The 50,647-nt window shown below is 62.8% G+C and carries 50 protein-coding genes; 22 read left to right on the top strand and 28 right to left on the bottom strand.

Features of this window, described 5'->3' with window-relative positions; translation table 11 throughout:
• Window positions 1–190: 190 nt before the first annotated feature.
• On the top strand, window positions 191–2,035 hold the full coding sequence (locus WYS_RS13985) for a heavy metal translocating P-type ATPase (protein WP_019176458.1): 1,845 nt from the start codon (window positions 191–193) through the stop codon (window positions 2,033–2,035).
• Window positions 2,036–2,038: 3 nt separating this feature from the next.
• On the opposite strand, the gene WYS_RS13990 is transcribed toward WYS_RS13985, so the two are convergent.
• Window positions 2,039–3,583: an ATP-binding protein gene (locus tag WYS_RS13990; RefSeq protein ID WP_019176459.1), complete on the bottom strand. Its 1,545-nt coding sequence runs from the start codon at window positions 3,581–3,583 to the stop codon at window positions 2,039–2,041.
• A gap of 297 nt (window positions 3,584–3,880) precedes the next feature.
• Between WYS_RS13990 and WYS_RS01880 the strand changes: the two genes are divergently transcribed.
• Window positions 3,881–4,798, top strand: a complete 918-nt coding sequence (locus WYS_RS01880) for a hypothetical protein (protein ID WP_019176461.1) — start codon at window positions 3,881–3,883, stop codon at window positions 4,796–4,798.
• On the opposite strand, the gene dph5 is transcribed toward WYS_RS01880, so the two are convergent.
• On the bottom strand, window positions 4,795–5,589 hold the full coding sequence (gene dph5 / locus WYS_RS01885) for a diphthine synthase (protein ID WP_026068704.1): 795 nt from the start codon (window positions 5,587–5,589) through the stop codon (window positions 4,795–4,797). The genes WYS_RS01880 and dph5 overlap by 4 nt on opposite strands.
• A gap of 1 nt (window position 5,590) precedes the next feature.
• Between dph5 and WYS_RS13995 the strand changes: the two genes are divergently transcribed.
• On the top strand, window positions 5,591–6,619 hold the full coding sequence (locus tag WYS_RS13995; RefSeq protein WP_019176463.1) for a class I SAM-dependent methyltransferase: 1,029 nt from the start codon (window positions 5,591–5,593) through the stop codon (window positions 6,617–6,619).
• Here WYS_RS13995 and dcd read toward each other — a convergent pair.
• Window positions 6,566–7,087, bottom strand: a complete 522-nt coding sequence (gene dcd, locus WYS_RS01895; protein WP_019176464.1) for a dCTP deaminase — start codon at window positions 7,085–7,087, stop codon at window positions 6,566–6,568. The two genes, WYS_RS13995 and dcd, sit on opposite strands and share 54 nt — an antisense overlap.
• Before the next feature lie 105 nt (window positions 7,088–7,192).
• Here dcd and WYS_RS01900 point away from each other — a divergent pair, with 105 nt between their 5' ends.
• The 10 genes from WYS_RS01900 to WYS_RS01955 all read left to right on the top strand — a co-directional run bounded on the left by WYS_RS01900 (window position 7,193) and on the right by WYS_RS01955 (window position 15,759).
• Entirely contained in the window at window positions 7,193–7,585 is a 393-nt protein-coding gene (locus WYS_RS01900) for a hypothetical protein (protein ID WP_019176465.1), read from the top strand.
• Window positions 7,586–7,748: 163 nt separating this feature from the next.
• Entirely contained in the window at window positions 7,749–8,810 is a 1,062-nt protein-coding gene (locus WYS_RS01905; RefSeq protein ID WP_019176466.1) for a branched-chain amino acid aminotransferase, read from the top strand.
• A gap of 422 nt (window positions 8,811–9,232) precedes the next feature.
• A complete protein-coding gene (locus WYS_RS01910) occupies window positions 9,233–9,508 on the top strand; it encodes a hypothetical protein (protein ID WP_155897725.1) in 276 nt (91 codons plus the stop codon).
• A 310-nt stretch (window positions 9,509–9,818) separates the two neighbouring features.
• Window positions 9,819–11,021, top strand: coding sequence for a pyridoxal phosphate-dependent aminotransferase (locus tag WYS_RS01915; RefSeq protein WP_019176468.1), 1,203 nt, complete (start codon window positions 9,819–9,821; stop codon window positions 11,019–11,021).
• Between the two features lie 37 nt (window positions 11,022–11,058).
• Complete coding sequence (locus WYS_RS01920) at window positions 11,059–12,021, top strand: cobalamin biosynthesis protein (RefSeq protein WP_272898449.1); 963 nt, start codon at window positions 11,059–11,061, stop codon at window positions 12,019–12,021.
• A 4-nt stretch (window positions 12,022–12,025) separates the two neighbouring features.
• A complete protein-coding gene (locus tag WYS_RS14000) occupies window positions 12,026–13,180 on the top strand; it encodes a phosphatidylglycerophosphatase A (RefSeq protein WP_162137680.1) in 1,155 nt (384 codons plus the stop codon).
• Complete coding sequence (cobS, locus tag WYS_RS01935; RefSeq protein WP_272898450.1) at window positions 13,177–13,956, top strand: adenosylcobinamide-GDP ribazoletransferase; 780 nt, start codon at window positions 13,177–13,179, stop codon at window positions 13,954–13,956. Before WYS_RS14000 ends, cobS begins: the two co-directional genes overlap by 4 nt.
• Window positions 13,947–14,567 (top strand): NTP transferase domain-containing protein, encoded by a 621-nt coding sequence (locus WYS_RS01940; RefSeq protein ID WP_019176472.1) that lies wholly within the window; start codon window positions 13,947–13,949, stop codon window positions 14,565–14,567. Before cobS ends, WYS_RS01940 begins: the two co-directional genes overlap by 10 nt.
• A 78-nt stretch (window positions 14,568–14,645) precedes the next feature.
• The gene (locus WYS_RS01945) at window positions 14,646–15,161 is read left to right on the top strand and encodes a PQQ-binding-like beta-propeller repeat protein (protein ID WP_272898451.1); all 516 of its coding nucleotides are present in this window, start codon (window positions 14,646–14,648) and stop codon (window positions 15,159–15,161) included.
• Between the two features lie 394 nt (window positions 15,162–15,555).
• Window positions 15,556–15,759, top strand: a complete 204-nt coding sequence (locus tag WYS_RS01955) for a hypothetical protein (RefSeq protein WP_019176474.1) — start codon at window positions 15,556–15,558, stop codon at window positions 15,757–15,759.
• 81 nt (window positions 15,760–15,840) lie between these two features.
• Here the strand turns inward: WYS_RS01955 and cobT are convergent, their stop codons facing one another.
• Both cobT and WYS_RS01965 read right to left on the bottom strand, forming a co-directional pair.
• A complete protein-coding gene (gene cobT, locus WYS_RS01960; protein WP_019176475.1) occupies window positions 15,841–16,947 on the bottom strand; it encodes a nicotinate mononucleotide-dependent phosphoribosyltransferase CobT in 1,107 nt (368 codons plus the stop codon).
• Between the two features lie 146 nt (window positions 16,948–17,093).
• Entirely contained in the window at window positions 17,094–18,128 is a 1,035-nt protein-coding gene (locus WYS_RS01965; protein ID WP_026068708.1) for a hypothetical protein, read from the bottom strand.
• A 481-nt stretch (window positions 18,129–18,609) separates the two neighbouring features.
• Here WYS_RS01965 and WYS_RS01970 point away from each other — a divergent pair, with 481 nt between their 5' ends.
• Window positions 18,610–19,050: a hypothetical protein gene (locus tag WYS_RS01970; RefSeq protein ID WP_019176477.1), complete on the top strand. Its 441-nt coding sequence runs from the start codon at window positions 18,610–18,612 to the stop codon at window positions 19,048–19,050.
• 424 nt (window positions 19,051–19,474) lie between these two features.
• Here the strand turns inward: WYS_RS01970 and hypF are convergent, their stop codons facing one another.
• Window positions 19,475–21,655, bottom strand: a complete 2,181-nt coding sequence (gene hypF / locus WYS_RS01980; protein WP_019176478.1) for a carbamoyltransferase HypF — start codon at window positions 21,653–21,655, stop codon at window positions 19,475–19,477.
• 187 nt (window positions 21,656–21,842) lie between these two features.
• On the opposite strand from hypF, the gene gcvH reads away from it, so the two are divergent.
• Window positions 21,843–22,238, top strand: coding sequence for a glycine cleavage system protein GcvH (gcvH, locus tag WYS_RS01985; RefSeq protein ID WP_049796223.1), 396 nt, complete (start codon window positions 21,843–21,845; stop codon window positions 22,236–22,238).
• Window positions 22,239–22,524: 286 nt separating this feature from the next.
• Window positions 22,525–22,752, top strand: a complete 228-nt coding sequence (locus WYS_RS01990) for a hypothetical protein (RefSeq protein WP_019176480.1) — start codon at window positions 22,525–22,527, stop codon at window positions 22,750–22,752.
• Window positions 22,753–23,523: 771 nt separating this feature from the next.
• Here the strand turns inward: WYS_RS01990 and WYS_RS02000 are convergent.
• A complete protein-coding gene (locus WYS_RS02000) occupies window positions 23,524–24,309 on the bottom strand; it encodes an S-methyl-5'-thioadenosine phosphorylase (RefSeq protein ID WP_019176482.1) in 786 nt (261 codons plus the stop codon).
• Between the two features lie 233 nt (window positions 24,310–24,542).
• Here WYS_RS02000 and WYS_RS14005 point away from each other — a divergent pair, with 233 nt between their 5' ends.
• The 3 genes from WYS_RS14005 to WYS_RS02020 all read left to right on the top strand — a co-directional run bounded on the left by WYS_RS14005 (window position 24,543) and on the right by WYS_RS02020 (window position 28,221).
• On the top strand, window positions 24,543–25,064 hold the full coding sequence (locus tag WYS_RS14005; RefSeq protein ID WP_019176483.1) for a flavin reductase family protein: 522 nt from the start codon (window positions 24,543–24,545) through the stop codon (window positions 25,062–25,064).
• 283 nt (window positions 25,065–25,347) lie between these two features.
• A complete protein-coding gene (locus WYS_RS02015; protein WP_019176484.1) occupies window positions 25,348–26,688 on the top strand; it encodes a hypothetical protein in 1,341 nt (446 codons plus the stop codon).
• Between the two features lie 207 nt (window positions 26,689–26,895).
• On the top strand, window positions 26,896–28,221 hold the full coding sequence (locus WYS_RS02020) for a fibronectin type III domain-containing protein (protein WP_147654505.1): 1,326 nt from the start codon (window positions 26,896–26,898) through the stop codon (window positions 28,219–28,221).
• A 54-nt stretch (window positions 28,222–28,275) separates the two neighbouring features.
• On the opposite strand, the gene pheA is transcribed toward WYS_RS02020, so the two are convergent.
• Genes pheA through hisG form a run of 10 tightly spaced genes read right to left on the bottom strand, consistent with a single transcriptional unit; the run spans window position 28,276 to window position 36,327 of the window.
• Entirely contained in the window at window positions 28,276–29,103 is an 828-nt protein-coding gene (gene pheA / locus WYS_RS02025; RefSeq protein WP_201798868.1) for a prephenate dehydratase, read from the bottom strand.
• A gap of 2 nt (window positions 29,104–29,105) precedes the next feature.
• A complete protein-coding gene (locus WYS_RS02030) occupies window positions 29,106–30,473 on the bottom strand; it encodes an aspartate kinase (protein ID WP_019176487.1) in 1,368 nt (455 codons plus the stop codon).
• Entirely contained in the window at window positions 30,470–31,132 is a 663-nt protein-coding gene (locus WYS_RS02035; protein WP_019176488.1) for a histidinol phosphate phosphatase domain-containing protein, read from the bottom strand. The genes WYS_RS02030 and WYS_RS02035 overlap by 4 nt, the downstream gene beginning before the upstream one ends.
• On the bottom strand, window positions 31,129–31,746 hold the full coding sequence (hisIE, locus tag WYS_RS02040) for a bifunctional phosphoribosyl-AMP cyclohydrolase/phosphoribosyl-ATP diphosphatase HisIE (RefSeq protein ID WP_019176489.1): 618 nt from the start codon (window positions 31,744–31,746) through the stop codon (window positions 31,129–31,131). Before hisIE ends, WYS_RS02035 begins: the two co-directional genes overlap by 4 nt.
• Window positions 31,743–32,495 (bottom strand): imidazole glycerol phosphate synthase subunit HisF, encoded by a 753-nt coding sequence (hisF, locus tag WYS_RS02045; RefSeq protein ID WP_026068713.1) that lies wholly within the window; start codon window positions 32,493–32,495, stop codon window positions 31,743–31,745. The genes hisIE and hisF overlap by 4 nt, the downstream gene beginning before the upstream one ends.
• Before the next feature lie 2 nt (window positions 32,496–32,497).
• Window positions 32,498–33,046, bottom strand: a complete 549-nt coding sequence (locus WYS_RS02050; RefSeq protein ID WP_019176491.1) for an imidazoleglycerol-phosphate dehydratase — start codon at window positions 33,044–33,046, stop codon at window positions 32,498–32,500.
• Window positions 33,046–33,753 carry a 1-(5-phosphoribosyl)-5-[(5-phosphoribosylamino)methylideneamino]imidazole-4-carboxamide isomerase gene (locus tag WYS_RS02055; RefSeq protein WP_026068714.1) on the bottom strand — a complete coding sequence of 236 codons (708 nt, stop codon included), beginning with the start codon at window positions 33,751–33,753 and terminating at the stop codon, window positions 33,046–33,048. Before WYS_RS02055 ends, WYS_RS02050 begins: the two co-directional genes overlap by 1 nt.
• Window positions 33,750–34,415, bottom strand: coding sequence for an imidazole glycerol phosphate synthase subunit HisH (gene hisH / locus WYS_RS02060; RefSeq protein WP_019176493.1), 666 nt, complete (start codon window positions 34,413–34,415; stop codon window positions 33,750–33,752). The genes WYS_RS02055 and hisH overlap by 4 nt, the downstream gene beginning before the upstream one ends.
• The gene (gene hisC, locus WYS_RS02065) at window positions 34,409–35,455 is read right to left on the bottom strand and encodes a histidinol-phosphate transaminase (protein ID WP_147654506.1); all 1,047 of its coding nucleotides are present in this window, start codon (window positions 35,453–35,455) and stop codon (window positions 34,409–34,411) included. Before hisC ends, hisH begins: the two co-directional genes overlap by 7 nt.
• A gap of 8 nt (window positions 35,456–35,463) precedes the next feature.
• On the bottom strand, window positions 35,464–36,327 hold the full coding sequence (gene hisG / locus WYS_RS02070; protein ID WP_019176495.1) for an ATP phosphoribosyltransferase: 864 nt from the start codon (window positions 36,325–36,327) through the stop codon (window positions 35,464–35,466).
• A 290-nt stretch (window positions 36,328–36,617) separates the two neighbouring features.
• Between hisG and WYS_RS02075 the strand changes: the two genes are divergently transcribed.
• From WYS_RS02075 to WYS_RS15865, 3 genes are all read left to right on the top strand, one after another.
• The gene (locus WYS_RS02075; protein ID WP_019176496.1) at window positions 36,618–37,772 is read left to right on the top strand and encodes an epoxide hydrolase family protein; all 1,155 of its coding nucleotides are present in this window, start codon (window positions 36,618–36,620) and stop codon (window positions 37,770–37,772) included.
• Between the two features lie 235 nt (window positions 37,773–38,007).
• Complete coding sequence (locus WYS_RS02080; protein WP_019176497.1) at window positions 38,008–39,381, top strand: B12-binding domain-containing radical SAM protein; 1,374 nt, start codon at window positions 38,008–38,010, stop codon at window positions 39,379–39,381.
• Between the two features lie 127 nt (window positions 39,382–39,508).
• Entirely contained in the window at window positions 39,509–39,661 is a 153-nt protein-coding gene (locus WYS_RS15865) for a hypothetical protein (RefSeq protein ID WP_162137681.1), read from the top strand.
• Here WYS_RS15865 and WYS_RS14010 read toward each other — a convergent pair.
• The 11 genes from WYS_RS14010 to WYS_RS02140 all read right to left on the bottom strand — a co-directional run.
• Window positions 39,656–40,882, bottom strand: a complete 1,227-nt coding sequence (locus tag WYS_RS14010; protein ID WP_019176499.1) for a ComEC/Rec2 family competence protein — start codon at window positions 40,880–40,882, stop codon at window positions 39,656–39,658. The genes WYS_RS15865 and WYS_RS14010 overlap by 6 nt on opposite strands.
• A gap of 104 nt (window positions 40,883–40,986) precedes the next feature.
• Window positions 40,987–41,715 carry a UPF0280 family protein gene (locus WYS_RS02095; RefSeq protein WP_019176500.1) on the bottom strand — a complete coding sequence of 243 codons (729 nt, stop codon included), beginning with the start codon at window positions 41,713–41,715 and terminating at the stop codon, window positions 40,987–40,989.
• Window positions 41,715–42,119, bottom strand: a complete 405-nt coding sequence (locus WYS_RS02100) for an NIL domain-containing protein (RefSeq protein ID WP_019176501.1) — start codon at window positions 42,117–42,119, stop codon at window positions 41,715–41,717. Before WYS_RS02100 ends, WYS_RS02095 begins: the two co-directional genes overlap by 1 nt.
• The gene (locus WYS_RS02105) at window positions 42,119–43,285 is read right to left on the bottom strand and encodes a homocysteine biosynthesis protein (protein WP_019176502.1); all 1,167 of its coding nucleotides are present in this window, start codon (window positions 43,283–43,285) and stop codon (window positions 42,119–42,121) included. The genes WYS_RS02100 and WYS_RS02105 overlap by 1 nt, the downstream gene beginning before the upstream one ends.
• 11 nt (window positions 43,286–43,296) lie before the next feature.
• The gene (gene asd, locus WYS_RS02110; protein WP_019176503.1) at window positions 43,297–44,358 is read right to left on the bottom strand and encodes an aspartate-semialdehyde dehydrogenase; all 1,062 of its coding nucleotides are present in this window, start codon (window positions 44,356–44,358) and stop codon (window positions 43,297–43,299) included.
• A 5-nt stretch (window positions 44,359–44,363) separates the two neighbouring features.
• Window positions 44,364–45,431 carry a bifunctional chorismate mutase/prephenate dehydrogenase gene (locus tag WYS_RS02115; protein WP_019176504.1) on the bottom strand — a complete coding sequence of 356 codons (1,068 nt, stop codon included), beginning with the start codon at window positions 45,429–45,431 and terminating at the stop codon, window positions 44,364–44,366.
• Window positions 45,424–46,500, bottom strand: a complete 1,077-nt coding sequence (aroC, locus tag WYS_RS02120; RefSeq protein WP_019176505.1) for a chorismate synthase — start codon at window positions 46,498–46,500, stop codon at window positions 45,424–45,426. Before aroC ends, WYS_RS02115 begins: the two co-directional genes overlap by 8 nt.
• On the bottom strand, window positions 46,497–47,765 hold the full coding sequence (gene aroA / locus WYS_RS02125; protein ID WP_019176506.1) for a 3-phosphoshikimate 1-carboxyvinyltransferase: 1,269 nt from the start codon (window positions 47,763–47,765) through the stop codon (window positions 46,497–46,499). Before aroA ends, aroC begins: the two co-directional genes overlap by 4 nt.
• Window positions 47,762–48,613, bottom strand: a complete 852-nt coding sequence (locus tag WYS_RS02130; RefSeq protein ID WP_019176507.1) for a shikimate kinase — start codon at window positions 48,611–48,613, stop codon at window positions 47,762–47,764. The genes aroA and WYS_RS02130 overlap by 4 nt, the downstream gene beginning before the upstream one ends.
• A gap of 9 nt (window positions 48,614–48,622) precedes the next feature.
• Complete coding sequence (gene aroE / locus WYS_RS14015; RefSeq protein WP_187120206.1) at window positions 48,623–50,074, bottom strand: shikimate dehydrogenase; 1,452 nt, start codon at window positions 50,072–50,074, stop codon at window positions 48,623–48,625.
• Window positions 50,074–50,647: 3-dehydroquinate synthase II (locus tag WYS_RS02140; RefSeq protein WP_019176509.1), on the bottom strand; the 574-nt coding region annotated here is incomplete at its 5' end. The genes aroE and WYS_RS02140, both read right to left, overlap by 1 nt.

Here is a 50,647-nt window from a genome sequence, read left to right on the forward strand (position 1 = left end):
TAAGGAGATCCATACCGCCGGCCGTAGAGGCCGACCGCACAGTATCTCCAGCGTAAGCTGTCGATGTGCTCCGGACCAGAGAGATCGCCCCGTCTGACGAACGGAGCGTGTTCACATCACTAAGGCAAGGTCCTGGCTGTTCGACGAGGAGAAGCGCGGCATACTACTGACCACAATTTCTACGGCGACATTGATCATAGGCTTCCTATTCCCCGAAAGCGCGTCCATACTTCATTTCGACCTCATGTGGGTATCCATAATCCTCTCTGGCCTGCCCATAATCTACGGTGCGGTGGTCGGGGTGGTGACCAGGTTCGATATACGCGCCGACGTCCTGGTCTCCATTGCCCTGGTGGGCGCGGTACTGATCGGCGAACCCTTCGCGGCCGCGGAGATCGCGGTCATAATGTCCATCGGCACCATCCTGGAGGAGCGCACCACCAGGAAGGCGGAGGAAGGTATCAGGAGGCTGATGGACCTGAGGCCGGCCACGGCGCGAGCGGTGAGGGATGACGGCACCGAGGAGATGATAGCGGCCGACAAGGTCCAGGTCGGCGACGTCCTGCGCGTGCTCCCCGGCGAGACGGCCGCCGCGGACGGCGTGATAACCCGGGGGAAGACCTCCATGGACCAGTCCGTGCTGACCGGGGAGAGCCTGCCGGTGGACAAGGGCGAAGGGGACGAGGTGTTCAGCGGTACGGTGAACCAGTTCGGGGCCTTCGACATGATGACGACCAAGGCGGGCCAGGACAGCTCGCTGCAGAGGATCATCGAGCTGGTGAGGTCGGCCGATGTCGGCAAGGCCCCCATCGTGCGGGCGGCCGACCGGTGGGCCACCTGGATAGTGGTGGCCGCCCTGGCGTCTGCGGCCCTGACCTGGGCGGCCACGGGGGAGGCCATCCGGGCGGTCACGGTCCTGGTGGTGTTCTGCCCCTGCGCCCTGGTCCTGGCCACCCCCACGGCGATAATGGCAGGGATCGGCAGCGCCGCCCGCTTCGGGATATTGATCCGCTCCGGGGATGCCCTGGAACGCCTGGCCAAGGTCCGCCAGGTCGCCTTCGACAAGACCGGCACGCTGACCAGCGGCAAGCTGGAGGTGGTCTCGGTGGAGGCCGCTCCCGCCCTTGCCGCGGAAGATATCGCGGTGCTTTCCGCGGCGGCCGAAAGGCGCTCCGAGCATCCCCTGGGCAAGGCCATACTGCGCCATGCCCGGTCCCGCGGCTTTCCCGTCGCGGAGCCGGAAGAGTTCGAAATGGTCCCGGGACGGGGGGTGCGGGCCCGCGTGGGCGGCAGGGCCGTGGCGGCAGGAAACCTACAGTTCATGGCCGAGATGCCGGCGGCGGTTCCGGAGGACCTGATGAAGTCCGCCTCAAAGCACCTGGACAAGGGGCGGGCCGTCGTCATGGTGGCCGTGGACGGCAAGGTAGAGGGGCTCATCGCGTTATCCGACACCCTCCGGGGCGATGCCCGGCGGACGGTCCGGCGCCTCCACGACCTCGGGATCATGACGGTCCTGCTCACCGGCGACAACGCCAGAGCGGCGTCCCACATGGCCGAGCGGGTCGGCATTTCTGAGGTGCGGGCCGGGCTGCTCCCCCGGGACAAGATGGAGCACATCAAGAGCGCGCGGGGCGAGGGAAGCATCTGCATGGTCGGAGACGGGGTCAACGATGCCGCCGCCCTCAAGGCCGCCAACGTGGGGGTGGCCATGGGCGGCATAGGGAGCGACATCTCGGTGGACGCCGCGGACGTGGTGCTGATGAACGACGACATCAAGCGCCTGCCGTACCTGATGGACCTTTCCCGCAGGACCCTGAGGAAGATCAACATCAACATCGCGGCGGCGATGGGGCTGAACTTCGTCGCCATAGTGCTGGCGGCCACCGGCATCCTGGACCCGGTCTCGGGGGCCCTGGTGCACAATATCGGCTCGGTGCTGGTGGTGATGAACTCCGCCCTGCTGCTGAGGATCAAGGACCGCGATGAGGTTGCCAGGATGTTCGGGGAGCCGCCCTCCCCCGCCCCGGCGGCGTGAGGTTCAGAAGAAGTTGCTGTCCCGGGGCGCCTTCCTGAACTTCGGCTCCTCCTTGGCGGCCCGCTGCACGCTCTGGACATAGTCCTCGTACAGGTGTATCTTCACGGGGACGGCGAAGGGGGTGAAGGGCGAGGCGATGAGCGCCTCCCCGGGCATCAGCATCTGTATCTCATTGTCCAGCTGAGAGATGTCCTGCTTGGCCGAGTTCCTCAGGATCTCGCGGTCCTTGCGGTCCGCCAGTCCCAGGATGAACAGGGTGTTGAACTGGGAGATGATCTCGTTGTCGATCAGCTTGGGCTGCTGCGACACCGCGCACAGTCCGGTCTTGAACTTGCGCCCCTCCCTGGCTATCTGCGCGAATATGCTGCCCTTCGCTTCGGTCAGGACCCTTTGGGCCTCCTCCATGGCGATGAGCATGGGCGGCAGCTTGTCGAACTCTTCCTTGTCGCCGTACAGCGCCTTGTTCTTCTCGAAGATGGCGCGGGACAGCACCGTGGAGATGAGCAGCTCCTCGGTCTCGTACATGTTGGAGGTGTCGACCAGCACAACCTTCCCGTCCTTCAGGCAGTCGATGATGTGGTCCGTGACCGACAGCTTGGTGTCGCGGGAGATGAGGTCGAAGCGGAAGAGGTTCTCCAGCCTCCGCTTGATGACGTTGATCGTCCCTTCATGATACTTGTTCTCGCCGAGGTCCTTGGAGATCTGCGGAACGGTCCGGTCGTTCAGTTCGATCAGCCAGCTGTCGCCGTATTTGTACTGCGCCGACTGCATGCACTCCTTCTGCGGCTCCGTGAACTCGTAGAGGTTCTGCAGGTCCGGTATCTGGATCTCCGATGCCGCCACGTGCAGGGTGTTGTACGGTCCGTCGAGCTTGCGCGAGGAGAACACCACCAGGGCATCGGGGAAGCCGGCGTGCCTCAGCCCCTTCTTCCCGACCTCGCCGCCGTCGTAGTACTCGCCGTGGGGGTCGAGGATGAGGAAGCCGTACTTGCGAAGCCTCATGCACGAGAGGGCGAGGTTCTTCATCAGGTTGCTCTTCCCCATTCCCGTGGTGGCGAAGATCCCGATGTGGTGCGGGATGGCCCGCCCGGTGATGCCGACGGGGAAGTCCAGCACCTGGTCGCCGGAGCGGAGGTTGCCGACCTGCACGTCCCCCAGGCTGTTCTTGAGGAACTGATAATCGTCGATGGTGGTCCTGCGCACCTTGGAGAAGTGGTTCGGTATGGTCTTTGTCTTCTTGAACGAGGTCTCGCCCACGCAGCCGAGGGGCGAGCACACCCCGGTGCAGAACAGCTGGGGTTTAATGTTGTCGAGGCTGTACTCGTCATTGGCGGCATCGCTCCTGAGTATGGTCCCGGCCTCGGTCACCATCCAGTTCATCTCGTCGGCGTCCGCGCCGTGCTCGATGTCCATGACCCTGATGAGGTAGCGGTCCGGGGAGGTCCCGTTCTCCACCACCAGCATCTCGCCTACCTGCAGCGGCTCCCCGAAGTTCATCCTGAACCTGGTCTCCATGACGCTGTTGCCGACCACCCTTCCGATGTGCAAGTCCTCTGCCTCCCCGAGACCCTCTGAACGTGTCCCGCTCCTCCATCCGGGTTCTTTATAAAAAACGCTTTGTGAATGATAGTCCCCCGTGAGAGCGTAAGGCCGAAGCGTGATGAGATCGTTCTCTTTCATGCGCTGCACGAGGGGGCCACGCAGCCTATACTGTTCAGCTACAAGCAGTGTTCATAACTATTCCTGGCACGCACTGGCCGGTAGTTTCCACCCCCATCGAATTATTGTTCTCGCCAGATTTTTTGCCAAAAACAATTATAACTCATATGGGGATTGTCCATGCGGATGGCAGCAGAACTTCTCCCCCTGGGATTAGGTGAGGGCAAGTCACGGCCGAAGCTCAGGGCCGTGGGCATAGGAGGAGCGGGCTGCAACGCCATATCCAGCTGTTCTTTCGACGCGGTGGCCCTGTGCAACGCCCGGGACACCTTCAGCTCCCCGCCGGGCCACCGGCGCATCGTGCTCTCCGCCGACGACATCAACATGATCCTCGCCACCTCGCCGCGCCTGAAGCTCACCATCGAGCACGAGGGCACCAGGAAGCTCAAGGAGGCCGTGGGGGAGAGCGACATGCTGTTCCTCTTCACCGGGCTGGGTGGGGAAACAGGCAGCGGCCTGACGCCCAGCGTGGCGCGCTACGGGCGCAGGAGCAGCGAGCTGGTGGTGGCGTCCGCGGCCCTGCCGTTCTCGGTGGAGGGCGCCGGCCGGAAGAGCGTGGCCGCCAAGGCGCTTCCGGAGATCATGGACGCGGCGCACATGACCATCACCTACCCCAACGACGCGCTCTTGGAGCTGACCCCCAACCTGCCGCTGCGGCGCGCGTTCAAGGTCATGGACGGCATCATGAACATCCCGGCCGCCGAGCTGTCGCAGGTCATGACCAAGGACGACATCGTCGCCCTCCGCTCCGACCTGTCAGGGGTGAAGCAGATGCGCCTGGGCATGGGGCAGGGCCAGGGAATGAGGAAGGAGGAGCTGGCTCTCAACGACACCTTCACCTCGCCGTGGTTCGACTTCCCCCTTGAGGACGTGAAGCTCGCCATCGTCATCCTCACCGGCGGGGGCATGGACCGCTACGCTGTAAAGGAGGTCATGGACCGCCTGCTGCCGAGGATGCCCGAGGCCCGCGTGCGCTATGCGGTGAAAGAGGACCCCGCCATGGTGGATAAGCTCCGCATAACCCTGCTTCTGGGTCGTCCCTAATATTCTTTCAGTATCTCCCCGGGGGCGCCGGCCAGGGCCACGAGGGCTTCTGCCTCCATGAAGTGAAGTTTCCCCGGCATCACCATGCAATGGAGCGGTGGCCCCATGTCCGCGCCGGCGATGTCCCCGGGCCTGCCGGCCAGGAGCGCCTGGCTTTTCGATCCTATGCGCGCTCCCGCGCAGAACAGCGAGGTCTCCCTGACCAGCCCCTTGCCGATCCTCTCCTCCGCGTCGAGGAGCCACTGCATGGCCTGGCCCGCGGTCATGTACTTCCCCTGGTCCTCCTTGATGTCCAGAAGTATCAGCGTATGCAGCCCCCGGGAGAAGTTCTCCAGGATGTTGTCGTATGGCGAGGACGGGAGGAACCCCGGCTCGGGGAAGGGGATGGTGACCGCTCTCCCGAACTTGTAGGGCTGCAGCCCGAAGGCGCCGGCGCAGGCGGTGAATATGGACACCCCATGAATAAGCTCGGTGGGAACGCCCGCCCCGATGGCCCTCAGGCGAAGGTCCACATGCGTGGTCGCCGACATGGGATCACCGGCAGTGATGAACGCTACCCTCCCCTCCCTGGCGGCATTGACGATGGCGTCGCCCTCTTCCACCCCGCTGCGCTTCAGCACGGTGATCTTCTTCCCGATGAACGACTCCAGCTCGCCGGGGGTGGAATCGATCAGGCGGGAGGTATAGAACTCCGCGAATATCTCGTCACAGGAGCGCAGCGCCTCCAGGGCCCTTACGCTCATGTCCTCGGGCTTGGACATCCCTAAACCGACAAATATCAGCTCTCCCATCGTGAACACCGTGCGCTCCGTATGCCTGAAGGTACCGAGGGGGGAAGCTGAGTCCACCCGTAAAAAGCTTTTAGAGCTGGGCCTGCTCGACATCTCCCGCCGCATCAGGAACCAGGACGGCGTCGTATATGTCCCGGTGACGTCGGAGAGCGCCGCCGAGCTGGGGTACGAGCTTGTGGAGATGGATCTGCAGGAGAGGGAGGTCATGGAGACCGACTACCGCAACGTGGCCGAGGTGCCTCCCGATCTCAAGGGCCTGCTGCCGGTATCGTTCGACATCATCGGCGAGGTTGCCATCATCAGGCTCGACGATCCCCTGCTGCCGTACGCCAAGGAGGTGGGCGCAGCGCTGAGGAAGGTGTTCCCCCGCCTTAGGACCGTCGCTCTCGATCGCGGCGTGAAGGGGGAGCTCAGAGTGCGGGACCTCGAGGTCATCGCCGGCGAGGACCGCACGGAGACGGTGCACACGGAATACGGCATCAGGCTCCTCATCGACCCGGCCAAGGTATACTTCAATCCCCGCCTGTCTACGGAAAGGAAGCGCATTGCCTCGCTGGTGAAGGACGGCGAGACGGTGGTGGACATGTTCGCGGGGGTCGGCCCGTTCTCCGTCATGATCGCAAAGTACGCGAGACCGGAGGTCGTCATCGCCATGGACCTCAATCATGATGCGGTCGAGTACATGAAGATGAACATCGAGCTGAACAAGGTGAAGAACGTCGTTCCCATGGAAGGCGACTCCCGCCAGCTGGTGTTCGAGGTCCCCTGCGCCGACCGCATCATCATGAACCTGCCCCACTCCGCCATGGACTTCTTCCACGACGCCCTGACCAGGCTGAAGATCGGCGGGACCATCCACTTCTACACCATCTGCGAGCGGGATGACATCGAGCCCATCCTCATCCGCCTGGTTCAGGAGGCGAGGGGCATGGGAGTGCGCATCTCCATCGACCGGGTGGAGGAGCTGAAGACCTACTCACCCTCGATGAGCGTGTTCTCCGCGGACATCCGGCTTAGCGAGTGGAGCTAGAGTAATGCCTTTCTGCCCCTGGTAGTTCCCGCTCCTCCTCTCGTAGGTCCGCTGGCAGGGGGAGTGCATGGTCTCGAACACGATCTGCACGAACCTGTCGCCCACCGGTACCTCCAGCGGAACACCGGACATGTTCACCGCCATGAACGTCAGCGTCCCGTGGAAGCCGGCGTCCACCTTGCCCAGGCCGAACAGGCAGCCCTTCCTGACCCAGGAGGTCCGGGGCCACAGCTGCGCCGCCACGTCGTCCGGCAGCTCCACCCTCTCCACCGTGGAGGCGAAGAACATGGTCTTGGGCGGGACGACGGCCGTCCCCTCGCTTATCTTGACCCCTGTCTCCGGTACGGATATCTCCGCGATGCGCAGGTCGTAGCCGTTGGGGGTCAGGGAGGCTTCCGAGTATTCGGTGATCTTGAGGTTCCCGCTCTGCATCCATTCAACGATCTCGTGGTCGGGGAGGAGGCACATGCCCCGGCATCCCCGTGTCCGCTAAAATAACGAGCGCCACCATTAGAGGGGATGAAAAACGTGGGGCAGGATTTATTTATGGCCGGCGGCTGACAGGCCGGCATCATGGACCACATGGTTTATCTGGACGAGAAGGAAGGGGACCTCAGGGCTTTGCGCAGCGGGAAGAAGACCATGCTTGCCATAGGCATGAGCGACAGGGCCTCCTGCGGAGCCATCAGCGAGAACGACATGCTGCTGTTCGTCAATGAGGCCGCCAATGGAGAGGTCGCGGCCAAAGCGACAGCCTCAAAGGTCATCATCCCCCCGCCCCTGTCCCAGGAGTCATGCGCCGAGCTCCTGGCCGCTCACGCCATGGCCCTCGCCCTCACCGCCAACCAGGCCCGCGAGCTCGTCAACCGAAAATACCTCGTGCTCGTGGAGATCCGCGGCTTCGAGATGGTGGCGGCGGACCCAGGCGACCGTCCGCCCGAGGCTGCTCAGGCCAGCGTCTCCTGAACCGCTCCTTTGTCTCCCGGGCGCCGCCATCCATGAACGTTCTTCTTGACCGCGCGGCAATTCTAGCATTTTTTTGTCGGTCAATCCAGATGGGCTGGGTTAGGATAAAGCTGTAAATATAGGGTCACCCTTACCGAAGGGGACAGTACGCGTGGCGATATAGGTGAACATCGAGACTCGCAAGGTGGAAAAGAGCAGAGTGAAGGAGGTCGACTTCGACCATCTGAGCTTCGGGGAGACCTTCTCCGACCATATGTTCCAGATGGACTATGCCGATGGTGCCTGGAGCACTCCCAGGATCGTACCCTTCGGGAAGATCGAGATACTCCCCTCTTTGACCACCCTTCATTATGGGCAGAGCGTCTTCGAGGGCCTCAAGGCTTTCCGCGCCAAGGACGGCGGGATCAACATCTTCCGGCCGGACAAGCACGTCGAGCGGATGAAGCACTCCTGCGAGCGCCTGTGCATCCCCAAGGTGGATACCGAGACGTTCATGGGAGGCATCGATGCCCTGGTCAAGCTGGATGAGAAGTGGATCCCCCGGCAGAGAGGTTCCTCCCTGTACATCCGGCCGCTGATCTTCGCGACCGAGGACTACATCGGCGTCAGGGTCTCCGAGACCTATTCCCTCATAATCATGACCGGCCCGGTGGCCGCCTATTACAAGGAAGGGTTCAATCCGGTCAAGCTGATGACCTCGGGGGACTACGTCCGGGCGGTGCGCGGAGGGCTGGGAGAAGCGAAGACCGCGGCCAACTACGCTGCGTCCCTGCGGCCCGGCGAGGTGGCTAAGAGGAAAGGGTATGCCCAGGTCATCTGGCTGGACGGGGTCGAAGGGAAGTGGATCGACGAGGTGGGCACCATGAACATCTGCTTCGTCAAGGACGGCGCCCTCGTCACCCCTCCCCTGGAGGGGACCATCCTTCCCGGCGTCACCAGGGACAGCGTGCTGCAGCTCGCCCGCCACTGGGGCATCAAGGTCGAGGAGAGACGCATCTCCATCGACGAGGTGGTGTCCTCCATCAAGGACGGCAGCATGACCGAGGTCTTCGGCACCGGCACCGCCGCGGTCATCTCCCCGGTCGGGGAGATCTTCCATAAAGGGGAGACGCTCAGGATCAACGATTTCAAGACCGGCCCGCTGGCCCAGAGGCTCTACGACGAGATCACCGGGATACAGTACGGGGAAAAGAAGGACCTCTTCGGATGGGTCCACCGTCCCTGAGATCGGAAACATAACAGGGGGAGCGAGGCCGGGAGGTCTCGCTCCCATTCTATTCTTGTGCATTGCGCCGTTCTAACGGGTCGATCGATACACATCGATGTAAGCCAGCAGATAATGTTCTCAGGCGGTCCGCATGTTCAGTTCATGTCTGTCCCCTTCTGCAATGGGTCCGACCGTCTGCATCCCCTGTCCGCCCAAGGCCGCTCGAAATAACTCACTGATGATGGTTGCTGGTAAAAAAGCTAAGAATAAATAGGACCTTGTCGATTCTGTTGGAGATATAATCCAACTAATATGTTAAGTTGGATGTATCTGCCGATAATTGAAGGATGAGCGGCCCCGGCGACATTGCCGCTGGCCCCGTCCCTCGCGAAAGGATGGCCGATCCGGGATCGGCCATGAACATCTGGAGGAATAACAAGATGACCATCGAAGCGAGCGAGATGTATGGGGATCCCCGTCCCCGGTGCCCCTTCGTGCCGGGCTTGCGATGCGGTTCCAAGTTCGAACCTTTATGGAACGATAAGAACGGCAAGTACACCTGCCGCGACCCGATCTGCGCCTCCGTGTTCAGGTTCCCGGTCGTGGAGGGACCGAACACCTGCGGCAGGACCACGCGGCGAAGGAAGGCGTCGAAGCCCGCGGCCAAAGCAGGGGGTGTCATCATGGCCGTTGCAGGGCTCGACACCTGCCCATGACGAGGTCTTCCCTTCACGGTATCCTCCACCTCTCGGCCGTGATGTCCGCGCGTACAGCGGCGCGGTCCATCCATGGTCCCGGAGGACGATGGGACCTTCTGTTCTATTCCATCGCCGGAAAGGGTGATATATCCAGTCCGGCATCTAGGGTCGGTTGGATGGGCCATCCAATAATGATCTTCCTCAGAAATGGCCTCAGACGGGGCCTCCCGGCGAAGGACTGAAATAGAGATATGGCCCTGAGCAGGAAAGGCCGCCCCCATGCGAGAATGGGGGTCGCCATCGCGGACGGGACCTAGGAGGAGTATGCATGGAGGGTAGCGAGATGGAGCAGCGCGAAGGATGCGGCGACTCCCGGGCAGGCCGGAAGCGGAAAGGCCTCGCCACGAGCGTGGAGGAGAGGGTCCGCCCGGAGGTCCGGAGCATGGCCCGCCCCCGGCACGGCGGGGACGTGTGGGGCTACAATGGGATCGAGGATTACAGCTCCAACGTCAACCCTCTCGGCGCTCCCGAGCGCCTCGCCGAGTACATACGCGACGCTGCCGGGGACCTAATCAACTATCCCGACGACACCGCTTCCGGACTGAAGGGAGCTATCGCCTCCCGGTACGATGTTCCCGCGGGCAGCATCGTGGTCGGCGCGGGGTCCGCCGAGCTGATACGCCTGTTCCCGGAAGTGTTCATTTCCCCCGGCGACAAGGTGGTCATGCCCAAGCCCACCTTCTCCGAGTACGGCTTCGCCTGCCGCCTGATGGGCGCGAGGATGGTCGACCACCCCCTGAGGGAGGAGGATGGCTTCCGAGTCGACGTCGGTTCCCTGATCAACGCCCTGGACCGCGAGACCAAGGCGGTGTACCTCTGCAATCCCAATAATCCCGTGGGCCGCATGATCGGACGCCGGGAGGTAATGGAGCTGGTGGAGGAAGCGGGCCGCCGCGACGTGATGGTGTTCCTCGACGAGACGCTCCTGGAGCTGTCCGAGCGGGACCAGGACGTCACCTGCGTTCACGAGGTCGAGTCGCACGACAACATGTTCCTGATCCGATCGTTCACCAAATCGTTCGCCATGCCCGGCCTGCGCATCGGCTACGGGTTCGGCAGCAAGGAGGTCATGCGCTTCATGGAGGCGGGACGCCTCTCCTGGAACATCGGGACGCTGGAGCAGAGGGTGGGGGCGCGCCTGATGTCCGAGGAGCAGGAGCACGTCCGCAAGGCCGTGCGCATGCTGGTGGACGAGAAGAAGCGGATGCATTCCGAACTGTCAAGGATATTGCCGTACCGGGTCCCCCTGCCCGACTCGTACTTCTTCTTCTGCCCCGTCCACCCGCTGGGCGTATCGTCCCGCCAGTTCCGCGCCGCCATGCTGGAGGAAAGGATGCTGGTCCGCGACTGCTCCTCCTTCGGGGCGCCATGCGACCGCTACTCCCGCTTCTGCGTGAAGACCCCCGAGAGGAACGAGGCGTTCCTCGGCGCCATGAGGTCCGCGGTGGAGAAGCTGGGGACGGGGCGGTGATGAGCTGGATATTATCTGGTACGCCCTGCTGATCCCCATCATCGCGCTGGCCATCGATCTGGCGCTGGGGGACCCCCCCAACCGCTACCACCCGGTGGCGTGGATGGGCAGGGTCATGGGCTTCCTGGACGACCGGATCGCGAGGACCGGCCGCCCTGCCCGGGACAGGGCCATGGGCGTACTGGTGGTCCTGGTCCCCATCATCATCTTCGTGACCGGCCTCACCTTCCTGGTGGCCGCCGTCCGCAGCTGGCTGGGCATCATCGCCTGGGTCATCGCCTGCGCCGTGGTGTTCAAGATCACGTTCGCCATCCGCACCCTGGAGACGCACACCGCGCCGATGATCGAGCAGCTGAAGAACGACGACCTCGAGGGGGCGCGGAAGAAGGCGGCCATGGTGGTGTCCCGGGACGTGTACAAGCTCGACAAGGCCCATGTCACCTCGTGCGCCGCGGAGACGGTGGCCGAGAACCTGGTGGACTCGGTCCTCTCCCCTATGTTCTGGTTCGGCCTGGCCGGCATCCCCGGGGCGGTGCTGCTCAGGACCTCCAACACCGCGGACGGGATGGTGGGGTACCTCAGCGAGAAGCACCGTTACGTGGGCTGGTTCTCCGCCCGGCTGGACGACGCCATGCACTATGTGGTGGCCCGGCTGTCGGTGCCGTTCATAATGCTGGCCCTGGCCATCATGGGCAAGGACTGGAGGAACGCCTGGAAGGTGGCGCTGCGCGATCACAAGCAGACATCCAGCCCCAACAAGGGGTGGCCCATGGCCGCGGTGGCCGGGGGCCTGGGGGTCAAGTTCGAGAAGATCGGCTATTACTCCATGGGGGACGGCGAGGTGGTGTGCGATCCCGAGAAGATAAGGGAAACGATCAATGTGATGAAGCTCACCGGGGTGCTGTTCCTGTTCCTGGTACTGCTGCCTTTATTTGCCCTCATCGGCATCCATGTCCAGCTGTTCCTGGAGGACCTGCTGCTCGGCCTCATCGGACGGTGATGTATTGACGGAACTTGATGTCAAAGTGGAATTGAAGGACTATCATTTGTACAAGAGGCCGGTGGCCATCATCAGGCTGCCTTCCAACTTCAGGACACTGAGCTCGACCATCATGGGCGGGGGGTACATCGAGACCGACACCCTGTTCATCTTCGAGGTGCCGCTAGGATATGATGAGAGAGATCCCGAGGGGGACCTGGAGAAGGTGTGCCGCGAGTATGGCCTGGGGCCGCCCTGCGTGGGCTTCATGACCGCCGCGGACGTGAAGAGGGTCATCACCGTGACCAAGGAAACGGTCAACGGCGTCACCGCCGTGACAGTGGCCACCGCTGGCACCACCAACGCGCTGGTGGCAGGGGAGCGGATATCCCAGGACATCCTCGACTCCCTCAATAAGCGCAAGGCGGGGACCATCAACATCATCACCGCCGTGGACGTGCCGCTGGAGGACTGCGGCATGGCCAACGCCATCATGACCATGACCGAGGCCAAGGCCGCCGCCCTGAAGGATGTCGGGCTGAACGCGACGGGGACCACCAGCGATGCCGTGGCGATATGCTGCCCGCCCGGGAAGGGAGGCAAGTATGCCGGGACCGCCACCGACGTGGGGGTGGCCGTCGCTCGGTCCGTGAGGGCCGCGGTGGCCGGGTCGGTGCGCAAGTGGACCAACGGGAAGAAGGGCCCGGCCAAGGACTTCATGTCCCGGCTGGAGGAGATGGGGGTCGGCGAGGCGGAGATGTGGGAAGCGGCCGCCGGACTTTACGTGCCGGACCCCTCGTGGGGCGAGGAGATGATCCGGGAGAAGTTCCGCAAGCATCTTCGCGTGCTCCGCAAGGACATCAACGTCAACGCCATGGTCTTCGCGGCCATCAACATGGAGGAGATGGGGTGCCGCGACGAGATGTACGGCCTGGACCGGGGCCGCTATTTCCAGGACCCCGTGCACCTGGTGGCCGACGAGCTCTTGGGCATCGCCCTGGCGGAGTACATCGCCGGCACCAAGGGACTGTTCGAGTACGTCCGCTATGACAAGAAGAAGCCGGGCGTGCTGGGCACCCTCGGCCCGTTCCTCGACGACATCGTCGCGTCCCTCATCGGCTCGATAATGTCCCGCATATACACTGAACTTCTGGAAGGTGAGGACAAATTAGGCTCCTGAGCGCGGTAAAGGCGCAGTTCTCGCTGTTCACCATCCTGCCGGTGAACGCCTCGATGGAGGATGTGGACGAGCTCTCGCGCAACTTCTGGACGGCGCCGCTGATCGGCCTGTTCTACGGACTGATCGCGGGCAGCCTGTTCTGGTTGCTGCACGATGTCTTCGGCGGCCTGGTGTCCGCGACCATCGTAATCCTGGTCGTGCACATGCTCAATCGCTTCCTGCACTTCGACGGCCTCATTGACCTCGGCGACGGCCTCGTCGCCACCGGAACGCAGGAGAAGAGGCTGGCGGCGATGAAGGACACCCGGGTGGGCGCCGGCGGGGTCAGCTACGGCGTGATGTTCACGCTGCTCATCGTAGCGTCCCTCGCCTCCCTGCCGGGGGTGGCCGGGCTGCTGTTCTTCGTCCCCCTGGCCATGGAGGTCCTGGCCAAGAACGGCCTGGTATCGGCGGCGTCCCTGGGCAGAGAGAGGGAGGGGCTGGGCAGCCCCTTCGTCAAGAACGCCGGTACCTCCGCCATGCTGATGTCCACGGCCCTGTCGTTCGCCATCGTCATGCTCCTGGCCATCCTGTTCGTCGCTCCCCGGTCCGGGTTCCTGGTAGCGATCTTCCTGGCCTTCTGCATGGTCCTCGCCAGCGTGGTGGCCGGGGTGGTGGTGTCGGTGATAGCGACCCGCGCCTTCGGCTGCGTCAACGGCGATGTGATGGGCGCCACGAACGAACTGTCCAAGGCGGCGGTGCTCCTGGCCACCCTGGCGGTGCTGGCGTGGCTGTAGACGCCCTCATCACCGCCGGGGGCAAGGGCACCAGGATGAGGGAGCTGGGGGGCGAAAAGCCCATGATCCCGGTGCTGGGGCGTCCGCTCATAGATTATGTCCTGGATGCAGTGAGGGGGTCGAGATCGGTCGGCGATGTGTACGTTTCCGTGAGCGACAACACTCCCCTGACGCGAGCATACCTGAAGGAGCGCGGAGTCAACGTGATCGAGACCTCCGGCGAGGAGTACGCTCATGACCTTGGCCAGGCCCTGGGGGCCCTGCGGACCGACCAAGTGCTCATCTGCCCGGCGGACATGCCCCTGATGTCTTCCAGAGAGATCGACGACATCATCGGCGGGTACTCCCGCTCCGGGGTGGAATCGTACTCCGTGGCCATACCTCACGAGATGCTCCAGCGGCTGGGGGCGAGGCCGACGACCTACCGGTTCACCGTGGGCGGCGTGGACACCGTGCTGTGCGGAATATCGGTCGTCGACCGGAAGAAGATGGTCTCGGGAGCGGTGCTCACCGAGGGCTACCTGGTCATGAGATCTGAGGACCTCGCGCTCAACGTCAACACCGCGGACGATCTCAGAGCGGCGGAGAAGAGGCTGAGGGAGAGGGCCTGAGCCCATCGCCTCGCTTGGGCTTGGAGGAGGTTCCGCCGGCGATGGCCCCCACTGGTTTTAAAATCTCATAATGGGAATATACCTGGATTCGACGATAGCCGCATCTACTTCGGCGCATGGTGCAGCACCGGCAGCGCTCCTGGAAAATACTGTTGCCTGAACGCCGAGAACGGGACGACGATGTGGGAACGTTCGTCATCTAACAGCCACGGCTATCACTGGGCTGGCGCCGTGGTCATCGGCGACTACCTTGTGTACGACGACGAAGGAGGCAACCTGATTTCGGTGGACAAGCTCACCGGGGCGACGATCGAGGACAGGAACGTCACCGCTCTGCTGGGCATACCGATCAGCAGCATTCGCTCCTCCGTTTCACATTCGGCGGAGTCCGACCGCGTGCTCCTCACCGTCCAGGACGGCTATGTCTGCGCCCTCGGCTTCAATGCCGACGACGGCACTTTCGACAATGGGGACAAGTGGGCCGCGAAGTTCAGCGATCGCTCCACATCGACCCCGGCTGTATGCGGCGGCAAGATCTATGTGGGGAGCGGCGCTTACATGGGCGCTCCCGCCGGCACGGCTGCTATTGTCTGAGCGAGAGCGACGGCTCGGTCCTGTGGAACTATGTGGACAAGGTCGACGGCGTGGCGACAGCGCACAATACTGTCCAGTCCTCCACGGTGATCTCGACCCACTACGACGACGGCGACGGAGAAGGATTAGAACAGACCGAGGATGACGAACTCCGTCGTCCGCAAACCCCTTCGTCCATCCTCTTTTTCGTTCTTGACAAAGATCATCTTTGCCCATCAGGAATATCCAGCAACATTTTTTTCCCAAGAGTTTGGTCTCTAATGCACTCTCTAATCTATTAGTAATTGTTATCAATAATATGGAAATGATATATATTGGAAGGGCTTATACCGATTTAGTTGGATATTGCATCCTACTTATCAAACTGGCTGGATGATTTAATGGTGGAAACGGCATGAAGATGGGAAATGGTGAGATTCCAGAGGAAGCGATCGGCCCCAATGACGGGAAAGGCCCTGTTCCTGAAGTGAGGAGCACTGTGATCGAGACATATATCGTCACGGAGGAAGGGCCTCTCAAATTGGCGGGGTTCTATGTCCGCGTAGATAGGAATACGGGGGAAAAGAGCCCCCTCAGGCGGCTGATAGAATCGGAATGACCTTCTCGCTACGGCGCCGGGCCGCGCCGGAGAAAGGTCTCATCTGACCAAAACAATGAAGAAAGGGGCCGAAGCCCCGTTTTACCGCCGTGATACCAGTCTAGCGTAGTTCTTCTCGATCTCGTCCAGCATGGTCCGCGCGGTGATCTTGCCCTCACTTTTGGCCATGGCCGCGATGGTCGTTCCGCCGGCGCCGACGCCTTCCTTGACCAGCCCGGTCTCGTAGATCTTGAGGCCGTCGTAGCGGGACTGCGTGAAGTTCAGGTTCGCGGCGAGCACCGGGACCTTGCCTATCTTGGCGACAAGGTTGCGTATGTCCGAGGTCTTGTCCTTGCTGATCCACCGGGTGGTCCCGATGGCCACGTTGTCGAGGACGGTGTCGTCCATGCCCGCGACTATCGCCAGCACCGCGGCCATCTGGGTCCCTCCGGCCATGAGCACGGGGACGGATTCCGCCGCGCCGACCACCAGGCCCGCGGCCGCCGCCATCATGGGGTCGCCAACGGCCTCTATGGCGGCCATGGGGTCCTTCTTAAGCGCCTCCCTGCTCATCCCGCATTTGCTGAGGCCTTCCGCGACCACCTGAGTCTTGAGGTCATGGGGGTTGGCCGGGAGAGTGCTGGAGACCTTCCCGTCGGCCTCGTAGCCCAGAGCGTTCAGCACGCCCAGCGCGGTGGTGGTGCCGCCCGGGATGGACTCGCTGACGATCAGGTATTCGCCGATCTTGGCGAGGTTCTTCCCGGCCAGCACGGCACGGTCGAAGCACTTCTCGGGATCCTTTACCGCCCTTCCGGTCCTGATGTCCTCTCCGGTGACGCCGTCGACATCGATGTATGGCACGTGCGGGCGCACCCTCACGCCGCCGTTCACCACGATGATGGGCATGTTGACCAGCTTGGCCGCGGACATGGTGATCAGGCCAGGGGTCGGTATGCCATCAGGGGTCACCGGCACGCCGTCCATGCATTTGCACTTGCCGTAGAACAACAGCTCCATGTCCGCCGCGGGCGTGAAGTCGCAGGCCTCGGGGTTGGCCCCCGCGGCCGATACGCCGGGGATCTTGGCCGTCTCGGTGTTGCCGATGACGCACGTATAGGTGGGGTTCTTCCCCCAGATGCGTTCAACGAATTTCCTGCCCTTTTCTTCCTCCAGACAGAGGATAATATCTTCCGGGACTTTGAACGACATGGTTTCAGCTCCGAACAACCACAGTTGGATGATTCATCCAACGGAATGCCTACAGTCTATTTAACTATGGTGTCCGGTGCGCCCATGACGTAGCGGCACTTAGAACTATGTCGCCCCTGAGAGAAAGAGAGAAAGGCCCGCCCGGCTCAATCCAGCATCTTGCCGAGCAGGTCCTTGAGGGGGACGTAGTTGGTGGCCTTCTCGCAGAACTTGACGGTGGGAGCGGTGGGCTCGACCACTTCGGACACGGCGAAAGGCACGTTCATCTTGAGGTGCTGGCCCGATAGCGAGGAGGTCCCATGATCGATGATGAAGGCCACGCGGTGGCCGATTAGGCGGTCGATGTTCTCCATCAGGAGGCTGTCCACCTCCCTGAGCATGGAGACCTTCTGGTCGGGGGCCCTGCGGTGGGAGATGTCGTCCGTTTCCTCCACATGCATGAACACGTCGCCCTGCTCCAGCCTCCGGAACGCTTCCTGGAAGCCGCTCCACATGTTGTCGACCTGCTTGCGGTGCATGCCCAGGAGGCCGCCCACGCCCAGCGCGGAGGGGCTCTTGGACACCATGACCATGTTCCTGGCCTTGGGTATCGGCCTCGGCCGCCCCGCCTCGTTCAGGGAGCCGCCGCCCCAGGGAAGGACCGTCAGGCCGTCCATCTCCTTGGCCATCCTGTGAATGTAGCTCTCGAACGCGCCCATATCGAAGGTGCTGCTGGGCACGGGGGTGGGGGGCATGGGGAACCCGTGGACCTTGTCCGTCTCCACCGTCATAACGCCCCTGCCGTCCTCGTAGAAGTACAGCTTTGGATTGAGGTCGCCGAGGATGTCCAGATTGCGTACCATGCAATCCTGGAGCTTCCGGTGCATGTCCAGGTCAACCCTGTAAACCCATTCCATGTGGCCGTTGACCATCTTGATGGGAGAGAAGCGATACGCCACCTGGCCTTCCTCGACCGGAACGCCCAGACCTATGGCCTCCACCAGCCCGCGGGGAGTGGTGAGGCCCAAGCCGGTGAAGAATTCCAGCAGATACAGGTGAGTGTAGGCCTTGCCATCGGTCCAGCCGAAGTCGCCGTTGGTGGCCACGCCGTCGATGAACGGCTTGTCCAGGTACTCCAAGGGGGTCTGGTCCCCTAGTTCGGGTATTTTGTCGTCCGCCGCCCCATCCAGGAGTACTACCATAGTGTTCAAGTTCTACCCACCCATTCCTTCTTCTGGATGGACATGCAAAGAATGGCTAATATAGTTTCCTTAAGTGGTCGTTCAGCGGCCTAAACCAAACGTCCGCCCCCTGCGGACCGCGGTCCTGCGGGAAAAACTAGATATTGCGAACTAGATACCGGTGGCAGGGGATACGAATATACCGAATGAGCGGAGCCTGCGAAGGCATTCTCGAATTCGGAGAACAACGCTGGTAAGGGCCGGCAGGGCGGCGTATCCCCTTGTCACGATTCTTGGAAATCAACCGCCCCACCGGCCCCCAGAAACAACACTGGCTGGCACACATCGCAGGATAATGAAGGAATTTATTAAAAAGTCGAATGGTAATTACTTGAAGCGGCTCGTAATACATTGCTCTCGTTATTGATAACCAGGTCCGAACCTAGTTAAGTAATGGTGCCGAAATGCTTGTTTCGTCAAAAAAGGGATGGAGAAATAAACTATGAATGTAACTTTCGACGAGTTCCTCGCGTTAGCAAAGAAATACCAAGCCCTGGGTGGAGCGACCCAGGCTCTGATAGAGGACATCAGGCGCGGCCCCTTCAAGGTCCAGGACGGAGTCAGGCTCCGTCAGCTCTACGAGTTCCTGCTCGACCTGCAGTACGTACAGGAGGACCGCGGCGAGGTCCACGCCCTGGTCGGTGCCGTCGGGCGCATGCTCGCGGAATGCCAGGATGAGGAGGAGGAAAGAATCATCGCCGAGAAGTGGGTCCCCGAGAAAGGCTTCCCCGGAGCCACCCTGTGGCTCCAGAGGGAGGACGAGAAGTGGGCCATCGCCCCCTCTCCCAAGGAAGGCGCCTGCCTCGGCAGGTGCGTGAAGGACCTCGGCACCACCAAGTGGTTCGAGAAGCCCCTTCCTCTGCTGGTCGACGGCCAGCGTTAAATCTCTTACCGGGGGCCTCCCCAAACCTCTCCATTGCCCTCCTTCATCATATCGCTGCTTCGAGCATATGCGCCCGCAGCAATATGCTGTCGACCCCGTTTTTGGAGCGATGGGCAATGATCAAATTATCGGAAAATTTTAGTCGGCTTCGAACATCTTGCTTGATCGGCAGGTAAGTCCCGTACGGTATTGGGCACCCCACGGTGTTCCTTGCGCAACACTCCGCCGGGGCTGCCATCTTCTTCACCAACGCGGTTTTCCAAATACGATTTTTTTCTAGATTACATGCTGATATGTGCATTTTCACCTTGCTACCGGCCGGGATCGGGCGCACTCGCCTCTTCCCTTTCCGGAACATGGGAATGCAGCGTACAATGCAAAATGCGAAGTCAGGTCCGCCTTCGCTTGTGCACGCAGCGCCATCTCACCGGGACTTCTTGAGCGCGATGGCGCACTGTCCGCTGGACACACAGCCATCACCGTTGGGAAGGCGGTCGTGGCATACGAATTCCAGCCCCCTCTCCTCGACCATCTGCTTGGTCAGTGAGGACACCGGGCCGTTGTAGGATACGCCGCCGGTCAGCCCTATGTGACGTATCCCTCTCTTTTCCGCCTCATCGCACGCCGCTTCTACCAGAGACTCGAGCAATGCCGCCACGAATGACAGGGACAGGTCCTCCTTTCTCCCCTTGGCCTCGGTCATCTGCCGGTAGAGGTCGGCGGTCATCACCGTGCCGTTCACCCTTTGGGCCTTGAACGGGTGGATGCGCTCCCCCGCTTCCAGCACCGGCTCCAGCTTCATGGCCGGCTCGCCGTCGTAGGTGCGCTTCCGGCACACCCCGAAGTAGCAGGACAGGGCATCCAGCACTCGGCCGAACCCCGAGCTCCCGGCGCTGGTATGCATGATCTTCCTCAGCACCTCGGCCTCGCGGTCGCTGAAGTAGCCGTTCGTTCGCCCGCTCATCTCGTCCAAGGCGAACACCAAGCGGCGGGGGTCCCGGACCGCCATCTCCCCGCCCAGCAGAGGGATCTCCTGCAGATGGGCGACGCGGTCGAACGAGTCCAGATCGGCCCGCAGGACCTCTCCGCCCCAGGCGTTGCCGTCCGAGCCGTACCCGGTGCCGTCCAGGGTGAGGGCGACGATCTCGTCGACGCCGGAATCGACCATCAGGGCGGCGGCGTGGGCCCAGTGGTGCTGCACCATCACCAGCTCGGCGTCGTAGCGTACCGCCAGCTGCTTGGCCAGTTTGCGGTTCGAGTACCCGGGGTGGAGGTCGGCCCCCACCGCCTGCACCCGGTCCACTCCCAGCAGCTTGCAGAAATGCTCGATGGCATGCCCCAGAAAATCTACCACTCGGGGAGAGTCGCCGTCCCCGATGTACTGGGTGGTGAACAGCTTTCCGTCCTTGGCCACCGCCCCGCATAGGTTCTCCTGCGCCCCCACCGCCAGGGCCTGTCCTTTCAGCTTTATGTCGATGGACGAGGGGATGTTCCCCCTGGATTTGCGTATGAAATAGGTATGCTCGCCGAAGGTCCTCAGGACGGAATCGTCGCACCGGTTGATGATCTCCCGGTCGTGCATGAGATATACCTCGGCGTTCAGCTCCAGGGCGTCAGAGTCGCGCAGCACCATCGGCTCGCCCGGAACGTTGGCCGAGGTCATGACCAGCGCGTCCTCTTCGAGGTGGCGGAACAGCAGGTGGTGCATTCCCGAGTACGGTAGGAACAGCCCCACGTTCCCCAGGCCGGGGGCGATGAGTTCGGTGATGCTGCTGTCCTTCTTCCTGACGAGCACCACCGGGCGGTGGCTGGAGGTCAGCAACTTCTTCTCGAACGCGGTCGGCTCCCCGTATCTCCGCAGGGCGTCGAGGTCCCTCACCATCACCGCAAAGGGCTTCTGGTCACGGTGGTACCATTTCCGGAGCCGAGGCAGCGTGGCCAGAGTGGCACATATGTGCATCCCCCCCCAGCTCTTGGCCACCCCGATGGCCCCGCTGCGGAGCATCTTGGCGAACTCGCCGATGGGATCGGCCGAGCTTATCGCGCTGCCATTGGCCGACAGCAGATAGTACGAAGGGCCGCAATGGGGGCACGAGATGGTCTGATGGTGAAACCGCCTGTCCGCGGGGTCGTCATACTCGTTGCGGCAGTCCGGGTCCATAGGGAAGTCCCGCATGGAGGTCTTGTCCCGGTCGTAAGGAAGATCGGCAATGACGGTGAACCTGGCGCCGCAATTGGTGCAGTTGGTGAACGGATAGAGATATCTCCGGTTCCCGGGGTCGAACATCTCCTCGACGCACTGGTCGCACACCGCGGCATCGTTCGGTATCCCTACTCCCCTGCTCCCGCCGGAGCTGTGGGTGATGCGGAACGTATCGCCGAGGTCGGAACGGTCCTCGTGCAGTTCCACTGAGTCCAGCCTCGCCAGCGGCGGGAGCTCGGCCTTGAGGCGCCGCACGAACTCCTCGGCGTCGCGGTCCACCGCGATGACCACGTCGGAGCCGTTGTTCTGCACGTACCCCCGCAGGCCCATGGACCTGGCGATGCGGTATACGGTGGGGCGGAAGCCCACTCCCTGCACGATGCCGCGGACGGTTATCCTCATGACCTTCTTTCCAATGCCCAGTAATTATAAAAAGTATCGCCAGAGAACCTATCTTTTAGATGATGCGATCGCACGCGGCCAGAGCTGACGATTGTGAACTCGGCGATCCGCGATGGCCCTTTCCTGCTGAATGCGCGGCAAACAAATAAATCCCAGGCACAGGATGAAGGCCCGTCAAGTGAGCCCCATGGCGGACAAGAGCGTAGTGAAGGACGGCCTCAAATACACGATCGACCACGAATGGGTGAAGGAGGAAGGATCCAACGTCCGCATCGGGATAACGGACCACGCGCAGCTGGAGATGACCGAGATCGTTTTCGTCGAGCTGCCCAAGGTGGGCAAGAGGTACCAGCGAGGCGAGGTCATCGGACAGGTGGAGAGCGTGAAGACCGTCGCATCCATCTACACGCCGGTGGGCGGCGAGGTGGTGGAGGCCAACCAGGAGCTGGAGAACATGACCCAGTTCATCAACGAGTCGCCGTACGATAAGGGCTGGATCGCCGTCATCAGGGTTGACGACCCTTCTTCTTTAGTAGGCCTCATGGACGCGGCGGCGTACCGCAAGGTCCTCAACGGTGGCTGAGCACTTCACATCGTCGGGAGCGGTCAGCCAGGCGTCTGGCGCTCTCCGGGAATCGCGAGGTCCCTATCGAGGATTCCGGAAAGATAGCCACATGTCGAGCTCGCTATGCCGCTGTCCGGAACGGGCGTTTGAGCATCTTTGCTTAGGCCCTTGATCATGCGTTCGTGCTCACCGGCGCGCTGGGGACTTTGCGGTGGGGTGCGAGATGTTGCAATGGAACGTCAGAATCGGTCACTTTTTATCCACCCCCTGATGGAGTTATATATCTAATGAAAAATGCTCTGCCATGGACAGGATGCAGGCTTACACACTATATGTCGACGCCAGTGGAGGGACCTCATGGCCTGCTCCATTTGGAAAAGGCGAAGACGTTTACTATGTTCAAGCTGGCGTTGCATTGACGCCTGAGCAGGATTATTTTGTACATAAGCGCCTCCCCAACATTATGGGGAAGTATCTCGGCAAGCCAGAAAAAGGAACCTTTGAGCTTATCAGTCGTAATTATCAGTCGTAATTTAGAGAGGGGTAAGGAGCCTTTTGATACGCTCGAACCGAAAGACCGTAAGGCCCGGTCTGACGATGTGATTGCCTTATTGCATGATATCAAGCCAACTCTTTTTTCAACAGTAATTAATAAAAGGAGGATAATGGAGCGATATGTAAATGCTTACGATCCGAAAAGCTATGCATTTAGGGCGATGGTCGACAGATTCACAGTAAATTTCTGACACGTACCGACTCCGTTGGATATGTCGTGATGGACCTAGAAGAATCAAGGAACGACAAGAACCTTCAACAGTTGATTCACGAATCTAGACGGCAGGGGATATCGTTAGCGGGTTGGAACTATTGGCCAACGACGAATTCATATCTGGAGAATATTATGAACACCGCGAGCTTTTTATCATCGTTCAATTCTCCTGGCCTACAACTCGCAGATTTTTGCGCTAGGAAGGTGTTTTTAACATATGAGCGAGAGAAGGGCGATGATTTCAGATTTCAGGAGACTATCCTCGCTCTTTGACATGCACGACGGAAAGAAGTGGGAGCCATCGGTTCTACCACGATAAATGGGACGGAAGGGTGGGCCATTAAGCCCAATGAACCTTTCGGTCCTCCCCTCCTCGAAGTATGCATGCGACCTCTGTGGTTAAAAACCTTTCTTAAGATCATCGAAATTATATGATGGGGCGGTAACGATCCTATTGAGGCCTCAGCGCTCCGCTGTGCTACGCTATGGATATGGAAATGGTAGCCCCGGGCGGTCCCGGGGCCTTTGAACGCCTCAGAGCCCAGCTTCCTTGAGCGTATTGGGACAGGGGCACTTCTTCCTGGCCGCGGGTATCTTCGGGAGTGTGGCGGAGATGAGCTTCCGGACCTTCTCCACGTTCTCGGCCATGACCTTGAGGACTATGCTGATGTCAACCGGCTCCTCCGCCCATACATCATAATCGGTAACGGTGGCCAGCGAGGTGTAGCACATGTCCAGCTCCCTGGCCAGCTGGCATTCCGGCACAAGGGTCATGCCGATGATGTCGGCGAACTGCCGGTACATCCTCGACTCCGCGCGGGTGCTGAACCTCGGTCCCTCGATGCAGACGTAGGTGCCTCCGACGTGGTGCGGGATCTTGAGCCGCTTGGCCTCCTTAGCGAACAGGGAGTTCAGCTCCGGGCAGAACGGGTCGGCGAGGGAGATATGGACCGTCTTGGCGCCGTCGTAGAAGGTGTAGTCGCGGCCCTTGGTGAAGTCGATGAACTGGTCCACGATGACGAGCTCGCCGGGCTTGATGTCCTCCTTGAGGGAACCCACCGCGCAGGGGGAGATGATCCTCTCCACGCCCAGCTGCTTCATGGCCCAGATATTGGCGCGGTAGTTGACCTTGTGCGGAGGGTACACGTGCCCGCTGCCGTGGCGGGGGAGGAATGCGACCTCTACACCGTCCAGCTCGCCGACCTGCAGTGCGTCGGAAGGAGCGCCGTAGGGTGTTGACAACGTTATCTTGTCCTTGATCTTGAACATCTTGGGGTCGTAGACCCCGGTCCCGCCTATGATCCCGATGCGAGGTGCCATGAGGACGGGGATTTATCAAAGAGGATTTAAATCAATCGAGCGGGCGGCCCCCCTGCGTAGACGTGAACGAGCATGTGCCTGACGTTCTATTCCCGCTCTTCATGCGATAAAGTAAGCTTTTGGAGCGGATCAGGGACCATCTGACCGCAGAGATGGCCCTCACACTGACGCTTTGGACCGAACGATGGATGCGAGGGTTTTTTATTAAGGACCAAGCATCCCAACCCGAAAGCATGGCAGTCAAGACGGAGTTGAACCCGGTCAGAGGGATCAGGACCTTCCCTGCGTTCCCCATAGTATTGGCCGTAGTGGGGAAAGAAGAAAAGAACATCATCACCATCGCGCTCGTGCATGTCTTCTCGTTCAACCCGCCCCTGGTGGGCATCGGGGTGTCCCCATGCCGGTACAGTCACGAACTGCTCCACCGCTCTCCCGATTTTACCGTCAACATACCAGGCAAGGACCTGGTGGAGGAGACCATCTTTTGCGGCGAGAAGTCCGGCAAGAACTGCGACAAGTTCATGGAGACCGGGCTCACTCCCGTGCCGGGGAAGAGGGTCGGCACACCCACCATCGCGGAGTGCATCGTCAACCTAGAATGCAAGAAGGTGCAGACCTTCGACACCGGTGACCACACCTGGTTCATCGGAGAGGTCGTCAGCGCGGACGTGATCGAGGATTTCGACCGGGAACGGGCGCTCATCTATTGGGCCGGGGAGTTCCGCACCCTTGGCGAGACCATCCGGGGACGCTGACAAGGACGTTCTATCGTGCCCGCCCAGCTCATGCGGCGGGCACTTTTCCGTCCTGAACGCGCCATCGCGCTTCAGCAGGATGGGGAAAAGGCCATATGGCCGGGGTCGGAGGACGGTTCCAGCCGTGAGGGACCGACCGGCCGCTGGGCCCTGCGGGGCGCAGGCATCGTGACAATATAATACTCACATTTTTAGAATAATGACCGAAACCTGTTTTCTCGGATCATGCGAGCGAAAGCGCAGGGTTAAAATCGAACTCCGGGCATACAATTTCGGTACCTCCGTGAGCTCGAGCAGTAAGGTCGCAGCGGTAGTGGCAGTGGTGATGGCGGGCACGCTGCTCTTCCTTCACGTCGGAGGCTGCTTTTCCAACGGCATCGAATGGAATCCCTTTGATTTTCTGCTCAACCACTCCAGCAGGGATACCGACGGCGACGGCTACCCTGACGGTGTGGATGCGTTCCCCCGCAACCCCCTGGAATGGGTCGACTCCGACAGCGACGGCATAGGCGACAATGCCGACAACTTCCCGTACGATCGAGATAACGACGGGTTCAACGACACCGTGGACCTGGTCCCTGACGCGGATGCGGGGATAAATCTCACCATTGAATCCATCTCGATATGGGATGCCGTCGACTATCTCTCTGACACTACTGCCGAGGTCTATATTCTCCTAGTGATCGACGGTGTCAACATGGGCATGCTTAACAGCTCGGGAGCGGTATGGAATTGCCCGGTCGGTTCGACAACGCTGATCAACGAGACGTTCACGTTCGATCTGGACGACGACGTCAGGAACCACACTATCGAGCTGACGATGATGGACGCTGACGTGATGGGTGACGGCGACATCCTGGACATCGACGGTACATCCCCCGCGGGCCGTACTCTGATAGTGGTCTACGACATAGTGGCGGGCACCTGGACCGGGAACGACGTCGACGGTCTGGCCAACGGGTCGGCGGACGGCACTTCCACCACCGATGACAATGATGCCGCGCTCCGCTTCGACATCACCCCGTACGTTTTTGACGAGGTCAGGCTGTTCGAGTGGACATTTGACGGGAAGGAGTACTCGCTCCAGCTGACCATCCCCTCCAGCTCGTACGCGGAATGCCTTTCCAACGGCGTCGAAAGGCAGACCCACTACGATTACGCCGATGCCAAGGCCTTCGTGACCTCGGACGATCCCATCATACTGGACCTGCTGTCGAAGCTGGAGGACATGGCGGAGGACGAGCAGTTCTCCGACCGCAAGACCGTCGATTTCGTCCTGAGCTTCTGCCAGGGCATAGAGTACTCATTGGACGATGATACGGTCGGCGTGATCGAGTACTGGCGGTTCCCGGTGGAGACGCTGTACGATCAGACAGGGGATTGCGAGGACACCTCCCTGCTGTTCGCCTCCCTGATAGAGGCCATGGGCTACGACGCGGTGATGATCATGCCCCCGGAGCACATGGCGGTCGGGGTGGCGTGGAGCACGATCCCCGGCGGCGCCTCCATCCAATACGGGGGCAAGAGCTATTATTATTGCGAGACCACCGGCGTGAATATGGTGATGGGATATTGGCCACCCGAGATCGAGGATAAGAATTGCACTATAGTCCAGGTCGAGTGAGGCCGGCGCGCGTCCAGGCACCATTTCGTCATTATCATCGATATCATTTCAAGTAATCATCTGTAAATACGTCAATCCTTCATTCTGCCGCGGTGGAGCCTTCGGAACTGGACATTGCGCCTTAATCGCTCTGTTCATTGGGAGGGCCATCGATGATATCGGCCGGTGAAATGATCCCCGGCGCATCGCAGAGGAGTTTGACATCGCATGAACAAGCACATCGCGGCAGCGGTCTCGTTAGCGTTAGCAATGGTGATAGGATTCCCGGTGATCTCGGACAGCATCCAGGCCCAGAGCTGGGTCGGTCCTCCCGGGACCCCTGCAGGGACGGGGGGCGCGGGCGCCATGGAGGTGTCCTGGGCCCCCGCCCCGGGGAGCCCCACCTATTATGTCCTGTACTGGGGAACAGTGCCGGGCACCGTGCAGGGCAGCTCCGGCAAGCTCGCCGCCACTTCCTTCGAGCTCGATTCGCTCGGGGACGATGGTCCCATTCCACCGCTGACCACCCTGTATTTCCAGGTAGGCGCGTTCTACGCGAATGCCTGCAGCTGGTGCTATTCCGGATGGTCCTGCGCTGTCACCACCGCCGGCGCGCCCGGCGCACCGACGGACCTGGCGGCCGCTTACACGAGCGAAGGCATCGCCCTGACCTGGAACGCCCCCGCCTCCGACGGAGGTGCGGGGATCACCAGCTATCTCATCAACAGGTCCACCGCCAGCGGGGAAGGCACCTACTACGACACCATGGCCCCCGGGGCCTCCTACCTCGACGAGGACGTCGAGCTCGGCCACACCTACCACTACACCGTGATCGCCAGCAATGGGTACGTCGGCTCGCCGAGCAATGAGGCGAGCGCGTCGGCGGGTCCCTTCCCCCCTTCCGCCCCCACCGGCGTGAGCGCGGCGGGCGGGCTCAGGAACGTCACCGTGACCTGGGGCCCCCCGCAGCTGGACAACGGCTCGGCCATCCTTGGTTATCGCGTTCACCTTAGCCACGGGACGACGTTCTCCCTGTCCGCGGACGCCGGCCCGGCGGCCAGCTTCGTGTTCGACGGCCTGGACAGCGGCACCGAGTACACGGTCACGGTCCAGGCATACAACGCGGCCGGGGACGGCGCGCTCAGCGCTTCGGCCACCGCCACCACGTTCACTCCTCCGGGAGCGCCGTCGGCATCGGTCTCCCTAACCGGCGGCACGGCGCGCGTCAGCTGGTCGACGCCCTCTTCCGAAGCGCCCGTGCTCGGCTACAAGCTGTACAGGGGGACCTCGTCCGGCTCCCTGGAGCTGTACCGGGTCCTCGGCGACGTCCAGCAGTACGACGACGCGGTGGCGGACCGCACCACCGGCCTCTTCTACGCGGTGGCGGCCTTCAGCGGGGCGGGCGACGGCGCCCTGAGCAACGAGGTCTCCGTTCCCCTGCCGGCCGTGCATAAGGAGGCGGCGGGCGGCACAGACCTCTGGCCGCTGCTCGTGGTGATCCTGGCCGCGATCGTCCTGGTCATCATGGCGGTCAGAAAGCTGAGGAAGAAATGATCCCGGCCAAAACCCTTTCACCTCTTCCCCCTCGCTTCGCGGGGGCGAGCCGGATCAGCCGGGAACCTGGGCCCTGCGGTAGGTCCCCAGGACCTTGACGAACGATGCCCTCCTCACCAGGTCGGTGAGCGCGTCGGCGACCGGCTTGTCGTCCACATGGCCGTCCAGGTCGACGTAGAACACGTACTCCCACTGCCTGTCCTTGCGGGGCCGGGACTCCAGCTTGGTCATGTTCACGCCCCTCTCGTCGAAGGCCCCCAGGGCCCGGTACAGGGTGCCGGGCATGTTGCGGACCGCGAACACCACCGAGGTCTTGTCCCCTTCCTTGGACAGGGCAGGGGTCTTCTGGATGACGAAGAAGCGGGTGAAGTTGCGGTCGCTGTTCTGGATGCCCTCTCTGAGCACCGTCATGCCGTACTCCTGGGCCGCCCGCCTGGAGGCGATGGCCGCCTCTTCCCTGAGGCCGTGGTCCCTGATGATGCGGACGCTGCCGGCGGTGTCGAAGGCGGGGACCTTCTCCCACTGCGGGTACTTCGCCAGGAAGGCGCGGCTCTGGCCGAGCGCTTGGGGATGGGAGTACACTCTCTTGATCTCCCTGATCTCGACGCCGGGGTGCGCGATGAGGTTCTGCACGATGGCCACGTAGGCCTCCCCCACCACGTTCAGGTCGAAGTCCAACAGAAGGTCCGAGACCGCGGATACGCTCCCCTCCAGAGAGTTCTCCACCGGGACCATGCCGTAGGCCACCCTGCCCTGGTCCACCGCCCTGAACACGCTCTCGAAGTCGGGGCAGGGCACGCTCTCGGCCTTCTCGCCGAAGAACTGCACTATGGCGTCCTCGCTGAACGCTCCCTTGACCCCCTGGAACGCCACCCTGATCATGCTCATGCCTCGAAGAAGACCTGGTGGATGGTCCTGGTGGTCTTCTCCAGGTCCTTCCCGTTCACCGTGAAGTGCAGCGCGACGGTCGACGCGCCGGCGGAGATCAGCTGTATGTTGACCCCGAGGCTCGCGACAATGGTGAACACCTTGGCCGCGACCCCTTCCCTGGTGCCGAGGCCCTCGCCCACCAGGCACAGCAGGGCGATATCCTTCACCAGCTCGATCCGGTCTATGACCCCCCTCTTCGCGCCGGCCAATGCTTTCTCCGCCCTCTTCAGCTCCCCCTCCTCGATGAGCAGGGAGATGCCCGTTTGGGACGTCGCGGCGGAATAGATATTGACGTTGGCATTGGACAGCAGCTCGGAGATCTCCAGCATGACCCCCGACCGGGAGCCCAGGCCGGCGCCGTACACCTTGAGCATGGTCATGTTGCTCATGAAGGAGATGCTCTTGACGGTCTGGGCGTTCTCCACGCCCTGGGGCCTGATGGCGCTTCCCTCCACGTGAGGCTTGAATACGTTCTTCACCCTGATGGTAATGCTCTTGGCCCTGGCTGGCTCGACCGTCCGGGGGTGCAGGACCTTGGCGCCGAAGTATGCCAGCTCGGCCGCTTCCTCGTAGGAGAGGTACCCGATCGGAACCGCTCCCGGCACTACCTTGGGGTCGGCGGACATGAACCCGTCCACGTCCTTCCATATCTCCAGGGTGTCGGCGTCGATGGCGTTGGCGATCACGCTGGCGCTGTAGTCTGTCCCGTTCCTCCCCAGGAGGGTGATGACGCCTTCCGGCCCCTTGCCGAAGAAGCCGGTCACGACCGGCACCTCCTGGCGCTTGAACATGTCGCGGATACTGGGAGCGGCGTTGACCCTGGTCCGCTCCATGTCCACGGTGGCGGAGCCGAATGTGCCGTCGGTCATGATCCCCAGCTCGTCCGCCTCCACCGGTACGGCGTTTACGCCCATGTCCTGAAGCATGGCGCTCATGACGATGACGCTCATCCTCTCCCCGAACGACTGCACCAGGTCCTTGGTGCGCGGCGTCAGCTCCTCAAGGTAGGTGATGCCGTACAGGGTCCGCTCCAGGCGGACCAGGCGCGCGTTGAGCTGGGCCACCGCCTGCTGCTTGACCGGCATGGTGGACGCCACCTCCGCCAGTATCTTGAGGTGCCGCTCCCGCAGCTCCTTGACGAACACCTGGACCTCTTCCTCCTTCCGCACCGCGGACATGAACCTCAGCAGCGAGTCGGTGATGCCCTGGATGGCCGAGACCACCACTACCTTCTCCTCCTTCTCCGCGGCCACGATCTCGCCCACGCGGAGCATGCTGGTCCCGTCCCTGAGGGAGCTGCCGCCGAACTTGAGGACCTTCATCGACCCCGTATCCTCCGGACGATCTCCCGGGGCATCCTGTCCACGCACATCTCCGCCTCGACCCTGGACATCCCCGCCCCCATGGCGATGGCGTAGGCCTTCTCGGTGGTGATGATGTCCCCCGGGGAGTGGGTATCGGTGTTGACCACCATCTTGGCGTCGACCTGGCTGGCCATGCGGTACACGTGCCCGTTGGTCATGCCGTGCGAGGGCCGGGAGGTGATCTCCAGCACCACCCCGTTGTCGGCGGCGGCCTGGGCATCCTCCAGGGTGATGAAGCCGGGGTGCGCGAGGATGTCCACGTCGGGATTGTTCACCGCCGCGCGATTGGTGCCCTTCTCCACCGGCTCCGAGATCGTTTCCCCGTGGACCACCACGAGATCGGCGCCGGCCCTCTTGGCCTTGGCCACGACCTCATCGAACCGGGAGACCGGGACGTGGGTGATCTCCACTCCCACGATGACATCGAGCCCCCATTCCCTGGCCAGCTCGGCGTCCCTGGCGCACTCCGGGACGATCCGGTCCACGTTGCTGAGGGAGGCGTGGTCCGTGAACGCGATGGCCTCGAAGTCCATGCTCGCGCATCTCCTCGCCAGTTCGATGGGGAGCAGGGCGCCGTCGCTCATCAGGGTGTGCATGTGGAGATCGATCCTCTTCATCTTCTCACTCCCCGGTGGCGCTCGGACAGCTTCTTGAAGACCTCGTCCATGGGGAGGTCGAGGTACTCGAACAGCACCATCTGGTGGTAGATCAGGTCGGCGGCCTCCCATATCTGGGACTGGCGGTCGCTGCCCTTTCCGGCTATGGCCAGCTCGCCCGCCTCCTCCACCACCTTCTTCAGCACCTTGTCCTCGTTGGAAAGGAGCTGGTTGGTGTAGCTGCCCTCCTTCGGGTTCTCCTTGCGGTCCCTGATGACCCTCCTCAGCTCGGGCACGATGGCCGCGGTGCGCTCGAGGTCGCCGTACAGGGCGTCCCCGAAGCACGAGGGGCGCTCCAGGTGGCAGGCGTTGCCGGTCTGCTTCACCCGGACGAGCAAGGTGTCGGAGTCGCAGTCGGTCTGTATCGACACGATGTCCTGGACATGGCCCGATTCCTCGCCTTTCATCCACAGCCTCTTGCGGGAGCGGGACCAGAAGTGGGTCCGCCCCGTCTTCAGCATGAGGTCGTACGCCTCCTGGTTGGCCCATGCCATCATGAGGACCTCGTTGGTCCCGGCATCCTGAACGATCACGGGAATGAGGCCGTCGGCGTTGAACTTGAAGGGAAGGGTCATCGGACCAGCACCCCCCGGTCCCTCAGGTAATTCTTCACGTCGGCCACCGTGTAGGTCCCATAGTGAAATATCGACGCGGCCAGGGCGGCGGAGGCGTTGGTCTCCTGGAACACCTGGTATATGTGCTCCGGGCTCCCCACCCCGCCCGAGGCGATGACCGGTATGTTGACGGAGTCGGCCACCAGCTGGGTGAGCTTGACGTCGTAGCCCTGGGTGGTGCCGTCGGCATCCATGCTGGTGAGCAGGATCTCCCCGGCCCCGCGGTCCTCGGCCTCGTAGGCCCAGTCGGCCGCATCAAGCTCGGTGCGCTGCCTTCCCCCGTGCGTATACACCTTCCACCTACCTCCCTCGCGCTTGGCGTCTATCGCCACCACCACGCACTGCCTCCCGAAGTCCTCGGCGCAGGCGGTGATGAGGTTGGGGTCGTGCACCGCGGCGGTGTTCACCGAGACCTTGTCGGCGCCGGCGTTCAGAGCGAGGCGCATGTCCTCCTTGGTGCGGATGCCCCCGCCCACGGTCAGGGGTACGAACATTCTCTCGGCGGTCTTCTCCACCACATCCAGCAGGGTCTTCCTGGCGTCGGAGGACGCGGTGATGTCCAGGAACACGATCTCGTCGGCCCCCTGCTTCTCGTACGCCTCCGCGAGGTCGGGCGGGTACCCGATCCCGCTGAGGTTCTGGAACTTGACGCCCTTGACCACCTTTCCCTCGGTGACGTCGAGGCAGGGGATGATGCGCTTGGTGAGCATGCTCATGCGCTCCTGAACTTCACGGCGTCCTTGGTACTGAGCACGTTCTGCCTCGGCACCACCGATCTCTTCAGCGCGGTCCCCAGGGCCTTGAACGACGCCTCCACTATGTGGTGCTCGTCGATCCCGCGGTGCAGCATTATGTGTACCGTGATCCCCGAGGACATGGCGAAGGAGCGGAAAAAGTGCAAGTACAGGACGTCAGGGCAATCGGCGTCGCAGTAGGGGCGATCGATGATGTCCACCGCCGCGGTCACCAGGGCGTCGTCCATGGGGACCATTGCCGACGCCATGCGCTCCACCGGCTGGTCGCCGAGGGCCTGGCGGAACGCGGAGCCCAGCGCTATCGCGACATCCTCGACCAGGTGGTGCTGGTTGTCGCCCGTCGCTTCGACCGTCAGGTCGAACCCGGCATAGCGGGTGAGGGTCTCCAGCATGTGGCGGAGGAACTGATCGTCGATGTCGATCTTGGCGGCCCCGCCCCCGTCGATGTTCAGCTTCAGGGAGATGTCGGTCTCCCTGGTCTTCCGGGCGACCTTGGCCTCGCGCATCACTTCTTCCCCCATACCTGCTCGGGCTGAATGATGTTGACGTACAACGCCAGGCCCACTACGGCCGAGGGGATGCCGATGCTCTCCAGGGCCTCGAGGTCCTCCATGGTGGTGACGCCGCCCGAGGCGGTCACCGGGTGGGGGCACATGTCCGCGAACGAGCGTATCTCGTCCAGGTCGATGCCCGCGGCCTTCCCCTCCACGTTGACGTTGGTGTGCAGCACCCCCGCCAGGGGCAGTCCGGCGGTGGCGGCGAGGATGTCCTTCAGCTTCTTTTCCGACGATTCGCGCCATCCCCTCATCTGGATCTTCCCGTCCCTGATGTCCAGGGCCAGCATGATCTTGTTGTAGTTGGAGCGCACCAGGTCGGCGAACCACTCGGGGTCGGTGATGGCCCTGGTGCCCACGACCACTCTCGCGGCGCCCAGGTTCAGCAAGGTCTCCGCGGCCTCGGTGGTGCGGATGCCCCCGCCCACTTGCAGGGGGACCTTCACCTTGGCCATGATGGAGGTGATGGCGTTGAAGTTGTCACCCCGCCCCATGGCGGCGTTCAGGTCCACCACGTGAATGGCCGGGGCCCCTTTCTTCTCCCAGTCGAGGGCGACCTCGCGGGGGTTGTGGAGCGAGACCTTCTCTGTTCCCGGTCTCCCGCCTACGAGCTGAACGACCTTGCCGTCCAATAAGTCAACTGCCGGTAATACGATCATAGTTTAGCCTCGATGAACTTGACGAAGTTTCGGAGGAACACCGCTCCCGAAGCGCTGCTCTTCTCCGGGTGGAATTGCACTCCGAGCACATTCTTTTTTCTGAAGGCGGAGGGGAACTCCCCGAAGTAGTCGGTGGTCGCCACCGCCACGTTCTCCGCCGGGCCGCCGTGGTAGGAGTGGGCGAAGTAGAAGTACGGCGACTCCACCCCCTCGAAGGCGCTGTCCTGGGAGACCACCCGGTTCCATCCCATGTGGGGGACCCTCTCGGCCTGGAGCTTTACGACCTTTCCCTTCATGAACCCCAGGCCCGGGGACGCCCCCTCCTCGCTCTCCTCGAACAGGATCTGCGCGCCTATGCATATGCCCAGGCAGGGGGTGCCCGCGTTGAGGCGGTCCACGATGATGTCCCTGTAGGGGAGCAGCTTCTGCATGCAGCTGTCGAAGGCCCCCACGCCGGGGAACACGATGACCTCGGCGTCCAGGAGGCTCCTCATGTTGGTCTCGATGACCGGCCTCGCGCCGGCCAGCTCAAGGGCCTTGCGGATGGAGTGCAGGTTCCCCACGCCGTAGTCGGCGATGGCCACCCTGACCTTGGGCCGCTGCCCGATGCGGTAGGAGTCGTTCTCCTCGGGGTACTTGACCGAGCGCCGTACGTTCACCATTCCTCCATCACCTCCTTCAGCTTCGTCAGCAGCAGCCGGTTCAGCTCCTCCGTTCCCACGGTGGTGCGGACGCAGTCCTCCAGCAGTCGGAGCTTGCCGAAGTCCCGGATCAGCACGCCCTTGGCGGCGAGGCGGGATACGAGATCGGAGGACGGCACCGGGCTCTTGAACAGGATGAAGTTGCTGGCAGAGGGGAACACCTTGAACCCCAGGGCGCGGAGGCCGTCGGACAAAGCGTCCCTCTGCTCGTTGACCAGCTTCACTCCCTCCTCGACGTACCGGGGGTTCTCCAGGGCGGCGATGGCGGCGGCCTCGCTGACCCTGTTGAGCGAATAAGGTATCTTGACCCTCTGCAGCTGATCGGCCATCTTGAGATTGGAGGCCATGTAGCCGATCCTGAGGCCGGCGAGGCCGTAGGCCTTGGAGAAGGTCCTGGTAACGATGAGGTTCTCGTAATCATCCACCAGAGGCATGAAGCTCTCCTTGGCGAACTCGCCGTAGGCCTCGTCCACTACGACGGGACCGTCATGCTCTCGTATGACCTTCTCCACGTCGCGGTGGTCGAAGGTGTTGGCGGTGGGGTTGTTGGGAGTGCACAGGATGATGACCTTGCTCTTCTCCTTCAGCAGCGCGTCGGGGTCCAGCTCGAACCCGGGGGCCAGGTCCGCCGTGACCGATCTCCCGCCGTTGATCTTGACGAAGAAGCTGTGCAGCACGTAGGACGGGTATGGCGTCGCCACCGTTTCCCCCGGCTCCATGAACGACTTGAACACCACGTCCAGCATCTCGTCAGAGCCGTTGCCGACCACGAAGTTGTCCTCGTGCAGGCCGTATTTCCGGGCCAGCGCCCTTCGAAGCCCGTCGGAATACGGGGCGGGGTACTGGTTCAGGTCCATTTCCCGGCACTTGTTCAGGACCTCGTCGAGGCAGGTGTTGGGGCCGAGGACGTTGATGGAGGTGTCCATGCGGATGGCCTTCACCTTGGGGTTGTAATATAGAGGAATATCCTTCAGCGATGCGCGGACCCAGCTGTCCTTCATCATATCACCTACGGCACCATGCGGTCGATGGGCATGATGAGAATGCCCGTGGCCCCGAGCCGCTTGAGCTTGTTCACCGAATCATAGATCTTGGATTTGTCCACCACCACGTGGATCGCCACCACGTCATCCCGCCCCACGATGTTCATGATGGTGGGGCCGGCGATCCCGGGGAGGAACTTCCTGATGTCGTCGAGGGCGGTCACCGGCACGTCGGCCATGAGGTATTTCTTGTCCTCGGCGTCGGCCACGCTCCGGAGCGCGGAGGCGAGATCGCGCATCTCCTCGCCCTTTTCTTCCAGAGACCTCTTGGAGGCGATGACCACCGCCTCCGACTCGGCGATGACGGCGATCTCCTTCAGGTGGTTGGTCTTAAGCGTACTTCCGCTGGACACCAGGTCCACGATGAGGTCCGCCACCCCCAGCCGGGGAGTGACCTCGGCCGCGCCGGATATGACGGTGATGTCCACCTTCTTGCCGAGCTTGGCGAAATACTTCCTGGCCATGTTGGGGAAGGAAGTGGCCACTAGGGCGCCGTCCGGGACGTCCTCCGCCTCCTCCATCCCCGCTTCCTCGGGCACCGCCACGGAAAGGCGGCATCGCCCGAAGCCCATGTCCAGCATCACTTCCACGTCCAGCCCGGACTCCAGCACCAGGTCCCTGCCGGTGATGCCCATGTCCACCGCGCCCTTGTGCACGAAACTTACGATGTCAGAGGCTCTCAGGAACATTACCGAGAAGTCCCCGTTCTTGACGGTGGCGTAGAGCTTGCGCTCGACCCCGTCCTCGATCTCCAAGCCCGCTTGCTTCAGGATCTGCAGCGATCTTTCGTTGAGCCGTCCCTTGTTCGGCACGGCCAGTTTGATGGACATTGCTTTTCCCTCTCGCTCGGCATGGTGATAACCGGACCCCATAATTAACATATGGGCAAAACTCGCCGTCCACCCCGCTCTGGACGGCCCCGCCCCGGCGGTCTGGCTCGCGATCTCCTCCCCCTCTTTCCGCGCCGCGCGCCCAGATCTTGGCGGCCTCGGTCCGCTGTCATTCCCAGCTGTCCCGCGTCAGGATGCGCTCCCTTCGAGGAAATTTCGGGCAAGCGCTTTAGTAACGCGCGGTCCAAGGAACGGTCCAAGGAAGCTAGGACATCAAAGGAGGGTTCGAGATGGGCGGAAGCGTCGAGCGGTTCAAGATCGAGGTGCCCCAGGAGGTGTTGGATGACCTATCAGAACGTCTTGGCAGGACCAGATGGCCCGACGACCTGGAGGGGGCGGGATGGAAGTACGGGGCGAACCTGGAGTACATGAAGGACCTGGTGCGGTACTGGCGGGAAGAGTACGATTGGCGCAGGCATGAGGCCGAGATCAACGCCTTCGACCACTTCATGGCCGATGCTGGAGGGACCAGGGTGCATTTCATACATCAGAGAGGGAAGGGAGAGGGCAGCGTCCCTCTTCTGCTGGTACACGGGTGGCCCGATTCCTTCTATCGCTATCACAAGGTCATCCCCCTGCTGACCGGCCAGGCCGGGGCCCCCGGCGCTGCCTTCGATGTGGTGGTGCCGTCCATCCCCGGGTTCGGCTTCTCCGAGCGAAAGGCCCTCGCCCCGCGCGCCGCCGCCGAGCTGCTAAATGAACTGATGACCGATGTCCTCGGGTACGATCGTTACATGGCCGCGGGCGGGGACATGGGAGCAATCATCGTCAGGTCGCTCTCGCTCGATCACTCCGACAGGCTGGTGGCCGCTCACTATACGGATGTGGGCTACCCGGACGCTAGTACCGACTTCTCGTCCCTGTCGCCTGCTGAGAGGGAGTACTCCCAGTTCATCCAGGGGTGGTGGATGGAGCAGGGGGCTTTCAACATGGTCCAGTCCACCAAGCCCCAGAGCCTGGCGTACGGCCTGAGCGATTCGCCGGCGGGCCTGGCAGGGTGGCTCATCAACTTCTTCGCCATGATGGAGCCAGGGGAGGAGATAGAGAAGCGCATCCCCCGGGACGAGATCCTGACCAACATAATGATCTACTGGGTCACCGGGACCATCAACCCCTCGATGCGCATATATTACGAGGCCGCTCATGATCCCGGGCCGGCCAAAGGGCGCGGCGAGGTGCCGGCCGCGGTGGCACACGGGCCCATGGACGGCCCCCTTCCCAGGGAGTGGGCCGAGCGCAGGGTGAACCTGAAGCGCTTCACCGAGCTCCCCAGGGGCGGCCACTTCCTGGCCTGGGAGGAGCCTGAGCAGTTCGCCTGGGATGTGCGGGAGTCGGCGGAGACGATGGGGGCGAGGAAGATCATGGCCGGCCATGCCGGACGGTGAGAGCGGCGGCCAGCGCCATCCTTGTTCCGGGGCGCCGTTGGACCCCGTCGCGATCGTATGATGGAAAAAGATCCGCCAGCAGCGGGCCGGCCGCCGGGCACGGTAGGAGGCCAGGCCCGGCCTTCTGATTATCGAAGAATATACCAGAAATCTATAAAGCGTGAATAAGTCATATTCGGGCCTCGGGGATGCTTTGAAAGTTCTGTTAGCTACTCCGCCGTGGAAGTCCACCGAGTTGTGGCCGCCTCTGGGTCTGTTATATCTTGCCGGTTCCCTGAAAAGGTCCCGCGGCGACGAGGTAGTGGTGGTGGACGCCTTCTGCGAGAACCTCACCAAGGAGGAGTTCCTCGACCGCGTGGAGAGGGAGCGGCCAGACATGCTGGGCATGAACTGCTCCACCCACACCTTCATCGCTACCATGGACGTGCTGCAGGAAGCTCACCGGAGGTTCCCGAGCATGCTCATCATCCTGGGCGGCTATCACGCCACCTTCGCGCCCAAGGAGATCCTCCGCGATTACCGCTTCATCGACTATATCATCAAGGGGGAGGCCGAGTTCTCGCTCCCGAAGCTGCTGGACCATCTGGACAAGGGCACCGATCCGGCGGACGTCGAGGGCGTGGCGTACCTCACCCCCGAGGGCGCGCTGGTGGAGAACCCTCTCTCCCTGGTGGAGGACCTCGACTCCCTGCCCTTCCCTGACCGCTCCCTGCTGGACAAGGTCAACTACGGCTACTACTTCCAGGGGATACCGCTGACCTTCGGGAAGTTCACCACCATATCCACGTCCCGGGGCTGCCCCTTCTCCTGCTCCTATTGCTCCTGCGCCGCCTTCTCGGAGCGCAAATGGCGGCACCGCTCCGCCAAGAACGTGGTGGACGAGCTGGAGATGCTGTATGAGCAGGGGTACCGCGAGTGCGTGTTCGTGGACGACAATTTCACCCACAATGTGGCCAGGGTGGAGGAGATCTGCGGCCTCATCCGGCAGCGCGGCATCAAGATGAAGTTCTACTGCGAGGGGAGGGTCAGCCACTCGTCCCTGCCCATGTTCGAGCAGATGAAGGCGGCAGGGTTCAACGTCATCTACTTCGGAGCGGAGTCGGCGTCCCCCCACGTGCTGGAATATTACAACAAGAAACAGACGGCCGAGAGGACCGCCGAGGCGGTGGCCAACGCCAAGAAGGCCGGCATGCTGGTGATATGCTCTTACATAATCGGGGCGCCGGTGGAATCGAAGGAGGACATCAAGGCGACCATACAGCTTTCCCAGTCCATGCGGCCCCATGGGGTCCAGTACAACATCCTCGACTATCTCCTCGGCACGCCGCTGTGGCACGACATGAGCGAGAAAGGAGTAGTGGGGGCGGAGGATTGGAAGACCAACCACCGCGTGTACGAGTATTTCCCGGAAAACGCCAGCAGGGAGGATCTGGAATCGCTGGTGAACGAGGGTTATGGCTCCTTCATAGGCGCATGGAAGAGCATGGACGGGCTGCTGGAGCTCCTGCGCGTGATACTGGTCAACTCCACCGCCCGGGAGGTAATATTCGGAAACCTCACCAACCCCGCCGCGCGCAAGGCCATCACCAACGGGATCAAGACATTTTGACGCCGGACCGGGACCGGCCCCGTGGGGGCGGGGAGGGGCACGGCCCCCGGCCTCTTTTTCTCATCTACCTCCATGGGTGAACTTGATGTTGCCCCAGCCCATTATGGGCCCAAGATAGGTGGGCATGATGACGGCTGAGAAAGGGGATATCGAGCTCAAATGGACCACCAGATGCATCACCTGCAAGAACCGCGTCCGGTGCCTCAACGAGAAGGTGGAGCGAGGTTCAAAGAAATGCCTGAACCTCCTCCGCCTCCTGGAGAAGCAAAAGACGTCATGAGATGACCGCGCCGGCCACCGTGATCACGTAGGTACCGGCGAGGTCTGTCCGGACGATGGTGGCGCCGTGTGCGGTCAGGCGGTCCACTGCCTCCGCGTGGGGATGGCCGTAGGAGTTGCCGGCACCGACCTCGATGATCGCTATATCAGGAGTGACGGCGTTCAAGAACTCGTCGGAGCTGGAGTACCTCGAGCCATGGTGAGCGGCCTTAAGCACGTCGACGTCAAGATCGTATGAGTAGTGCTCCACCAGCCACGCCTCGACCTCGGCTCCGATGTCCCCGGTGAACAGGAAGGAGCGGGACTCCGCGGTCATGCGCACCACGATGCTGGCATCATTGGTGTCATCGGCCGCGGCGTTGATGGTCAGGAGCCTGAAGTCCTCGGTGACGCTTATGTTGAGGTAGTCGCCGGGGTCGAGGTCCTCGTCGGTGAAGATGGGGCAGCCCTCCGCCTGCGCCGCAGCCAGGAAGTCCCGGTAGGTAGTGGTGTTCTGGGCGGGCAGGGGGACCCCGGGATGGTAGACGCTCCGCACCTCCAGCTGCTCCAGGACCTCGTCCGCTCCGCCTATGTGGTCCGCGTCTGGGTGGGTGAGTATGAACGCATCCAGCGCTGTCACCGATCTGCCTTGCAGGTAGGACAGCAGCGTCGAGTAGGACCTGGTGCCGGCGTCGATGAGGACGACCTTCCCGTCCGAGGTGGTGATCAGCTCGGCGTCGCCCTGGCCGACATCGATGAAGTCGACCCTAACGTTCTCCTGATAGCTGGTACCCTCGGGCAGAACGCGGAAGGTGAAGGTGACATTGCCGGCCGCGTGGCCTGGGTACGACATCTCCAGGTGCCATATGCCGGTCGCCAGCGGGCCGTCGGTATCCTGCACGGTGAGGTACTCCCCCTTGCTGACCGCGGAGTCGTTGTTGAGGTCGCGGAACAGCAGGTCTACGGTAGGAAGGACGTCCTCCATGAGGTAGGTGCCGTTCACCGGCCCCGCCGAGGAGGCGCCGCGGTCGCCGTGGCCCATGCCGGGGCCGTACAGCCGGAAGCTCAGGTCACCGACGCTCGGCTCCGGGGAGAGGTCCCCGAAGTAGATGCTCTGGGCGCTCTGGTTGACCCGAACGATGTCAGGAGCCGCCGGCGGACCGTCCGGCGGGGAGCCCAAGGGGCCTCCCAGCCTGACGTACGCGAACGCGGCCGCGCACAGCAGCATCACTGCGAAAAGCATCGCTACGACGATCCTAGTCCCTCTCTTCAGAGAACATCCCGCAGGCGCTCATGCCCTGCTGCGTCTTGAAGTTTTCCTGGGGTGAGAGCGGACCAGGCCCGGCATCAGAGATCGGTGCTCAGCTCGATCTTGGCGATCTTGGACCTCTCGCACTCCATTCGCGTCAGGGGAGGGAGCTTGCCCTTCATGGCCATGAGGTCCCCTGCCACCACCAATGCGCCTTCCACGCCCGCTATGGCTGTGACATCATCGAGAGCGGCCCTTAAGCTCTCCTCCGACCTGACGGTCACAAGGTTCCCCAGGCGGGTGGCGCAGGCGTCCGCCAGGGTGACGTTGGCGGAGATCACCGTGGCCGCGTCGGCGACGCCGAAGGAGATGGATGGTCCGATGGTCGCCGACGAGGTGCACATGCCGAAGACGCCCTCGCGAGGGGGCACAGCAAAGCCTATCCCCCTGACGTGTTCGCCGGCGTACAGGCCGATGCTGGCGCTCTCGTTCAAAAGCAGCGCGACGTCCCCGCCGTTGTCCACGATGGCCCGCTCCGCGCCGGCCTCGCACATATCCCGGACCGCTCTCTCGGCGATCGCGCCGGCCACGCTGGCCATGGGGCCGACCCCCGCGGACGCGGCCGCCTCGCACATTCTGACGATGAGGGGATCGGCGCCCTCCGGCGCGGGGTACGGCTCGAGGGTCAGCCGGAAAAGGGGGTCCTGCCGGATGAACCGCTGTATGGTCTGCCTCGAGCGGAAGATGGACGCTTCGGCCACCGGGACGAACTGCTCGTCCGCGACGATGGTGACCGCGGTCTCCCCGACCTCGAAGTGCTTCCGCATCAGACCTTTAGCCTCATGGCCCCCGGCGGGCAGGCGGTGATGCACATGCCGCAGGCGATGCACCGGTCCGAGCGGAACTCCACCTTCCAGGTGCCGCGGTCCAGCTCCATGGCCTCGGCGGGGCATATGGACACGCAGGCCCCGCAGTGAGTGCACCGGGTGTCGTCCTTGGTCACGAACTCGTTCAGCTCCCTGACTAGCACCCCCATGTCCTGGAGGTAGGCAACGCCCTTGCTGAGCTGGGCAGGGGTGCCCTCCACCTCGATCAGGAGCTGCCCCCCGTCCACCTTCACCTCCGCCTTGAGGATATTGAACTTGAGGTCGAACTCCTTGACCAGGGCGTAGGCCACCGGCTCGTTCGCTTTCTCGGGGGTGAAGCGCAGCTCCACCTTCTTCTTGGGCATTACAGCACCTCCTCTCGGGAGCGGACGTCCAGCGGCTTCTGGACCCGTTCCTTCGGCAGCACCTCCACCGGCGGGGTGAGGGTGAACTCCCTGTCCGCGATCATCTTCTTCAGCTTGTCGGCGATGATCCTGGCCTTGTAGTACGACGAGAGCGAGGAGGTCTTGACCTTCTTGCCGAAGAGGTCGACGTGCCCTGATCTCAGCTCGGCGTAGCTGACCTCGGCCATGGGCTTGCGGTTGCGGGACTGGATCGAGTAGTCCAGGACCGGCGCGAAGATCTTGTCGTCGGTGATCGACGCGGACCTCATGAGGTCCTCGTCCAGTATGGGGATGGGGACCCCGATGCCGATGCCCAGGGTGGTCCCGTAGCCGGTGAAGCTGAGGGCCCGCACGAACTCGTCGCTCATGCCGTTGAGGTCGCCGATCACCGCCAGCGCCCTGGCCGAGGAGGCCGGCACCCCGTTCCTCACCGGAACGTTGGTCTTGTACTGCGTCCCTTCCCATGCCACGTACCCGATGCCCCCGCCCAGGAAGATCCTGGTGCCCATGCCGATGGTGCGCAGCTGGGGGTCCTTGAGCAAGGGAGAGAGCTGGCCGGCGCTGCTGTACGTCACGTTGCCGTAGCTCGGCAGAAGCTCGCCCATGTAGGTGTACAGCGTCTTCTCCGACGAGTTGGTGGCAACGCCGTAGTTCTGGTACATGTTCCTGGGATTATACATGTACGCCTGGTTCACCGTCTTCAGTGAGATGTAGGTGTCGATGTCCTTGCGGGGGTAGCAATCAGTGCCGTACGCGGTGGCTCGCAGGTGCACCGCCTCCCCCTTGATCAGGGACTCGATGACATGCGCTCCCCCATAGTCCAGCTTCATGTCCTCTTTCAGCTCCGTCGCCCCGATGTACGCGTCGACGGCGGCCAGTCCGGTATAGGCCGGGACGTCGTTCAGCCACACCTTGGACATCTTGATCGGCGGCTCGGAGTGCCCGAAGTTGATGAACGCGCCGGAGGAGCACATGGCGCCGAAGGTGCCAGTGGTCACGACATCGACCTCCTTGGCCGCCTTCTCGACTCCCTTCTCCTCCACCAAGCGGATGGCTTCTTCCGCCGTCAGAACTACGGCGTCGCCCTTCGCGATCTTGGCGTTTATCTCCTCATAGGTCCTCAGCAACGTATCACCTTTTACAGCAGTCTCCTGGCCAGGGCGAGTTCGGCGTTGAGCACCGAGCCTCCCGCCCCGCCGCGGATGGTGTTGTGGGACAGCACGAACATCTTGAAGTAGTTGTCCTTTTTCCGTACGCGGCCCACCACCGCGGCCATCCCCGCGGCCCGGGCGGGCTCGCCGGCGTTCACGTCGATGGCCGGCTGGGGGCGGTTATCCTCCCTCCTGACGATGACCGGCCTGACGGGAGCGGTGGGCAGCCTCAGCTTCTGCGGCTCGGCGGCAAAGGTCTCCAGGGCCTTGATCATGCCCTCGACGTCGGCGTCCTCGGAGGTCTGCAGCACCAGCGATTCCAGGTGGCCGTCGACGACCGGCACGCGGGCACAGTTGGCCAGCACCTGCACCGGAGAGTACGCGAACTTGCCGTCATTCACTGTGCCAAGGATCTTGGCCAGCTCCATCTCCATTTTCTCCTCCTCGCTCTTGATGAAGGGGACGATGTTGCCCATTATGTCCAGAGACGGTACCCCGGGGTACCCGGCCCCGGAAACGGCCTGGTACGTGGACACGCTGACGAACTTGAGGCCGAAGGCCACGTCCACCGCCTTCAGCGGCAGGGCGATCCCGGTGGTGGAGCAGTTGGCGTTGGTGACGATGTACCCGCCGTCGGCAAAGGTCCTCTGCTCCTTGACCATGTCCAGGTGGTCGGAGTTGCACTCCGGTATCAGCAGCGGAACGTCCGCTTCCATGCGGTGGGGCGCGGCGTTGGAGAAGACGGCGTTCCCGGCCCTGGCAAGCTGGGTCTCGAAGTCGCCGGCGATGTCGGTGGGCAGCCCGGAAAAGGAGACCCTGGCGGCCTTGGCGATCTTCTTGACGTCAAGCTGCTCAATCCTCGCCTCCAAGGTGTCCTCCTTGAACTGGTGGTCCTTGATCTTCAGGGTGTCGCCCAGCCTCTTGCCGTCGGACCTCTCCGAGGCGTACAGCCCGGCCATCTCGAACTGCGGGTGGTCCTCCAGAAGCTGGATGAACCTTTGGCCTATCATGCCTGTCGCCCCTAGGACGGCGACCTTGATCTTTGCCATCGTTATTATCCTCCGAAGTATTCCTTGCCTTCCCTCATCATCCGGTCGAAGGCCTCCCGGTCCCCTTTGGCCGCGGCGTCCTTGAGGTCGTCCACGGCCTTCTGCAGATAGGTCAGCGCCTCGTTGTTGAAGGGGTTCAGGTGCTGGATCTCATAGTAAAGCTGAGCGTTCTCCGACGCCACCCCCCTGGCCGTCTCGGCCTGGCGGCGGAAGGTGGTGGAGGCGGCCCGGTTGAGGTCGCCGTAGCTCTTGCCGCTCTGGTTGAGGGCCTCGGCGAAAGCGATGTTGACGGCGTGGCTCATTCCCAGCACGTACGCCATGAGGGGGTCGTGCTCCTCCACTTCGATGGGTATGAGGTTGGCCCCGTCCATCAGCTCCCGGGCGCGGTTCGACGCGGACGGGGAGCCGCAGTCGCACACCACCACGTTGCGGTCGATGATGGAGGCGGTCTCCGGCCCGAACATGGGATGGACCGAGCAGACCTCCAGGCCGTCAGCGGCAGCATTCCGGAGGGTGCCTAGGAGCGGCGCCTTGATGGAAGCGATGTCGAAGACCAGCGCCTTGGGCTGGAGGGCCAGGATGCTCTTCAGCACCTCCTCGGTAGTGGAAATGGGCACCGCCACCACGATGACCTCGGCGTCCTTGACGCCCTTGTCCAGGTCCCTCTCCACCGGGAACTTGTCATTGTCCCCGCTGTCGTAGATCCTGATCTTATGGCCCCTGGCGGCGAAGAAGCGGCACATCCAGTCGCCCATCTTGCCGTTCCCGCCGACCACCAATATGCGCTTGGACAGGGCCGGGCGGGGGATCCTCCCCTGCTGCTCTATGGACTCGTGGATGAGCAGGGTGGCGATCTCGCTGGCCGATTCAGCGGACATCCCGAACTCCTTGGCCCTTTCCACGTAGCGGGCCACGACCTTCTCTTCCACCGCCGGCGCGCGCAGGGGGATGCCGTCGGCAGCCTTCATCTGCCCCATCTCCACCGCCGCGGCCGTTCGGTTGGCCATCATGCGCAGGATCTCATAGTCTATCTTCTCGATCCTCTTCCGGATGTCCTCGATGCTCTCACGCAATGAAATCGCCTCTCAGGCATAGGTCTGCCAATACTAAAGCTGTGGCGGCCTCCACCACCACTACTGCTCGGGGCACGATGCAGGGATCGTGCCTCCCTTCCACCTTTATGGTGGTGTCCTCCATTCGTTCCAGGTCCACGCTCCTCTGCTCCATGGATATGGACGCGGTGGGCTTGAACGCCACCTTGAAGTCCAGCGGCATGCTGTTCGATAGGCCGCCCAGCACCCCCCCGGCATTGTTCGTGACGGTCTGAATGTCCCCGTTGACCACGGTGAATATGTCGTTGTGCTCGGAGCCGCGCATCTCCGCGGCGCGGAATCCCACCCCGAACTCGACGCCCTTCACCCCGGGGATGGCGAAGATCATCTTGGCCAGTTCGCCCTCCAGCGTGTCGAAGAAAGGCTCCCCCACTCCGATCGGAAGCCCCAAGGTCAGGCAGCGGACCACCCCGCCCACACTGTCCCCTTCCTCCTTGGCCTCCATGATCTCGTGGATCATATCCAGGGCGATGGCCGGGTCGGCGGCCCTCACGGGGTTCTCCCTCGCTGCCCTCCGCACCTCCTTGAAGGTGCGGTCCTCCTCGTCCACTACCTTCCCGAGCCTCTGGGTGTACGCGGCCGTCTGCACTCCCAGCGAGCGCAGCATCTCTTTGGCCACCGCGCCTGCTGCCACGAGCGGCGCGGTCATGCGGCCGGAGAACTGCCCTCCCCCGCGGATGTCGTGCGAGGCCCCGTACTTCCTGAGGGCGGTGAGGTCGGCATGGCCGGGGCGGGGAACGACCTTGAACTTCTCGTACTTGCTGGAATCGGTGTCCCCGTTGGCGATGAAGATGACGATGGGAGCCCCGGTGCTGGAGCCGTCCTTGGTCCCGGCGAGCAGCTCCACCCTGTCCGCCTCCTGCCTAGGCGTCCCCAGCGCTCCCGACGGGCGGCGCAGGTCCACCTCTCTCTGCAGGTCGTCAAGATCGACCTCTATACCCGCCGGCACCCCGTCCAGCACACACCCTATCCCGGGGCCGTGGCTGGAGCCGAATATGGTCACTCTCAGCGCGGTGCCGATGGTATTCATCCCGACGCCCCCACGTCGGCCCCCAGGGCCTTGAGGTGCTCCAGGAACCGGGGGTAGGAGACGTCGTAGCAGCTCCCGTCGGATATGGCGGTCGGCCCTTCCGCCACCAGGCCCGCCACGGCCGCCGACATCAGGATGCGGTGGTCGCCCAGCGGGCTGATGTTCTTGCCCTTCAGCTTGGCGGGGCCCTTGACCACGCATCCGTCGGCGGTGGCCTCGATGTCGGCCCCCATGGCTTTGAGGAATGAGGTGACGGCGGCGATGCGGTCGCTCTCCTTGAACCTGAGGTGCTCGGCGTTGGTGAGGCGCGTGGTCCCTTCGGCCTGGGTCGCCAGCACCGCCACTATGGGGAACAGGTCGGGGCAGTCACCCATGTTCACGTCCATGGCCGCCAGCGCGCCCTTCTCCACGGTGACGGCGTCGCCGACCCTCTTCACCGGGGCCCCGAAATCGCCCAGGATCTCCAGGATCCTCCTGTCGCCCTGAGGGTCGTGGGGGTCGAGGCCGCTGACGGTCACCTTCCCGGTCAGCGCGGCGGCCGCCAGGGGGAACGCGGCCGAGGAATAGTCCCCTGGAACGGCATAGTCCAGGGAGCGGTACGACTGTCCTCCCAGGACCCGGTAGCCGTTCTTGGTCTCGTAACATATCGCCCCGAACTTGGACATCATGTCCACGGTGATGTCCACGTACGGCTTGGACTTAAGGGGGGTGGTGATGACGATCTCGGTGTCCCGCTCCTTGAGGATGGAGGAGATGAGCAGGGAGGAGATGAACTGCGACGAGATGTCTCCCTTGATGTGCGCCCACCTGCCTTTGTTGGGGCCCCTGATGATGAGGGGGGCCATCCCGTCCCCGCGCGCCGAGACCGCTTTCACCCCCAGTTCGTTGAGGGCGTTCAGCAGCGGCTTCATGGGGCGGGACTGCAGGGAAGCGTCCCCGGTCAAGGTGACGTTGTACGGCAGGAGCGAGGCTACCCCGGCGAGCAGGCGGATCGTAGTTCCGGAGTTGCGGCAGTCGATCTCCCCGGAGGGGGCTTTGAGCCTGCCGCCCCGGACAGTGCAGGCGTCGCCCTCCGCGTCGATGATGGCACCCAGCGCCTCCACGCCCTTCAGGGTGGCCATGGTGTCCTCGCTCAGCAGCATATTGCTCAGCCTGGAATCGCCCTTGGCAAGGGCCGCCAGCACCAGCGCTCGGTGTGTGTAGCTTTTCGAGGGCGGTGCCGCGATGGCGCCGCTCACGTTGGATGGCCTGACCTGAAGCTTCATTTGTTCCCCTCTCCGTTGTATATGTCCACCACGGCGAGCTGGCGGCCTTTCATGGCGGACAGGAAGTCGCGGACCTTATCCTCTTCCACCAACATTACAGTTGCCGGTCCCGTTCCGGTGACCCCGGCGGAGAGCGCCCCGCTCTGCAGGGCGGCCATGGCCACCTCCTGGTCCAGGCCCGCGGCCGCGGAGTAGCACATGCCGTTGAGCGTGAGCGCCAGATGGTAATCGCCCTCCAGGGCCCGGCGGAACGCCAGGTCCGTTATCCCGGACACCGCCCTGATGCGGTCGAGGGGCAATGAACCCTTGCGTATCTGGAGGTCGGGGATGTCGATCACGACCTTGAGATGATCGGGCATGATGTCCCGGGCCAGCAAGGTCTCGCTGCGGTTGTCCGTCATCACGATCCCGCCCAGCATGGAAGCGCAGGCGTCGTCGAAGGCGCCGGTGACCGATACGCCGGCCTCGATGGCCGCCCTGGTGCCCATGCGCACCAGGTCCAGGGGCTCGTCCGCCAGGCCGAGGGCGTCCACGGCCGCCTTGATAATGGCGTTGGCCGCGGCGCTGCTGCTCTTCAAGCCTCTCGATATGGGGATCTGGGAGGAGGTCCTCACCCGGGCGTGGTACCTCTCCCCGGGAGCGTGGCGGTCCAGGACCGCCCGCACGCACCTCTCCGCCAGGCCGGGGTCCTCGCCGGGGAACCCGTCCATGACGACCTCCACGCCATAGCCCTCGGTGAGCTCCACCTCGGCCACGGTCCTGAGGTCGATGCCGAAGGCTGCGCCCTTGCCGTTGGCAATGGCATTGACGATGGTCGCCGCGCCGTGACTGGTCCCGCTCCCCCGCATCGGTATCCCTTACTGCCCCGCTGCCCCGGACATGACCTCATAGGCCGGCCTCTGTCCGGTCCAGGCCTCAAAAGCATCCATGGCTTGATAGATTAACATTTCCATGCCCGAGATGGTCTTGGCACCGCGGGCCCCCGCTTCCGCGAGGAAGGGGGTGATCCTCGGATTGTATATGGCGTCCATGACCACCTGCCCGGGACGGAACACCCGCGGATCGATGGGCAGCTCGTGGGGGAACCCCGCCATGCCCAGGGGGGTGCAGTTGATCACCGCGTCGAACCTCTCCGAGGCGGCCTCGCCGTGCCCTATGGTCTGAGCGGAGAAGTCCTCGGCCACCTCTTCCGCGCGGGAGATGGTGCGGTTGGTGATCCATATGTCCGCTTTCTGGTCGCGGAGGAACGAGCAGAACGCTCTGGCTGCTCCCCCGGCCCCGATGACCAGGGCGCGCTTCCCGCGCACATCGGCGCCGGCGGCCCCGAACGCTGCGGCCAGGCCGGTAACGTCGGTATTCCTCCCGATGAGGCGGCCGTCCTTGTTCACGATGACGTTGACCGCTCCGACATTCTTGGCCGTTGGGTCAACCTCGTCAAGGTGCTCCATCACGCTCTCCTTGTGGGGAATGGTGACGTTCATCCCATTGATGCCGAGGTCCCGCATGACGCTCATCAGCTGGCCAAGTTCCTCCTCGCTGCAGGGGAACTTAAGATATCTGCCGGGGATGCCCAGGGCCTCGAACGCGGCGTCGTGCATCTTTGCCGAGTAGGAATGGCCAAGGGGCTGCCCCGTCAGGCCGGTGATGATGGGCTTCTGCCCCAGCCCCTTCAGCGTGGCGATGTCCATCTGCCCGGGGGCGGTCTCCTTCCCTCTCTCCAGAGCCGCGTAGGTGAACTCGCACCCCATGCGGTCGGAGAGGAGCCTGGTCACTTCCCCGAGCTCGCCCATGCCCAGCAGGATGAACTTGTGCTGCGTCTGGGAGAACAGCTTGGCGGCGCTGACGAGGTCATGGAGATCGCTCACCGACCTCACCATGAACGCCGCCTTGACGAGGCGGCCGTGAGAGGCAACGCTCACCAGGGTCTCGACGATCTTCGATACCTTCGGGGTCTTCTCGAAATCGTGGTACGAGGCGATGACGTTCGCCCCTCGCAGGTCGTGGTCCGCCCTCCTCATCAGGGATGAGCTGACCTCCAGGTCGATGTGCTCGAAGCCGCCCCGGACGACCCGGCGGAAGAAGCGCAGCCTGGCCTCATCATCCAGCGCGCACCTGCCTCCCTGGTCCGCGGTCCTTAGGGTTGCTATCTTCGGCACCTTGACCTGCTTGAAGGGAGCGAGGTCTTCAGGCAGGTGGTCCATTAGGTCGAACCGGACCTCCACCAGATCCGCGCCCCTCTCCTGGGCCGCCAGGCAGGAGCGGACCGCCTCGTTCACGTCCTTCTCCGCCACGGCCACGCAGGCCTTCATCATACCTCCGTGATGGTCTCGTTTATCGCGTGGCCGAAGTGCCTTCCGCCCTCCTCCAGTCTTACGAGGACCATCTGTCCCACTTTAAGGTCGGAGATGGACACCGGCCCGTCGGGGGTGCACAGTCTGATCGTCTCAGCGTTCTGCAGGATGGTGCTGAACCTCCTGCCCTTGGCGTCCACTTCCACCAGGAGGAGGGGGCGCCGCTCCACCTTGGCCCGGCCGACCACCACATTGCGCGCTTTCCCCTCGGAATCGACGGCCAGGAGCTCCTCGCCGCCCTTGACCTCGGAGAGGTACTTGGTCTTCCCGGAAGAGGTCAGAACGTACGCGTGCACCGCCCCGGCGTTGACGCGGAACGGGCGCGAGGCGACGTACTCGCTTTCCATGCTCTCCGAGCTGATGAGGAACAGGCAGGCGGACTGCGAGCCGATGAGCATCCCCTCCCCTACGCGGAGGAGGGAGCAGGTGTCCACACACACTCTGTCGCCCACAGTAAGTGGGGTGATCTTGGTGACCTTGACGGGAGCGAGCTCGACCTGCGACCCTGCCTGCGCGGCCACGGGCGTAAAA

Origin of the sequence: Methanomassiliicoccus luminyensis B10 (assembly GCF_000308215.1) — an archaeon.
In the GTDB taxonomy this organism is placed as follows: Archaea; Thermoplasmatota; Thermoplasmata; order Methanomassiliicoccales; family Methanomassiliicoccaceae; genus Methanomassiliicoccus; species Methanomassiliicoccus luminyensis.

Bases quoted from the DNA above. Each gene is read 5' to 3' on its own strand.
- asd (WP_019176503.1), bottom strand. From the start codon at position 44,358: ATGGCAAAGATCAAGGTCGCCGTCCTAGGGGCGACAGGCATGATAGGC.
- WYS_RS02000 (WP_019176482.1), bottom strand. From the start codon at position 24,309: ATGGCACCTCGCATCGGGATCATAGGCGGGACCGGGGTCTACGACCCC.
- hisF (WP_026068713.1), bottom strand. From the start codon at position 32,495: ATGCTCACCAAGCGCATCATCCCCTGCCTCGACGTCACCGAGGGAAAG.
- WYS_RS02050 (WP_019176491.1), bottom strand. From the start codon at position 33,046: ATGCGCGAGGCCAAGGTCGCCCGGAAGACCAGGGAGACCGACATCTCC.
- WYS_RS02055 (WP_026068714.1), bottom strand. From the start codon at position 33,753: ATGATCGTATTACCGGCAGTTGACTTATTGGACGGCAAGGTCGTTCAG.
- WYS_RS02030 (WP_019176487.1), bottom strand. From the start codon at position 30,473: ATGAAGGTCCTCAAGTTCGGCGGCAGCTCCCTCAGGGACGGGACCAGC.
- pheA (WP_201798868.1), bottom strand. From the start codon at position 29,103: ATGATCAGGGTGGCGTTCCAGGGGGTCAAGGGAGCGTTCAGCGAGGAC.
- WYS_RS01900 (WP_019176465.1), top strand. From the start codon at position 7,193: ATGGACCACATGGTTTATCTGGACGAGAAGGAAGGGGACCTCAGGGCT.
- WYS_RS14010 (WP_019176499.1), bottom strand. From the start codon at position 40,882: ATGCTTTTCGCAGTGATGCTGCTGTGCGCGGCCGCGTTCGCGTACGTC.
- hisH (WP_019176493.1), bottom strand. From the start codon at position 34,415: ATGGTGAACGTACGGCGCTCGGTCAAGTACCCCGAGGAGAACGACTCC.
- gcvH (WP_049796223.1), top strand. From the start codon at position 21,843: ATGGCGGACAAGAGCGTAGTGAAGGACGGCCTCAAATACACGATCGAC.
- dph5 (WP_026068704.1), bottom strand. From the start codon at position 5,589: ATGGGAGAGCTGATATTTGTCGGTTTAGGGATGTCCAAGCCCGAGGAC.
- WYS_RS15865 (WP_162137681.1), top strand. From the start codon at position 39,509: ATGACGGCTGAGAAAGGGGATATCGAGCTCAAATGGACCACCAGATGC.
- WYS_RS02130 (WP_019176507.1), bottom strand. From the start codon at position 48,613: ATGCGGGGGAGCGGGACCAGTCACGGCGCGGCGACCATCGTCAATGCC.
- WYS_RS01965 (WP_026068708.1), bottom strand. From the start codon at position 18,128: ATGGTAGTACTCCTGGATGGGGCGGCGGACGACAAAATACCCGAACTA.
- aroC (WP_019176505.1), bottom strand. From the start codon at position 46,500: ATGAATACCATCGGCACCGCGCTGAGAGTGACCATATTCGGCTCCAGC.
- WYS_RS01990 (WP_019176480.1), top strand. From the start codon at position 22,525: ATGGACAGGATGCAGGCTTACACACTATATGTCGACGCCAGTGGAGGG.
- WYS_RS14005 (WP_019176483.1), top strand. From the start codon at position 24,543: ATGGCAGTCAAGACGGAGTTGAACCCGGTCAGAGGGATCAGGACCTTC.
- WYS_RS01910 (WP_155897725.1), top strand. From the start codon at position 9,233: ATGACCATCGAAGCGAGCGAGATGTATGGGGATCCCCGTCCCCGGTGC.
- hisIE (WP_019176489.1), bottom strand. From the start codon at position 31,746: ATGACCCTTCCCTTCAAGTTCAACGCCGACGGCCTCATTCCCGTGATC.
- hisG (WP_019176495.1), bottom strand. From the start codon at position 36,327: ATGTCCATCAAACTGGCCGTGCCGAACAAGGGACGGCTCAACGAAAGA.
- aroA (WP_019176506.1), bottom strand. From the start codon at position 47,765: ATGAAGCTTCAGGTCAGGCCATCCAACGTGAGCGGCGCCATCGCGGCA.
- WYS_RS01955 (WP_019176474.1), top strand. From the start codon at position 15,556: ATGAAGATGGGAAATGGTGAGATTCCAGAGGAAGCGATCGGCCCCAAT.
- WYS_RS02095 (WP_019176500.1), bottom strand. From the start codon at position 41,715: ATGCGGAAGCACTTCGAGGTCGGGGAGACCGCGGTCACCATCGTCGCG.
- WYS_RS02100 (WP_019176501.1), bottom strand. From the start codon at position 42,119: ATGCCCAAGAAGAAGGTGGAGCTGCGCTTCACCCCCGAGAAAGCGAAC.
- WYS_RS02020 (WP_147654505.1), top strand. From the start codon at position 26,896: ATGAACAAGCACATCGCGGCAGCGGTCTCGTTAGCGTTAGCAATGGTG.
- hisC (WP_147654506.1), bottom strand. From the start codon at position 35,455: ATGAAGGACAGCTGGGTCCGCGCATCGCTGAAGGATATTCCTCTATAT.
- WYS_RS01880 (WP_019176461.1), top strand. From the start codon at position 3,881: ATGGCAGCAGAACTTCTCCCCCTGGGATTAGGTGAGGGCAAGTCACGG.
- aroE (WP_187120206.1), bottom strand. From the start codon at position 50,074: ATGAAGGCCTGCGTGGCCGTGGCGGAGAAGGACGTGAACGAGGCGGTC.
- WYS_RS02075 (WP_019176496.1), top strand. From the start codon at position 36,618: ATGGGCGGAAGCGTCGAGCGGTTCAAGATCGAGGTGCCCCAGGAGGTG.
- dcd (WP_019176464.1), bottom strand. From the start codon at position 7,087: ATGTGCCTCCTCCCCGACCACGAGATCGTTGAATGGATGCAGAGCGGG.
- WYS_RS01970 (WP_019176477.1), top strand. From the start codon at position 18,610: ATGAATGTAACTTTCGACGAGTTCCTCGCGTTAGCAAAGAAATACCAA.
- WYS_RS01915 (WP_019176468.1), top strand. From the start codon at position 9,819: ATGGAGGGTAGCGAGATGGAGCAGCGCGAAGGATGCGGCGACTCCCGG.
- WYS_RS02035 (WP_019176488.1), bottom strand. From the start codon at position 31,132: ATGAAGAGGATCGATCTCCACATGCACACCCTGATGAGCGACGGCGCC.
- cobT (WP_019176475.1), bottom strand. From the start codon at position 16,947: ATGTCGTTCAAAGTCCCGGAAGATATTATCCTCTGTCTGGAGGAAGAA.
- hypF (WP_019176478.1), bottom strand. From the start codon at position 21,655: ATGAGGATAACCGTCCGCGGCATCGTGCAGGGAGTGGGCTTCCGCCCC.